At 47.8% G+C, this 55221-nt stretch carries 59 protein-coding genes, 1 pseudogene, 4 riboswitches and 1 other annotated feature (2 of these 65 only partly in view); of the genes and pseudogenes, 41 read left to right on the top strand and 19 right to left on the bottom strand.

Annotated elements, in window-relative coordinates:
• The 7 genes and pseudogenes from OVA33_RS18355 to OVA33_RS18325 form a co-directional block, all read left to right on the top strand.
• Positions 1 to 417: pseudogene (locus tag OVA33_RS18355) on the top strand (hypothetical protein); its annotated part reaches 51 nt to the left of the window's first position; the annotation flags it as partial.
• A gap of 12 nt (positions 418 to 429) precedes the next feature.
• The gene (locus OVA33_RS18350) at positions 430 to 801 is read left to right on the top strand and encodes an XkdW family protein (RefSeq protein WP_038457736.1); all 372 of its coding nucleotides are present in this window, start codon (positions 430 to 432) and stop codon (positions 799 to 801) included.
• A gap of 4 nt (positions 802 to 805) precedes the next feature.
• Positions 806 to 1003: an XkdX family protein gene (locus OVA33_RS18345; RefSeq protein ID WP_007610833.1), complete on the top strand. Its 198-nt coding sequence runs from the start codon at positions 806 to 808 to the stop codon at positions 1001 to 1003.
• 56 nt (positions 1004 to 1059) lie between these two features.
• Positions 1060 to 1821 (top strand): hypothetical protein, encoded by a 762-nt coding sequence (locus tag OVA33_RS18340; protein WP_063636818.1) that lies wholly within the window; start codon positions 1060 to 1062, stop codon positions 1819 to 1821.
• A 51-nt stretch (positions 1822 to 1872) separates the two neighbouring features.
• A complete protein-coding gene (locus OVA33_RS18335) occupies positions 1873 to 2136 on the top strand; it encodes a hemolysin XhlA family protein (RefSeq protein ID WP_021493821.1) in 264 nt (87 codons plus the stop codon).
• Between the two features lie 13 nt (positions 2137 to 2149).
• Positions 2150 to 2413 carry a phage holin gene (locus tag OVA33_RS18330; RefSeq protein ID WP_003154813.1) on the top strand — a complete coding sequence of 88 codons (264 nt, stop codon included), beginning with the start codon at positions 2150 to 2152 and terminating at the stop codon, positions 2411 to 2413.
• A 13-nt stretch (positions 2414 to 2426) separates the two neighbouring features.
• Complete coding sequence (locus tag OVA33_RS18325; protein WP_007407257.1) at positions 2427 to 3305, top strand: N-acetylmuramoyl-L-alanine amidase; 879 nt, start codon at positions 2427 to 2429, stop codon at positions 3303 to 3305.
• A 34-nt stretch (positions 3306 to 3339) separates the two neighbouring features.
• Here the strand turns inward: OVA33_RS18325 and OVA33_RS18320 are convergent, their stop codons facing one another.
• The 6 genes from OVA33_RS18320 to OVA33_RS18295 all read right to left on the bottom strand — a co-directional run bounded on the left by OVA33_RS18320 (position 3340) and on the right by OVA33_RS18295 (position 7814).
• Positions 3340 to 3465 (bottom strand): hypothetical protein, encoded by a 126-nt coding sequence (locus OVA33_RS18320; protein WP_003154809.1) that lies wholly within the window; start codon positions 3463 to 3465, stop codon positions 3340 to 3342.
• 96 nt (positions 3466 to 3561) lie between these two features.
• A complete protein-coding gene (locus tag OVA33_RS18315) occupies positions 3562 to 3732 on the bottom strand; it encodes a type II toxin-antitoxin system SpoIISB family antitoxin (protein ID WP_003154807.1) in 171 nt (56 codons plus the stop codon).
• Positions 3733 to 4479 carry a type II toxin-antitoxin system SpoIISA family toxin gene (locus OVA33_RS18310; protein ID WP_007407256.1) on the bottom strand — a complete coding sequence of 249 codons (747 nt, stop codon included), beginning with the start codon at positions 4477 to 4479 and terminating at the stop codon, positions 3733 to 3735.
• Positions 4480 to 4582: 103 nt separating this feature from the next.
• Positions 4583 to 5581 (bottom strand): inorganic phosphate transporter, encoded by a 999-nt coding sequence (locus OVA33_RS18305; RefSeq protein WP_017417610.1) that lies wholly within the window; start codon positions 5579 to 5581, stop codon positions 4583 to 4585.
• A 12-nt stretch (positions 5582 to 5593) separates the two neighbouring features.
• Positions 5594 to 6211 (bottom strand): DUF47 domain-containing protein, encoded by a 618-nt coding sequence (locus OVA33_RS18300; protein ID WP_003154804.1) that lies wholly within the window; start codon positions 6209 to 6211, stop codon positions 5594 to 5596.
• Positions 6212 to 6497: 286 nt separating this feature from the next.
• Positions 6498 to 7814: an APC family permease gene (locus OVA33_RS18295; protein ID WP_063636817.1), complete on the bottom strand. Its 1317-nt coding sequence runs from the start codon at positions 7812 to 7814 to the stop codon at positions 6498 to 6500.
• A 321-nt stretch (positions 7815 to 8135) separates the two neighbouring features.
• Between OVA33_RS18295 and OVA33_RS18290 the strand changes: the two genes are divergently transcribed.
• From OVA33_RS18290 to OVA33_RS18280, 3 genes are all read left to right on the top strand, one after another.
• Positions 8136 to 9086: a ring-cleaving dioxygenase gene (locus OVA33_RS18290; RefSeq protein WP_007610844.1), complete on the top strand. Its 951-nt coding sequence runs from the start codon at positions 8136 to 8138 to the stop codon at positions 9084 to 9086.
• 182 nt (positions 9087 to 9268) lie between these two features.
• Positions 9269 to 11446, top strand: coding sequence for an ArnT family glycosyltransferase (locus OVA33_RS18285; RefSeq protein ID WP_014417530.1), 2178 nt, complete (start codon positions 9269 to 9271; stop codon positions 11444 to 11446).
• Between the two features lie 11 nt (positions 11447 to 11457).
• Positions 11458 to 12429 (top strand): glycosyltransferase family 2 protein, encoded by a 972-nt coding sequence (locus tag OVA33_RS18280; RefSeq protein WP_025649641.1) that lies wholly within the window; start codon positions 11458 to 11460, stop codon positions 12427 to 12429.
• A 90-nt stretch (positions 12430 to 12519) separates the two neighbouring features.
• Here OVA33_RS18280 and OVA33_RS18275 read toward each other — a convergent pair whose 3' ends face one another.
• Both OVA33_RS18275 and htrA read right to left on the bottom strand, forming a co-directional pair.
• On the bottom strand, positions 12520 to 12696 hold the full coding sequence (locus tag OVA33_RS18275) for a hypothetical protein (RefSeq protein ID WP_014417532.1): 177 nt from the start codon (positions 12694 to 12696) through the stop codon (positions 12520 to 12522).
• 99 nt (positions 12697 to 12795) lie between these two features.
• Positions 12796 to 14145 carry a serine protease HtrA gene (gene htrA, locus OVA33_RS18270; protein WP_025649642.1) on the bottom strand — a complete coding sequence of 450 codons (1350 nt, stop codon included), beginning with the start codon at positions 14143 to 14145 and terminating at the stop codon, positions 12796 to 12798.
• Positions 14146 to 14433: 288 nt separating this feature from the next.
• On the opposite strand from htrA, the gene OVA33_RS18265 reads away from it, so the two are divergent.
• The 10 genes from OVA33_RS18265 to OVA33_RS18220 all read left to right on the top strand — a co-directional run bounded on the left by OVA33_RS18265 (position 14434) and on the right by OVA33_RS18220 (position 25515).
• Positions 14434 to 15993, top strand: coding sequence for an MFS transporter (locus tag OVA33_RS18265; protein WP_022553466.1), 1560 nt, complete (start codon positions 14434 to 14436; stop codon positions 15991 to 15993).
• Positions 15994 to 16148: 155 nt separating this feature from the next.
• Complete coding sequence (locus tag OVA33_RS18260; RefSeq protein ID WP_007407248.1) at positions 16149 to 16973, top strand: M55 family metallopeptidase; 825 nt, start codon at positions 16149 to 16151, stop codon at positions 16971 to 16973.
• Between the two features lie 14 nt (positions 16974 to 16987).
• Positions 16988 to 17914 (top strand): ABC transporter permease, encoded by a 927-nt coding sequence (locus OVA33_RS18255; protein WP_007610853.1) that lies wholly within the window; start codon positions 16988 to 16990, stop codon positions 17912 to 17914.
• A 5-nt stretch (positions 17915 to 17919) separates the two neighbouring features.
• A complete protein-coding gene (locus OVA33_RS18250) occupies positions 17920 to 18867 on the top strand; it encodes an ABC transporter permease (protein ID WP_017417615.1) in 948 nt (315 codons plus the stop codon).
• 5 nt (positions 18868 to 18872) lie between these two features.
• On the top strand, positions 18873 to 19901 hold the full coding sequence (locus OVA33_RS18245; protein ID WP_021493815.1) for an ABC transporter ATP-binding protein: 1029 nt from the start codon (positions 18873 to 18875) through the stop codon (positions 19899 to 19901).
• Positions 19898 to 21517 (top strand): peptide ABC transporter substrate-binding protein, encoded by a 1620-nt coding sequence (locus OVA33_RS18240; protein WP_022553464.1) that lies wholly within the window; start codon positions 19898 to 19900, stop codon positions 21515 to 21517. The genes OVA33_RS18245 and OVA33_RS18240 overlap by 4 nt, the downstream gene beginning before the upstream one ends.
• 87 nt (positions 21518 to 21604) lie before the next feature.
• On the top strand, positions 21605 to 22540 hold the full coding sequence (locus tag OVA33_RS18235; RefSeq protein ID WP_025649643.1) for a S66 peptidase family protein: 936 nt from the start codon (positions 21605 to 21607) through the stop codon (positions 22538 to 22540).
• Between the two features lie 6 nt (positions 22541 to 22546).
• Positions 22547 to 23644: a mandelate racemase/muconate lactonizing enzyme family protein gene (locus tag OVA33_RS18230; protein ID WP_128974062.1), complete on the top strand. Its 1098-nt coding sequence runs from the start codon at positions 22547 to 22549 to the stop codon at positions 23642 to 23644.
• Positions 23641 to 24540: a C40 family peptidase gene (locus tag OVA33_RS18225; protein ID WP_063636815.1), complete on the top strand. Its 900-nt coding sequence runs from the start codon at positions 23641 to 23643 to the stop codon at positions 24538 to 24540. The genes OVA33_RS18230 and OVA33_RS18225 overlap by 4 nt, the downstream gene beginning before the upstream one ends.
• Positions 24541 to 24543: 3 nt before the next feature.
• Positions 24544 to 25515 carry an ABC transporter ATP-binding protein gene (locus OVA33_RS18220; RefSeq protein WP_007610864.1) on the top strand — a complete coding sequence of 324 codons (972 nt, stop codon included), beginning with the start codon at positions 24544 to 24546 and terminating at the stop codon, positions 25513 to 25515.
• A 27-nt stretch (positions 25516 to 25542) separates the two neighbouring features.
• Here the strand turns inward: OVA33_RS18220 and OVA33_RS18215 are convergent, their stop codons facing one another.
• Both OVA33_RS18215 and OVA33_RS18210 read right to left on the bottom strand, forming a co-directional pair.
• Entirely contained in the window at positions 25543 to 26592 is a 1050-nt protein-coding gene (locus tag OVA33_RS18215) for a lactonase family protein (RefSeq protein WP_071181727.1), read from the bottom strand.
• A 70-nt stretch (positions 26593 to 26662) separates the two neighbouring features.
• On the bottom strand, positions 26663 to 27523 hold the full coding sequence (locus tag OVA33_RS18210) for a dimethylarginine dimethylaminohydrolase family protein (RefSeq protein WP_025649646.1): 861 nt from the start codon (positions 27521 to 27523) through the stop codon (positions 26663 to 26665).
• 189 nt (positions 27524 to 27712) lie between these two features.
• On the opposite strand from OVA33_RS18210, the gene OVA33_RS18205 reads away from it, so the two are divergent.
• From OVA33_RS18205 to OVA33_RS18170, 8 genes are all read left to right on the top strand, one after another.
• Positions 27713 to 28231, top strand: coding sequence for an acyl-CoA thioesterase (locus tag OVA33_RS18205; protein WP_021493808.1), 519 nt, complete (start codon positions 27713 to 27715; stop codon positions 28229 to 28231).
• Positions 28232 to 28330: 99 nt separating this feature from the next.
• A complete protein-coding gene (locus tag OVA33_RS18200) occupies positions 28331 to 28876 on the top strand; it encodes a GNAT family N-acetyltransferase (protein WP_017417624.1) in 546 nt (181 codons plus the stop codon).
• A gap of 12 nt (positions 28877 to 28888) precedes the next feature.
• Positions 28889 to 28997: riboswitch (guanidine-I (ykkC/yxkD leader) on the top strand.
• 66 nt (positions 28998 to 29063) lie between these two features.
• Positions 29064 to 29402 (top strand): DMT family transporter, encoded by a 339-nt coding sequence (locus OVA33_RS18195; RefSeq protein WP_007407236.1) that lies wholly within the window; start codon positions 29064 to 29066, stop codon positions 29400 to 29402.
• Positions 29402 to 29716 (top strand): DMT family transporter, encoded by a 315-nt coding sequence (locus OVA33_RS18190; RefSeq protein WP_007407235.1) that lies wholly within the window; start codon positions 29402 to 29404, stop codon positions 29714 to 29716. Before OVA33_RS18195 ends, OVA33_RS18190 begins: the two co-directional genes overlap by 1 nt.
• Before the next feature lie 74 nt (positions 29717 to 29790).
• Positions 29791 to 30693, top strand: a complete 903-nt coding sequence (gene purU / locus OVA33_RS18185) for a formyltetrahydrofolate deformylase (protein WP_025649648.1) — start codon at positions 29791 to 29793, stop codon at positions 30691 to 30693.
• Positions 30694 to 30779: 86 nt separating this feature from the next.
• Positions 30780 to 30993 (top strand) — a binding site (T-box leader).
• 69 nt (positions 30994 to 31062) lie between these two features.
• A complete protein-coding gene (proB, locus tag OVA33_RS18180; protein ID WP_128974199.1) occupies positions 31063 to 32175 on the top strand; it encodes a glutamate 5-kinase in 1113 nt (370 codons plus the stop codon).
• Positions 32172 to 33419: a glutamate-5-semialdehyde dehydrogenase gene (gene proA / locus OVA33_RS18175; protein WP_012117384.1), complete on the top strand. Its 1248-nt coding sequence runs from the start codon at positions 32172 to 32174 to the stop codon at positions 33417 to 33419. The genes proB and proA overlap by 4 nt, the downstream gene beginning before the upstream one ends.
• Positions 33420 to 33531: 112 nt before the next feature.
• Positions 33532 to 33957, top strand: coding sequence for an organic hydroperoxide resistance protein (locus OVA33_RS18170; protein ID WP_007610880.1), 426 nt, complete (start codon positions 33532 to 33534; stop codon positions 33955 to 33957).
• Positions 33958 to 33984: 27 nt separating this feature from the next.
• Here OVA33_RS18170 and OVA33_RS18165 read toward each other — a convergent pair whose 3' ends face one another.
• On the bottom strand, positions 33985 to 34494 hold the full coding sequence (locus OVA33_RS18165) for a MarR family winged helix-turn-helix transcriptional regulator (RefSeq protein ID WP_025649650.1): 510 nt from the start codon (positions 34492 to 34494) through the stop codon (positions 33985 to 33987).
• Between the two features lie 73 nt (positions 34495 to 34567).
• On the opposite strand from OVA33_RS18165, the gene OVA33_RS18160 reads away from it, so the two are divergent.
• The 4 genes from OVA33_RS18160 to OVA33_RS18145 all read left to right on the top strand — a co-directional run bounded on the left by OVA33_RS18160 (position 34568) and on the right by OVA33_RS18145 (position 37306).
• Positions 34568 to 34978, top strand: a complete 411-nt coding sequence (locus tag OVA33_RS18160; RefSeq protein ID WP_003154758.1) for an organic hydroperoxide resistance protein OhrB — start codon at positions 34568 to 34570, stop codon at positions 34976 to 34978.
• 140 nt (positions 34979 to 35118) lie between these two features.
• Positions 35119 to 35688, top strand: coding sequence for an alpha-helical endospore appendage domain-containing protein (locus tag OVA33_RS18155; RefSeq protein WP_014417549.1), 570 nt, complete (start codon positions 35119 to 35121; stop codon positions 35686 to 35688).
• Positions 35689 to 35709: 21 nt separating this feature from the next.
• Positions 35710 to 36174: a hypothetical protein gene (locus tag OVA33_RS18150; RefSeq protein WP_017417627.1), complete on the top strand. Its 465-nt coding sequence runs from the start codon at positions 35710 to 35712 to the stop codon at positions 36172 to 36174.
• Positions 36175 to 36178: 4 nt separating this feature from the next.
• Positions 36179 to 37306, top strand: a complete 1128-nt coding sequence (locus tag OVA33_RS18145; RefSeq protein WP_025649651.1) for a glycosyltransferase — start codon at positions 36179 to 36181, stop codon at positions 37304 to 37306.
• A gap of 21 nt (positions 37307 to 37327) precedes the next feature.
• Here the strand turns inward: OVA33_RS18145 and OVA33_RS18140 are convergent, their stop codons facing one another.
• Complete coding sequence (locus OVA33_RS18140; RefSeq protein WP_117363988.1) at positions 37328 to 39373, bottom strand: BclA C-terminal domain-containing protein; 2046 nt, start codon at positions 39371 to 39373, stop codon at positions 37328 to 37330.
• A 240-nt stretch (positions 39374 to 39613) separates the two neighbouring features.
• Positions 39614 to 40798: an MFS transporter gene (locus tag OVA33_RS18135; protein ID WP_014417553.1), complete on the bottom strand. Its 1185-nt coding sequence runs from the start codon at positions 40796 to 40798 to the stop codon at positions 39614 to 39616.
• A gap of 81 nt (positions 40799 to 40879) precedes the next feature.
• Here OVA33_RS18135 and yeiL point away from each other — a divergent pair, with 81 nt between their 5' ends.
• The gene (yeiL, locus tag OVA33_RS18130; RefSeq protein ID WP_063636598.1) at positions 40880 to 41551 is read left to right on the top strand and encodes a transcriptional regulator YeiL; all 672 of its coding nucleotides are present in this window, start codon (positions 40880 to 40882) and stop codon (positions 41549 to 41551) included.
• 48 nt (positions 41552 to 41599) lie between these two features.
• Here the strand turns inward: yeiL and metE are convergent, their stop codons facing one another.
• Both metE and OVA33_RS18120 read right to left on the bottom strand, forming a co-directional pair.
• Positions 41600 to 43888, bottom strand: coding sequence for a 5-methyltetrahydropteroyltriglutamate--homocysteine S-methyltransferase (metE, locus tag OVA33_RS18125; protein WP_017417632.1), 2289 nt, complete (start codon positions 43886 to 43888; stop codon positions 41600 to 41602).
• 83 nt (positions 43889 to 43971) lie between these two features.
• Positions 43972 to 44126, bottom strand: a riboswitch (SAM riboswitch).
• 139 nt (positions 44127 to 44265) lie between these two features.
• Positions 44266 to 45225 (bottom strand): S8 family peptidase, encoded by a 960-nt coding sequence (locus OVA33_RS18120; protein WP_014417556.1) that lies wholly within the window; start codon positions 45223 to 45225, stop codon positions 44266 to 44268.
• Positions 45226 to 45444: 219 nt separating this feature from the next.
• Between OVA33_RS18120 and OVA33_RS18115 the strand changes: the two genes are divergently transcribed.
• Complete coding sequence (locus tag OVA33_RS18115) at positions 45445 to 46278, top strand: STAS domain-containing protein (protein WP_017417633.1); 834 nt, start codon at positions 45445 to 45447, stop codon at positions 46276 to 46278.
• Positions 46279 to 46323: 45 nt separating this feature from the next.
• Here the strand turns inward: OVA33_RS18115 and OVA33_RS18110 are convergent, their stop codons facing one another.
• From OVA33_RS18110 to OVA33_RS18100, 3 genes are read right to left on the bottom strand one after another with little or no spacing between them, the layout of a single operon-like run.
• On the bottom strand, positions 46324 to 47085 hold the full coding sequence (locus tag OVA33_RS18110; RefSeq protein ID WP_053285014.1) for an energy-coupling factor transporter transmembrane component T family protein: 762 nt from the start codon (positions 47083 to 47085) through the stop codon (positions 46324 to 46326).
• Entirely contained in the window at positions 47060 to 48697 is a 1638-nt protein-coding gene (locus tag OVA33_RS18105) for an ABC transporter ATP-binding protein (protein ID WP_017417635.1), read from the bottom strand. The genes OVA33_RS18110 and OVA33_RS18105 overlap by 26 nt, the downstream gene beginning before the upstream one ends.
• Positions 48684 to 49283, bottom strand: a complete 600-nt coding sequence (locus OVA33_RS18100; protein WP_014417560.1) for an ECF transporter S component — start codon at positions 49281 to 49283, stop codon at positions 48684 to 48686. Before OVA33_RS18100 ends, OVA33_RS18105 begins: the two co-directional genes overlap by 14 nt.
• Before the next feature lie 179 nt (positions 49284 to 49462).
• Positions 49463 to 49576: riboswitch (TPP riboswitch) on the bottom strand.
• Between the two features lie 148 nt (positions 49577 to 49724).
• Here OVA33_RS18100 and OVA33_RS18095 point away from each other — a divergent pair.
• The 3 genes from OVA33_RS18095 (at position 49725) to mgtE (ending at position 53077) form a co-directional block, all read left to right on the top strand.
• Positions 49725 to 50987 carry a glycosyl hydrolase family 18 protein gene (locus OVA33_RS18095; RefSeq protein ID WP_128974063.1) on the top strand — a complete coding sequence of 421 codons (1263 nt, stop codon included), beginning with the start codon at positions 49725 to 49727 and terminating at the stop codon, positions 50985 to 50987.
• Positions 50988 to 51077: 90 nt separating this feature from the next.
• Positions 51078 to 51215 carry a transcriptional regulator SplA domain-containing protein gene (locus OVA33_RS18090; protein WP_003154740.1) on the top strand — a complete coding sequence of 46 codons (138 nt, stop codon included), beginning with the start codon at positions 51078 to 51080 and terminating at the stop codon, positions 51213 to 51215.
• A gap of 106 nt (positions 51216 to 51321) precedes the next feature.
• A riboswitch (M-box (ykoK) riboswitch) is annotated at positions 51322 to 51487 on the top strand.
• A 234-nt stretch (positions 51488 to 51721) separates the two neighbouring features.
• Positions 51722 to 53077 carry a magnesium transporter gene (gene mgtE, locus OVA33_RS18085; protein ID WP_012117400.1) on the top strand — a complete coding sequence of 452 codons (1356 nt, stop codon included), beginning with the start codon at positions 51722 to 51724 and terminating at the stop codon, positions 53075 to 53077.
• A 35-nt stretch (positions 53078 to 53112) separates the two neighbouring features.
• On the opposite strand, the gene OVA33_RS18080 is transcribed toward mgtE, so the two are convergent.
• Positions 53113 to 53445, bottom strand: coding sequence for a MerR family transcriptional regulator (locus OVA33_RS18080; RefSeq protein WP_014417562.1), 333 nt, complete (start codon positions 53443 to 53445; stop codon positions 53113 to 53115).
• A gap of 193 nt (positions 53446 to 53638) precedes the next feature.
• On the opposite strand from OVA33_RS18080, the gene OVA33_RS18075 reads away from it, so the two are divergent.
• The 4 genes from OVA33_RS18075 to OVA33_RS18060 form a co-directional block, all read left to right on the top strand.
• Complete coding sequence (locus OVA33_RS18075; protein ID WP_003154733.1) at positions 53639 to 53794, top strand: hypothetical protein; 156 nt, start codon at positions 53639 to 53641, stop codon at positions 53792 to 53794.
• 89 nt (positions 53795 to 53883) lie between these two features.
• Positions 53884 to 54066, top strand: a complete 183-nt coding sequence (locus OVA33_RS18070) for a Fur-regulated basic protein FbpA (RefSeq protein ID WP_015388327.1) — start codon at positions 53884 to 53886, stop codon at positions 54064 to 54066.
• A 142-nt stretch (positions 54067 to 54208) separates the two neighbouring features.
• Positions 54209 to 54673: a MarR family winged helix-turn-helix transcriptional regulator gene (locus OVA33_RS18065; protein WP_007610911.1), complete on the top strand. Its 465-nt coding sequence runs from the start codon at positions 54209 to 54211 to the stop codon at positions 54671 to 54673.
• Positions 54674 to 54851: 178 nt separating this feature from the next.
• Positions 54852 to 55221 carry the 5' portion of a YkoP family protein gene (locus OVA33_RS18060; RefSeq protein ID WP_007407215.1) on the top strand. 185 nt of this gene lie beyond the right edge of the window, so 370 of the gene's 555 nt are visible here — the first part of the coding sequence; the start codon lies at positions 54852 to 54854; its stop codon lies beyond the right edge, outside the window.

The raw sequence follows: 55221 nt of genomic DNA, 5'->3' as shown, positions 1-55221 counted from the left end.
GTCATTGCCATCGATTATAAAAATAATATGTTCACGAACTATTTGGATTTGAACTTGGGCTGGCAGGGCTGGCGTCGCCTCGTTACTGAACTTGATACTGAGAATGTACCTTGGATAAATGTTCCTTATAAAAATGGCGCTAAATCAGGAGACAGGCCGCTTCAATACCGCAAAGTGGGAAACACCCTTCACCTGAACGGACACGTTCTTACGGACAGAGAAGTGGTATTCGGGAGTGTGCCATCCTCTTGTGCGCCGGCCAAAGGCGTTGTAACGATGGTTGCAGCCAGCGGCACAACCGGTTACAGCAAGTTTATTATTTATTCTAATGGAGATATGAAGCTGACGGGAATTATGGCCAATATAGAAAATAACGTGAACGGCTATTATATTGACCTTGTTTTGGCACTCACGTAAAGGAGCGAGAATATGAAATTAATATTTCCGTATGACAATGACAACATTTATACAGGCACTCCGGTTGAGCTTTATCCGGATTCTGAGACAGGAGATTATTTGATGCCGGCTAACGCTGCGGACTTTCCGCCGGAAATAAACGGCGAAGGCATGTGGCGCCCATTTTTTGATGAAGAGAAACAAGAATGGGTGGAAACGGCTGACGAAGCATATAAAGACAGCTTAAAAAAAGATACGGCTCCCGATTCAAACCAGCTTGCAGGCCTCGGGGGACAGCTGGCGAATGAGAAATTGGCCAGAAAAGCAGCCGAACAAGCGCAGCAGTCACTCGGCAGGCAATTAGCGTCTTTAAAATTAGAATTATTAAACGTAAAAGGAGAATGAAAAAATGAAGAGACTTAACTTTTGGGTTTACGCTTTGTTTTATAAGTGGGCCTCAATAGAAATGGTAAAACAGGCTATGGGCTATGATGACTGCTCTGCCGAAGATCTGGCGGAAGGTGTGGCCGCGAAGTATATCACGCCTGAGGAATTTCAAGAAATAACGGGTGAAACATACGAAAACTATAAAAATGCTGTGTCATAAGCCGAACGGCTTTTTTTATTTGTCATTTTTAATAAATCAGAAAAGGAGGACGGCCGATGAAAAAGCATTCATTTGAATTTCCCGCCGATCAACTTGGCAGACCCGGCGCAGTAAAAGCTTATCGCGGTAACAAAAACGATTATGTCACACCGGTTGCTGATTTGTCCGGAATGACAGAGCTTCTTACCAATACGCCGCTAGAAGCGATTGAAGTATACAGCCAATTCGGACAAGACCGTTTAGGAGCCGTCTTAATAGACAGAGCACAGGGGTGGGCTTATTCGGACCGCAGCGCAACTCTTTTTATCGAAGAGAGCGAGGATAACAATTCGTGGACGGCTTCACATTCTGTCGCAGTCAAAGGCGGAGTGCTGACCGCTTCGGGGTGGGTCAGTCTGACAAAAAGATATTACCGGTTCCGTTTTGAAAATGGAAATCAAAAGCAGTCCGAATTTGTTTTATACCAATCTGTCGGTACGGGCGGTGATATGGCGTTTTCATATACAGACGTGATTTTTCATGAAAATGCAGCAGAGGCGGGCGAGGGAAGCATCTTCTCAGCGGGCGCTTGGAAAAAACTTCTCGTCGAAATCACCGGCACGGCTGAGTCGGGCCATGTCGCGTTTTGGGGGAGATCCATCTCGGGAAAAAATGTGCCGATCAGAGGAATCAGGTCTGAAGACGGAACATCAGCCGCCGGTACATCAGGCACAGACGAAGTGTGGTCATTTGATATTGCCGGCTTTAAGGAAATCGTCATGGAAATCAAAAGCATTTCCGGCGGGAGCCTTTCTGTCAAAGGCACGGCATTTTCGTAAGAATGAAACTTCCGAAGGGAGGTGAGAACAATGTAAGAGGGGGGAGCGGAAGTGCTTCTGGATGAACAAGCGGTGCAAAAAGAATTCGCAGGAATCAAAGGTGAACAAAAGGTGCTTGAACAGCGGGTGGCCGTATTAGAGCGGGTATCCGACCGGCACGATCAGCAAATCATGACGCTGAATGAAAAACTGAATAAAATTGACGAAAACACAACATGGATTAAGCGGACCATTACAGGAGCGATCGTGACAGCAATCTGCACGGGCGTCATTGGCGGAGCCATCGCCATCATGTACAATCTGCTGCAAAAGTAAGGGGGAAACCGATATGAAATTCGCGGACAAAGGCACGGTCGTCAGGACGGTGCTTCTTTTGCTTGCTTTATTGAATCAAACTTTGCTGATGTTCGGCAAATCGCCGCTGAATATTCAGGAGGACCAGGTCAGCCAGCTTGCAGATACGCTGTATGCCGCCGGGTCGGCCGTTTTTACAATCATAACGACTGCCGCCGCCTGGTTTAAAAACAATTACGTTACAGCAAAAGGGAAAAAACAGCAGGCTTTATTAAAAATAAACAATTTATCGAAATAGGAGAGATGAGAATATGGTAAAAATCACACAGGATTTTATCCCGGCAGGAAACAATAACCGCCCAGGCTATGCAATGACACCGATTTACATTACGGTGCACAATACAGCCAATACCGCAGTCGGAGCTAACGCCAAAAGTCACGCAAGCTATGTGAAAAATCCCGATACACCGACAAGCTGGCATTTCACAGTCGATGATACGGAAATTTATCAGCATCTTCCGCTGAACGAAAACGGCTGGCATGCCGGTGACGGAAACGGGGACGGCAACCGTAAATCCATCGGTATTGAAATTTGTGAAAACGCAGACGGCAACTTTTCACAGGCCGTGGCAAACGCCCAATGGCTCATCCGCACATTAATGACGTCGCACGGCATCCCGCTTGCGAATGTCGTTGCGCACAAGCATTGGTCAGGAAAGCTTTGTCCGAGAAGACTGTTGGATACATGGGATGAGTTTAAAGCGGGAATCGGTTCTGGGGAAAGACAGACGTATACCGTCCAAAAAGGAGATACGCTGTCAGCGATCGCGCGGAAATTCGGCGTCAGCGTGGCCGATCTGCAGAAATGGAATAACATCGCTGACCCGAACCTGATTAAAGTCGGACAAGTACTGATCGTCAGCCCGCCGGTTGAAGCACTGTATTCTCTTCCGGACGAGGTGATTCAGCTGACAGAGCCGTACACGTCCGGTGAAAAGGTATACCAGGTGCAAAACGCGCTCGCCGCGCTTTATTTCTATCCTGAAAAAGGAGCTGTCAATAACGGCATTGACGGTATCTACGGCCCGAAAACCGCAGATGCCGTGGCCCGCTTCCAATCTGTAAACGGACTGACGTCTGACGGCGTCTACGGTCCCGCTGTAAAAGCGAAAATTCTGATGCAGCTTTAACAAAAAAGGCTGAGTCCCGTTCACATTGCGGGATTCAGCCTTTTTTCTTTTTTAACCGGTTCAATAGCCCGAGATTCCTCGCCCGCATCCTCAGCGAATAAGCGGAAAGCCCGAAGCGTCCGTAATCCACAAACTTTACGCGCCTGACAATTTTCTTCACATCATCACCTGTCGCATCTCTTTGTTGGTTTTATTATATGAAAGATAAGGAAAAAAGGAATAAGGACAAGAGCCGTGTCTCCTGTCCTTAGTGTAATCAAGCTTTTTTTTGTTTATACTTGTCAATCAGCCGCTCGTTTTCTTTGAAAATTCTGGCGGTATGAGGGCTGACCTGGTAACTTGCGATACTTGTCATTGAACGTTTTTTAAACATTTTGAACGGTTTCGCTCTTTGTTCCGGCTGCCCGTTTTGAAATGCCTGCTCCATTTAACCGTCACCTTCCTCTTCTATTGGCAGCATTAAATCATAAATGCTCGTTAGCGATGTGAAAAGCAAATAATCGAATTCCGTCAACAGGTTTTCCGACGTGAGTTTGATCACGTAATGGCGGTTTTGGACTGTAAACGGAATAAGCACAAGCCTGCCTTTTTGATCATAGTAGACGTCTTTACGGTTAAGACGGGACTGAACGTCTGCCGCATCAGGCATATGCTCCGTCAAGCGGTCCTTATCCGATTGTGCGGAATAGTCGCACAAGGAAGCCGTGACATTCATTTTTTCGGCATAAGCGGCCAGCAGTCTGCTGATGCCTTCCGCATAAGCTTCTGTACTTCCATAATATACATGGATCGGTTCATTTTTCAACAGATATTGATAGGTTTTCAGTTTTTCAAGATAGGAGTGAAGCATTTCGTTATTTTCTTCTAAAATTTCCCGCGTATCCGTCTCTAATTCATTGCCGGCGAGCTTTTTGATATACGCGCTCAAAAAGATAAACGCATCAATAAGGGCAAAGCAGACGGCAACAATCAAATATTGTCTCCATGCGGCAAAGAGCGATTCGGGATCATATGTCCAATAGACCATGGAGCCCAGTACAAATAGTAAATACCACGTTTTACGGATGGCAAACATTTTTTCTTTTACCTTTGCCTCATACCGCCAGGATGCGTACACATATAAAATGAGTGCGGCCGCCATCGTCCACACCATAATCTGAAAAAACAAAAGCATGAGCATCCCTCACAATTTGAAAAATGGTCTGCTATGTTCATTCTATGTCATGACATCATTTTCCTGTCACAAAAAAACCGCTTCTGTAAAGAAGCGGATGTCATCAGAAAAACAGATCTAAGATGAAAAAGGCGATGGCGCCGAGTGTACCTGCAATCGGCAGGGTGACGACCCATGTAATGAGCATCCGTTTAGCCGTTCCCCAGTTTACGCCTTTTACGCGGTGGGAAGCGCCCACACCGAGAATGGAAGACGAAATGACGTGTGTCGTGCTGACAGGGAGATGAATAAACGTGGCCCCGAAAATAATGGCTGCGCCGGTTAAGTCGGCAGATACGCCGTTTACCGGACGGATTTTCATAATTTTCCCGCCGACGGTTTTAATGATTTTCCAGCCGCCGATGGATGTGCCGAGACCCATTGCCAGGGCACAAGAGAGCTGCACCCAAAAAGGAATGGCATCACTTTTATGTAAATTGGCAGTCATAAGCGCCATCGTAATGATACCCATCGCTTTTTGCGCGTCGTTCGTTCCGTGTGTATAGGACTGAATGGCAGCCGTCAAAATCTGCACTCTGCGGAAGCGTTTATTTGTTTTCGCCAGATTGCTGTCTTTAAAAATCAGCTTCACGATCGAATATACGATAAAGCCGAGAACAAAGGCGATGATCGGTGATAAAATAAGTGCTTCGATAATTTTAATGAACCCTTTATAATTAAGCGTCGCAAAACCTGACGCTGCAATGGCCGCTCCGGCGATCGCTCCGATAATCGCATGTGAAGAGCTGCTCGGAATGCCGAAATACCATGTGATCAAGTTCCAGGCGATTGCGGCGAGTAGAGCCGCCAGAATGACAACTGACCCGTTGTCTAATGTATAAGGATTCACAATGTCCTTTGTAATGGTTTTCGCCACACCGGTAAATGTCATCGCTCCGAGAAAGTTCATGATGGCGGCCATGACGATTGCGTGCCGCGGCTTCAGCGCTTTTGTCGAAACTGAGGTGGCGATTGCGTTTGCGGTATCGTGAAATCCGTTAATGAAGTCAAATACCAAAGCGCATATGACAATTAATATCGTTAAAAGTAATAGAGTATCCATTATAACCCCTCGTTACGCGTTTTTCATAATAATGGTTTCAAGGTTATTGGCAACGCTTTGGCAAGAGTCGGCAATTTCCTCAAGCGTTTCGTAAATCTCGCGGTACTGAATCACTTTAATCGGATCGGTTTCTGTGCCGAACAGATTTTTTAATGATTTACGGTGCAGGTTATCACAGCTGTGCTCGTATTCCTTAATTTTAATGGCGTGAGGGTGAATGTCCTTCAATCGGTTTTCTGCAAGCAGCTCAATCGTGATTAAAATTTCCTTCGCGCACTCTCTGATGTATCCGCTGAACTTATCGATATGCTCATCGGAAGAAGTGATCGAGAAAATCTCCATCATTGCTGAAAAATGTTCGATTCCGTCAAGCACGTCATCGAGGCTGTTTGTCAGCTCAAGGATGTCTTCACGTTCAATGGGAGTGATAAAAGCTTTGTTCAGCTCTTTAATCATGACATGAACATGATTATCTCCTTTTGTTTCAAACTCTTTTAACGTATCGGCAAATTCCTTTAAAGTCGTCTGGTTCGTCACTTTAAAGTTGACAAAGTATTCTGCGGTTTCGTCTATGTTTTTTGCGATTTCTGTTAAAAGGAGTGAGAACTTATCTTTTTTTCTTTTTATCATTAAAAACCCTCCATTGTTTGAATGAGACAATGCACACATCAAATTATTATATAGCCTTTTGTCGAAAAAAAACAGATAAAGTCGAAAAAAACGCCTCTTGATTTTTTCGTAAAAACGTGTCTCATCCTGTTTTTCTTATGTTACCCACTTCGCCAAAAAAACGTAACATACTTCGAATTCAGACATCTTGCTTAAAAAGTATAACAAAAGATGTGAATTTGCTGTCAACTTTTGCACGTGATTTTGCCAGAAAAAAAAACGGCTCCCGTAAAAGGAACCGTTTTTATCAGTTTTTTCTGCCGTTTTTCAGCCAAAAATAAAGCGGCAGCCCGGCGAGGCCGATCAAGAGGGACAGCGCGCAGCTCAGTGTATCTGTAATGATCGTGCTGATCAGCACAAACAGTGAACCCGCGATGGCCAAAACAGGAATGATCGGATACAAAGGCACGCTGTAGGCGCGCGGTTTTCCGCCGCTTTTTTTTCTGAGGATAAACACGGCGAAAAAGGCCATGACGTAAAAAATATAAATCATGAAAATAGAGATTTCAGACAGCTTATCGGGATTGCTGGCGATCATAAAAATAATGGCCAGCGCGATCTGAAATGACACGGCAATCCACGGGGTGCGGAACGTCGGATGAACCCGCGAAATCTGTCCGGCAAACGGCAGCTGTTTCCGTTCCGCCATCGCAAACGAGACACGCGGAAAAGCGAGAATCTTTCCGTTTAAACAGCCGAAGATGCTGACGATGATTCCGACGCTGATCAATTTTCCTCCGATGTCGCCAAACAGCATTCCGGCAGCGGTGCCGGTCGCATTTTCACCGAGTTTGACGATGTCGGTCGCAGGAAGAATGTGCAGCAGCGCAAAGTTAATGAAAAGATAAATGGCGGTGACGACCAGCAGTCCGCCCGTCATCGCTCTCGGGAGCAGCTTTTCCGGATTTTTCATCTCGCCGCCGAGTGCCGCAAGCAGAATCCAGCCGTCATAAGCAAACAAGGTGGCCAGTATGGCAGCGCCGAAATTCATGTCCGACATGCTGCTTGTAACGGCTGTGAAAATATGCTGATCGCCTTTCCAAAGGCCGAACACGATCATGCAGATAATCGGAATCAATTTGCCGACAGTCGTAATTCCCTGTACGATGCCGCCATATTTCGTTCCGATAATATTAATGATGCTTAAAAACAAAACGGCTGAAATCCCGATCAATTTAGACCAGCCGGAATCCCAGCTGAACAGATGGGCCATCAAGGAGCCGAAATACAAGCCGATTGCTCCGATAATGGCCGGGCCGTAAATGATAATTTGAACCCATCCGCACAAAAAGCCCCAAAATTCGCCGTACACTTCTTCGAGATATGTATAAAGTCCGCCCGTTTTCGGAATCTGAGTGCCGATTTCCGCAACGGTCAATCCGCCTGCAAGCGTCAAAATACCTCCTAACAGCCACGCGATAAGCGCGGTTTTCGCATCACCGGAGTAGGCAAGCACGGCGCCTGGTTTCATAAATACGCCGGAACCGATGATGGTGCCGATAACAAGTGAGAGGGCGATGGTAAGGCCGATCTCTTTTTTAAGTCCGTTCTCTTCAATCTGCATATCCTTTCCCTCCAGATGTAAAATCGTCATGATGAAAAAACTATTTTCCATATTGTAAACCCTAATTGCTGAAACACGAATAAAATAAATTTTCTGATTTTGTTGTTTTCCCTAAAAGATAAAGGTTTCTGCTTTTGAGAAGGAAAAAATACCGTTTTAAAAGCGAACATTAATGGTTTTTTTATATCAAAGGTTCGTTATTTAGGTAGCGGCAGTCTGCAGACCGTCTGTGAAGCAGATGGGTTGACTTTACGATCCGGATAACATAAATTGTATATATAAATATCTCGAAATCGAGATAATTGACTGGAGGATAACATAATGAAAGTTAATGGAATACACCATGTATCAGCATTGACGGCTGATGCGCAGAAAAATTTAGATTTTTATCGAAATATCCTGGGACTGAAGCTTGTGAAAAAATCCGTAAACCAAGATGAACCGACGATGTATCATTTGTTTTACGGTGATGAAACAGCCAATCCGGGATCTGAATTGACGTTTTTCGAGATTCCGCGGATTGCGCCGTTTCATGCGGGAACAAACAGTATTTCTTCAATCGGGCTGCGTGTCCCGGATGCACAAGCGCTCCAATATTGGAAAAAACGATTTGAAGAGCATCAGGTCTCTCACAGTGAGATCGTGAAAATAGCGGGCAGGGACACACTCGCTTTTCAGGATCATGAAGGACAGCGGCTTGTGCTGACAGCTGACGAAAAAGGAAAAGACATCGGTGAAGCGGTGAAGCAAAGCGGCATACCGGAAGAATATTCTTTCCGCGGTCTTGGTCCCGTTGAATTGACCGTCCCGTATGCAGAACCGACGCTGCGTGTGTTAACCGATGTGCTGGGCTTCACTGAAATCGGGAAAGAAACGCATGAAGACCGGGGCACGGTTACGGTGCTCGAATCCGGAAACGGAGGCGCGCGTACAGAAGTCCATCTCATTGAAAGAAACGATCTTCCGCGCGAGCGTCCTGGAAAAGGCAGCGTGCACCATGTGGCCTTCCGCGTCCAGAATGAAGAGGAGCTTGCTTTATGGCACCGCATCATTACGAAAGAAGGTTTCAGCAACTCAGGCATTGTAGAGCGTTATTATTTCAAAGCGCTGTACTTCCGGGAGCCGAACGGAATTCTGTTTGAATTGTCAACGGACGGTCCGGGATTTATGGTTGATGAAAAACCTGAAGAGCTAGGCAAAACGGTTGCGCTCCCGCCTTATCTCGAACACCGCCGTTCTGAAATAGAAGCACGGCTGAAACCGATTCAGTAAATCAGAAATCATGACAGATGCCTCCCGGCTTGACGGGGGCATCTTTTTTTGCTTTTTTACCCGTTTTGTCATTCTTTTTACCTATTTGTAAACGGCAAAATAATTGTCTTTGTTTATTAATAAATTTTTCACATTTGGTTGTTACACTTGTTCAAAGTTAAACAAAAGGAGTGAAAACACAGGTGAAAATGAAAAAACGCGAGATAGACGCAGTCTTAATTCTCATTTTACTCGCTTCCGCATTCTTGAATATGTACAACATCTGGAATGACGATACGGTGAATCCTTATTACACCGCAGCGGTAACGAGTATGCTTCAAAGCTTTCATAATTTCTTTTACGCTTCATTTGACGCAGCCGGGTTTATCACGGTAGATAAACCGCCTGTTACATACCAGATTCAAACGATCAGCGCGCTGATATTCGGTATGCACGGGTGGAGCGTCATCCTGCCTCAGGCATTGGCGGGTGTAGGTTCAGTTCTATTCATGTACTTATTAATAAAGCCGACGTTCGGAAAAACGGCGGCGCGCATCGCCTCATTTGTCATGGCGTGTACACCGATCGCAGTAGCGGTCGCGCGGACGAACAATGTCGATGCTTTACTGGTCTTTTTCCTCTTGTTCGCCACATGGCTTCTCTTTAAAGCGATCAGAAAAGGCAGACTGATCTGGCTTTTGGCGGCATTTTTTGTCGTCGGAGCAGGCTTTAACACAAAAATGCTTCAGGCTTATATGATTTTGCCGGCCTTCTTGCTGTTCTATATGATTGCGGCAAACACCACGATTAAGAAAAAAATCATTTCATTGGTAAGCGCGTTAGCCGTTTTAGCAGCCGTTTCATTGTCATGGCCGCTCATTGTTGACAATATTCCTGCCAGCAAAAGGCCATATGTCGGAAGCAGCCAGACAAACTCCGTATTGGAATTGGCCTTCGGATATAACGGGATTCAGCGGCTGACAGGGCAAAGTTCCGGCGGCGGCCAGGGCGGGCCGGACGGAAACGCATCGAAAGAGATGTCTTCTTCCGGCGGTTCTTCACAAATGCAAAAACCGCCTGGCCAGTCTTCAAGCAGCAGTTCAGCAAGCGGAGACAAATCACAAAACGGCAGTATGACGGCACCTCCATCTAACGGGAAAATGCCAAGCGGCGGCGAAATGCCAAGCGGCGGTCAAGGAGGCCCTCCAAGCGGCGGAGATGGCGGCGGAGGCGGTCCCGGCGGCGGAGGAAAAAGCGGTACAGGCACCGGCTCGAAAATGCAATCAGGTTCAGGAATGTTCGGTACGGGAACCCCTGGTCCGCTGCGCCTTTTCCAAACGGAATTATCTGATCAGATCAGCTGGCTCCTGCCGTTTGCGATTTTTGGAATGGCCGGTTTATTGATCGCCGGGGCGAGAGAAAGAAGACGATTATCAGCAGAACAGAAGGAAACGATCTTTTGGGCAGCGTGGCTTGTGCCGATTGCCGGATTCTTCAGTGTCGCAGAATTTTTCCACCATTATTATCTCATTATGCTGGCGCCTCCGATCGCGGCACTTGTCGGTGCGGGATGGGTCGCCCTCGTTCATCTGTACCGCAAGCAGGCGGGATGGAAAACTTGGCTATTGCCGGCCGCTATTCTTGTGACAACCGGATTTGAGCTGTTTATCCTCAGAAACTACAATGATCAAATCGGCGCAGGCTGGAGCATCGGAGTAGGCGTTATCGGCGCAGTGGCTGCCATCGCTCTGTTCGTATTCAAACAGCGCCAAAAACCGCTCAGTTACTATGTTTCACTTGCAGCCCTTCTCGTCTTGATGGTCATGCCGATTTATTGGGCGAGCACACCGCTTCTGTACGGAGGCAACAGCTCATTGCCTGAAACAGGCCCTCAGCTCGCTTCAACAAGCGGAAAAGGCATGGGAATGGATAACGCATCTGTCAATACAAAACTGATCAACTATTTAGAGAAACACAACGCCGGAGCGGACTATCTATTTGCAACAACCGATTCCAACACTGCGGCGCCTTACATTATTAAAACGAAAAAAGCGGTCATGGCGATCGGCGGATACAGCGGGTCTGACCCGGCCATTACGCTGGCCCAATTTAAAAAGCTCGTAAAAGAAGGGAAAGTAAAATACTTCTTAGCATCCGGAATGGGCAAAGGCGGAAATAACGATATTGTGCAGTGGGTTGAGAAAAACGGAAAGAAAGTATCTTCAGATAAATGGCAATCAAACACAGATCAGAAAACGAAAAATAGTGATGCAGCTGATAAAAAAAGCAGCAAGGCCTCAGGTAAAAACAGCCGAATGAGCGGCGGGCCGGGCGGAATGAATCAATCAGCTTCACTATACGAACTTCAATCTGATGAATAGGAGGAAAAAACATGAGCAGACATATTCAATATTCAATAGTCGTCCCGGTTTATAACGAGGAACTCGTCATTCAGACAACCTATCAGCGTCTGAAAGAAGTGATGGATCAAACAAAAGAGCATTATGAATTGATCTTTGTCAATGATGGAAGCAAAGACCGCAGTATTGAGATTTTAAGAGAGCAAAGTCTGATTGATCCGAGAGTGAAAATTATTGATTTTTCCAGAAACTTCGGACATCAGATCGCGATCACAGCGGGTATGGATTATGCAGAGGGGAATGCAATCGTCGTCATTGACGCCGATTTGCAGGACCCTCCTGAATTAATCCTTGATATGATTGAGCAGTGGAAAGAAGGCTACGATGTGGTGTACGCCGTCAGAACGAAACGAAAGGGAGAAACCTTTTTCAAGAAACAGACGGCCTCTATGTTTTACCGGCTGCTGCGGAACGTGACTGATATTGATATTCCGCTCGACACCGGAGATTTCCGCCTGCTGGACAGAAAAGTCTGTGATGAGATGAAAAAATTAAAAGAAAAAAATCCTTTTGTCAGAGGGCTCGTCAGCTGGGTTGGCTTTAAGCAGACTGCTGTAGAATATGAACGAGATGAGCGGCTTGCGGGGGAAACGAAATACCCGCTTAAAAAAATGCTGAAGCTTTCCATGGACGGGATCACAACGTTCTCTCATAAACCGCTCAAGGCGGCAAGTTATGCGGGAATGATCATGTCCGGAGCGGGTTTTCTCTATATGTTTATCGTTTTATACATGAAGCTGTTTACGAACAGCACCATTACGGGCTGGTCCTCTCTGATTGTGATACAGCTGTTATTCAGCGGCATCGTTCTATTAATGCTCGGAATGATCGGCGAATATATCGGAAGGATTTATGACGAAGCAAAAGACCGTCCGCTCTATATCGTGCAAAAAGCGTACGGCATTAAAAACGAAAAGATTTATCGGGACCAGCACATGTCTTAACCGAAACACCCTGTCCGGCCAGCGGGCAGGGTGTTTTTATATCAGAAATAAAAGCCGCGGGATGACAGAATGTCCCGCGGCTTTTTTTATTCATCTGCGACCGGTCTGCGTGTGCAGAGAGCGCATGATCAGTCCGGTTCCCGAAAGGTTCAGTAAAATGCTTGCACCAAGCGTCATTCCCCAAGCAGCGTTTTGCTGAGGAAGCTGAATGCTCAGCTGCAGCAAGATCAGACCGGTAACGACCAGCAAAAGTCCGGTTTGTTTCATGTGTGTGTATCCTCCTTTGTACACTAAGTCATACGGCTGATCCAGGCCTAAAGTTTCATCCGTATATAAAAAATCCAAGGCGGCTGCCTTGGATTTTTGTTAAGAAGATGTTTCTTCTTTTTGAGTCAGTTTCATTTTTTTCGTCATTTCCTTGCCGTTTCTGATAATCTTCACGTCAACGGTGCTGCCGACTTTCGTATTCTTGTAGAGAATATTGCGAAGTTCGCTGCCCGTGTCGGTTTCTTTCCCTTTTAAGCTGATAATGATGTCTTCTGCTTTTAATCCGGCTTTGGCTGCAGGTGAGCCCTGCGCCACTTCGCGAATATAAACGCCTTTATTCAGCTGTTTGCCGAAAAGCCCGAGTGTGCCTTCCTGATAGTTTTGCGGCACTTGTTCCAAGTCGATCATGCTCACGCCGATATAAGGGCGCTCCACTTGTCCTTTCGTGAGAAGCTCTTCGGCGATCGGTTTTACATCGTTGCTCGGGATAGCAAAGCCGATGCCTTCTACATCACTTTCGCTGATTTTCATGCTGTTGATGCCGATGATTTTGCCGTCTGTATTCAAGAGCGGTCCGCCGCTGTTTCCGGGATTGATGGCGGCATCGGTTTGGATGACGTTGATGCTTGACTCACCGGCTGACGTAGAGATCGAGACGGTTCTGTTTAAGCCGCTCACGATGCCCTGTGTGACGGTGCGGGAAAGGTCTTTTCCGAGCGGATCACCGATGGCGATGACGGATTCACCCGTTCTGAGAGCGGATGAGCTGCCGAAGCTTGCCGTTTTTGTCACGTGTTTATCACTGATTTCTAAAACGGCCAAGTCTGTCAGAGAGTCGCTGCCGACGAGTTTAGCTGTTACATCGGTGCCGTCATATAATGACACTTTAAGGGAAGAGGCGCCTTCGACCACGTGGTTATTCGTAATGATATACGCTTTGCCGTTTGCTTTCTTAAAAATAACGCCTGAACCCGATCCCGTTTCCGCATCTTCACCCGATGAATTTGAGTTTGAATCTGAGCTTGATCCGAATCCGAATAAATCGGAACTGCTTTGCTGCTTCTGCAGATTGGTGATTCCGACGATCGCCGGTGAAATGTCTTCCACCATATTCGAAATGCTGCTTGAATTTGCCGATGAGCTGTTTGCCGATTTGCTGCTGCCGGAATCAGAAGATGTCTGCTTGGCGGTTACCGATGACGTTTCCTGAGCGGGAGCCGTATTGGAAGTATCTTGAGTCTGATGGTCTCCAAGCGGCGTAAATGTATAGATGCCGAGGGCGAGCCCTCCGCCGATCACTCCGCCGAGAAGCGGTCTGAACCAGCCGAAGCTTCGTTTTTTCTTGTCCTCGTCCGACGCGGAATATCCGGCCGGCTGCGGGTTTTCTTTTACTAAAAGGACTTCCTGTTCTTTTTGGTCTGTCCGATTTTCATCACGATAGTTATCCATCATGTTCACTCCGTTTCTCTATTTTCATCATAGCATGATTTGCCTATTATTACTGACTCCATCTTAAACAAAAAGTGTGGGATAATAATGAAAAGATTGTGGGAAATTGTGAAAAAGGCGTAATCGGACGGAGGCGCTTTATATTGACAATTTCCATCGGATTTGAAATAATAAATGAGATATTATGTTCAATCCTTCACATGAAAAGATATGAAAAATTCTGTCAAGCTAATGGGGGAAATCTGTTAGCTTTTTCACTTTGTTAAATAGTCAGAAAGGAGTTGTCAAATGAAAGAAAAACATCATTGGATTATTTCTCTGCTCGCTGTATTGGCGGTCGGGCCGGGGCTGATGTCGAATACCGCACTTTCGGCTGTCCAAAGCCTTGTCCGGCAGACGGTCGGCGGGGAAAACTTTGACTCTTTTCATCCGATTATTATCGGTAATATGGCATTTGCCTTATTCGTGCCGGCGGGGCCGTATTTAAGAAAAAGATTCGGCTCCCGGCCTGTCTATATGATTTCGATGGCCGCGGGTGTCATCGGAGCGCTCCTTGCTGCTGTGACAAATGATATTTATCCGCTCGCCGCGGGCCGTTTTTTACAGGGAGCTGCGGCGGGCACTATGCTGATGATTATGATCCCGATGCTGGTGCTTTCGTTTCCGATTGAGCGCCGGAATTACGCATTATTTGTGTTAATCGGCGGATTTTACGGGTCCGTCATTATGGGGACCGTTTTAGGCACGGCGGCGGCAAGCGCCGGCCATTGGCATTGGCTGTTCGGCATTTTTGGCCTGCTGTCTTTTTTCGGCCTCATTTTCAGTTATATGTGGCTGCGGGATGACGCTCATAAAAATGCTGAAAAATCTCCATTTGACGGCATCGGTTTTCTGTTAGCGGGTGTATCAGCCGTGCTGACCGCCTATACATTTATTCATCTGCCGAAATGGGGCTTTTCATCATGGCAGACATTGGCGGGATTTGGAGGAAGCATCGTCATTCTTCTGATCTTGCTGATCATGCAGTACAGAAACGAACATGCGCTGATTTCGATTAAACTTATGCTGATTCCAAAGCCGATTCTGGGTGTTTTCATGATCGCTGCGGGCAGTATTTCCATAGCGGTCAGTCTTTCTGCATTTCACGGGGAGCTTCAGACCGCATATCATATGTCACAAACTCAACTGATATTCCTATATGCGAGCCTTTTGGGAGGCGTGGCCATCGCCGCTGTCATCAGTGCATTAGCATATGATAAAGTCGGTCCGGGCATGCTCGGCATAACAGGCTCTGTTATACTGGTGTTCGTGAATTTCCAATGGATAACGACAGATCATCATATACCGCTTATTCTATTTGCGGGGCTTTTCGTGATGCTGGCGGCCGGGACAGGGCTTATTGTGGCAGCCGGACTGATGGGAGCCGCGTTAGGCGGACCGCTTCCGGAACTGGTGAAACGCATGACGGCAGTTCAGTTTTTAAGGCTGTTCATTTATATGGGCGCACCTGTTTTAATAGGGTATTTTACGAAAAGAGATGTTTCCGGCATGCTTCGGGGCGCGCGCGGCACACAATCGCCGCATGACCTGCTGATGGGAACATACAGCGATTTGTTTCTTATTGCTTTCATCTTAAGCTTGCTTTTAGTGTGTTTATCATTTGTCATGAATGCGACCGGCATGGGACATAAGCTGGCGCATAAACCGCATGCCGTCCGTAAGCAGGCGGCTGAAGAGCCTTCGCCGCAGGCTCCTGAACCGATCAGGCATCAGGTCATTCCCGATCGTGAATACAGAAGTGCGGTCAGACAGTTTCAGCGTCATCATATAAGCAAAAACGGTATGTAACTTTTTCTATCAGCAAACCCTTTTCCCGGTGAAAAGGGTTTGTTTTTTCCCATAATAGCAGAATGGTATATTGCATGTTTCATCCTTTTTTAATATAATTTGTTAGAATATTCATAATTTAATATCGAAATTTTAAGTAAAAAAGGAGGCATTACATGAAACTGTATCTATCTGTGGATATGGAAGGGATTTCCGGACTGCCTGATGAAACATTTGTCAATTCCCGCATGCACAATTATGAGCGCGGCAGAGTTCTGATGACCGAAGAAGCAAACTGGTGCATCGCAGAAGCGTTTAATAACGGATGCACGGAAGTGACCGTGAATGACAGCCACTCAAAGATGAATAATCTGCTCGCGGAAAAACTTCACCCTGAGGCAGAGCTGATTACGGGGGATGTCAAGCCGTTTTCCATGATGCAGGGGCTTGATGAATCGTATTCAGGTGTGATGTTTATCGGCTATCATGCGAGAGCGTCGATGCCGGGCGTCATGTCGCACAGCATGATATTCGGCGTCCGCCACTTTTACATAAATGATAAGCCGGTCGGTGAACTGGGGTTAAATGCCTATCTCGCCGGATTTTACGATGTCCCGGTCATCATGGCTGCCGGAGATGATTGCGCCGCAAAAGAAGCGGAGGAGCTGATCCCGAATGTGACGACTGCCGCCGTCAAACAAACCATTTCAAGAACCGCGGTCAAATGCCTGTCCCCTCAAAAAGCCGGACGGCTCCTGACGGAAAAAACAGCCTATGCGCTCAAAAATAAAGATAAGGTCAAACCGCTGACTCCGCCTGAAAGACCTGTATTAGGCATTGAATTTGCCAACTACGGACAGGCTGAATGGGCCCATTTAATGCCGGGCACAGAAATCATCCCGGGAACGACAATCGTTCAATTTCAGGCAAAAGACATGCCGGAAGCCTATCAGGCCATGCTCGTCATGACAGAACTCGCCATGAGAACAACATTCTGTTAAAGGGGTGAACGGCATTGCTGCGGTATTTTATCAAACGTTTTATCGCCATGATTATGACCGTCCTCGTCATCACCACTCTGACATTTGTCATGATGAAAGTGATACCCGGCTCGCCTTTTAACGAAGAGCGGGGCACAAACGAAGCGGTCCAGCGAAATCTCGAATCCTACTACCATCTGAACGAACCTCTTATCACTCAATACGCCATCTATCTAAAATCCATTCTTACCTTTGATTTCGGTCCTTCAATTAAAAAACCGTCAGACAGTGTAAACGCCATGCTTGAACGCGGGTTTCCGGTCTCATTTGAGCTTGGGATAACGGCGATCATCATCGCTGTTATTTCCGGGCTCGCGCTCGGCATAATGGCCGCTCTCAGGCGCGGCGGCTTTCTCGATTATGCGGCCATGAGCCTTGCGGTGCTCGGGATTTCTATTCCGAATTTTATTATGGCTACGCTGCTGATTCAGCAATTTGCGGTTCATCTGAAATGGTTTCCGGCAGCTACCTGGACGAGTCCCGTTCACATGGTCCTGCCGACTGTTGCGCTTGCCGTCGGTCCCATGGCCATTATCGCGAGGCTGACAAGATCAAGCATGGCCGAAGTGCTGACTCAGGATTACATCCGCACGGCAAAAGCAAAGGGGCTTTCTCCCGTCAAAATTGTGATCAAACACGCATTAAAAAACGCTCTTATGCCTGTTGTGACAGTACTCGGGACGCTTGCCGCAAGTATTTTAACGGGCAGTTTCGTCATCGAGAAAATTTTTGCCATACCGGGAATGGGCAAATATTTCGTAGAAAGCATCAATCAGCGTGATTACCCGGTCATCATGGGAACGACCGTATTTTACAGTGTGATTCTGATCGTCCTGCTGTTTCTGGTTGATTTGGCATACGGCCTGTTAGACCCGCGCATAAAACTTCATAAGAAAGGGTGATCCTGATGAATCTCCCGCAAGAAACGGTAAAACACACAGAAGTGCCTGATGACTGGTTTCAGCCGGGCGCGGAAAGAAAGGGTGAAACCGAGTCGGTCAAGCGTCCGAGCCTGTCTTACACTCAGGATGCGTGGCGGCGGCTTAAAAAGAACAAATTGGCGATGGCCGGGCTTGTGATTTTATGCTGCCTGTTTCTATCGGCTGTGTTCGGTCCGCTGATATCACCGCACAGCGTGACAAGGCAGACGCTCGCCGAGCAGAATCTTCCGCCTTCTTTTTCACACTGGTTCGGAACCGATGAACTTGGCCGGGACGTGTTTACAAGAACGTGGTACGGAGCGAGGATCTCTTTATTTGTCGGTGTGATGGCGGCGCTGATCGACTTTTTGATCGGCGTTATCTACGGAGGGGTCGCCGGATACAAAGGGGGCCGGACAGACAGCGCCATGATGAGAATCATCGAGGTTCTCTACGGATTGCCGTATCTGCTCGTTGTCATTTTGTTAATGGTGCTGATGGGGCCGGGGCTCAGTTCCATTATCGTCGCTCTGACCGTGACGGGATGGGTCGGCATGGCGCGGATTGTCAGAGGGCAGGTGCTGAGGATGAAGCATGATGAACACGTATTGGCTTCGAAAACGTTTGGAGCGAAAACATTTCGGATCATTAAGAAAAATCTGCTGCCGAATACGATGGGAGCCATTATTGTCCAAATGACGCTTACAGTGCCGGCGGCGATTTTTGCGGAATCATTTTTAAGTTTTCTCGGACTCGGCATTCAGGCGCCGTTTGCAAGCTGGGGCGTCATGGCAAACGACGGGCTGCCGGCGATTTTATCAGGCCATTGGTGGCGGCTGTTTTTTCCCGCTTTTTTCATTTCCTTAACGATGTACGCGTTTAACGTACTTGGAGACGGCTTGCAGGACGCGTTAGACCCGAAACTGAGGAGGTAGGAAAAATGGCGCAGCAAGTTCTTTCCGTTCAAAATCTGCATGTTACTTTTTCAACATACGGAGGCACTGTAAAAGCCGTAAGAGGCGTCAGCTTCGATTTATATAAAGGTGAAACGTTTGCGATCGTCGGTGAATCGGGCTGCGGAAAAAGCGTGACGTCACAAGCCGTGATGGGTCTTCTTCCGAAACATTCGGCAAAGATTGAATCCGGAAGCATACAATTTAAACAGAAAGACCTTTGCCAAATGTCGGATCGGGAAATGCGGGGAATCCGGGGGCGCGATATTTCTATGATCTTTCAGGACCCGATGACGGCTCTCAATCCGACTTTGACCATAGGGGATCAGCTCTCAGAAGCGCTGTTGGAACACCGCGCCATGACAAGAAAACAAGCTGAATCCGAAGTTCTCGCCATGCTGGATCTGGTCGGTATCCCGGACTCGAAATCCCGCCTGAAGCAGTACCCCCACCAATTAAGCGGGGGCATGCGGCAGCGGATCGTGATCGCGATGGCTCTGATCTGCGAGCCGGAAATTATGATCGCCGATGAACCGACAACGGCTCTTGATGTGACGATTCAAGCACAAATCCTTGAATTATTTAAGAAGATTCAAAGAAAAACAGGCGTGTCTATTATTCTGATCACACACGATCTCGGCGTCGTCGCTCAGACCGCCGACAGAGTCGCCGTCATGTATGCGGGGAAAATCGCCGAAATCGGCACGAGGCATGATATTTTTTACCGTCCGGCTCATCCATACACAAAGGGGCTGCTTCGTTCAGTGCCGCGGCTGGATATGGAGGATAGTGAGCTGTCGCCGATTGACGGGACGCCGCCTGATTTATTCGATCCGCCGCCGGGCTGCCCGTTTGCCGCCCGCTGCCCGGACAGGATGATCGTCTGTGAAAAGGTATACCCGGCAACAACCGTGAAATCCAAAAGCCATATCGTTAATTGCTGGCTTCAGGATCACCGTGCAGAGCGGCTGAAGCAGCAGCTGACGGCAGCAGAGGAAAAAGGGGGATTGAAATGAAAAAGAGATGGGCGATCGGTGTGATTGCTGTTGTTTCGTTTGCTCTGATGGGCTGTACAGCCAATGAACAGGCGGGGACAGAACCCGGCAAAGCAAAAGAACAGGGGGGTGAAACGGTGCTGCGGCTCAATAACGAAAATGAGCCGACCTCACTTGATCCGCCGATCGGATTTAATAATGTTTCCTGGCAGCCGCTGAATAACATCATGGAAGGATTGACGAGGCTCGGAAAAGATAATAAACCCGAACCGGCCATGGCGGAAAGCTGGAAGGTGTCCGCTGATAAGCTGACATATACCTTCAATATCCGTGATAACGCCGAATGGACAAATGGCGATCCCGTTACGGCGGAAGACTTCGTGTACGCCTGGAAACGGATGCTCGATCCGAAAACGGGCGCATCTTCCGCATTTCTCGGCTATATGATCAAAGGCGGGGAAGAATTTAACAGCGGAAAAGGCAAAAAAGAAGACGTGAAAATCACGGCAAAAGATAAAAAAACGCTTGTCGTCACATTGGCGGCACCGCAGGATTATTTTCTGAGCGTCGTGTCCAATCCGGCGTATTTCCCGATTAATGAGAAGGTCGCCAAGGCTGATCCGAAATGGTTCACTGAAGCAAAAACCTTTGTCGGCAACGGGCCGTTCAAACTGACGGAATGGAAGCATGACGACAGCATGACGATGGTCAAAAACGAGACGTATTGGGATAAAAAGACGGTGAAACTGGATAAAGTCACCTGGGCGATGGTCAGTGACCGGAATACCGACTATCAGATGTTCCAGTCGGGGGATTTGGATACCGCCTTTGTGCCGGCAGAGCTGAGCGAGCAGCTGATGGGAGGAAAAAATGTCCGCACGTGGGATCAGGCCGGACTCTATTTCTATCGTTTTAACGTAAAAATGGAGCCGTTTCAAAATGAGAAGATCAGAAAAGCGTTCGCCGCAGCGATTGATCAGAAAGAAATCACGGATTATGTGACCAAAAACAGTGAAAAGCCGGCACATGCCTTTGTATCCCCGGGATTTACTCAGCCTGACGGGAAAGATTTCCGCGAAGCGGGCGGCAGTTTATTAAATCCGGATGAATCAGAAGCCAAAAAACTGCTGGAAAAAGGCATGGCGGAAGAGCATTATGACAAGCTGCCCGCCGTTACATTGACATACAGCACAAAACCGGAGCATAAGAAAATAGCGGAAGCGGTTCAGCAGAAGCTCAAAAGTGTGCTCGGTATAGACGTTAAGCTCGCCAATATGGAATGGAACGTCTTTTTAGAAGAGCAGAAAGGACTGAAGTTCCAGTTCTCTCAAAGCTCATTTTTACCGGATTACGCAGATCCGATCAGTTTTCTTGAGGCTTTCCAAACGGATAATTCCATGAACCGCACCGGCTGGGGCAGCGCGGCATACGACGGCTGCATCAAGCAGGCAAAACAGGAGGCCGATGCCAAAAAACGTTTTGCGCTCATGCATAAAGCGGAAAAGCTGCTCATGAATGAGGCTCCGATCATTCCGATTTACTTTTACAATCAGGTGCATCTGCAGAACAGCGGCGTGAAGGGCATTGTCCGGCACCCCGTCGGTTACATTGATCTGAAATGGGCGGAAAAGTCCTGATCTTACAGCGGAAACATATGCCGCTCTTTATCCATTAAAGGAGCGGCGTGTTTCACTTTTCAATCCGGAAAGGAGATTGAAAAAGTCATGAACCATAAACCGAAAGCACTGCAAAAAGGCGACACGGTCGGTGTGATTGCGCCCGCAAGCCCGCCTGAGAGCGGGACGCTGCAAACCGCGCTGCGTTTTTTAGAGAATGAGCTTGGCCTTCAAGTGAAACTCGGCCGGGCGCTGAAGACCCGTCACGGCTATTTGGCGGGAGAGGACCGGGCGCGTCTCGATGATCTCCATGACATGTTTAGTGATCAGAATGTCAAAGCGGTGATATGCGCGTGCGGAGGATTCGGCACGGGCCGCATTGCCGCCGACATCGATTTCGGCTTAATCCGCCGCAATCCGAAAATTTTCTGGGGATACAGTGATATTACGTTTTTACATACCGCCATTCATCAAAATACGGGGCTCGTCACATTTCACGGCCCGATGCTGAGCACGGATGTCGGGCTTGAAGACGCTGATCCCCTGACAAAAGCGTCGTATCATCAGCTTTTTACAGAAACGGAATTCACCTATACGGAGGACATTTCTCCCTTAGAGGTGCTGACAGGCGGAAGGGCCGAGGGAGAGCTTGCGGGCGGCAATCTGTCGCTCATTACGTCCACGCTCGGCACGCCGTTTGAAATCGATACGAAAGACAAATTGCTGTTTATCGAGGATATTGATGAGGAGCCGTATCAAATCGACAAAATGCTGAATCAATTAAAGATGGCAGGAAAACTGTCAGATGCAGCCGGAATCCTGGTCTGTGACTTTCACCAATGCGAACCGAAAAACAAAGAAAAGTCCCTTACCTTAGAGCAAGTGCTGAATGATTACATTGTCAAATCAGGGAAGCCCGCGCTTAAAGGCTTTAAAATCGGCCATTGTTCACCGAGCTTCGCCGTTCCGATCGGAGCCCGCGCGGTTATGGATACGGCGGCCAAAGCGGTAACGATTGAATCGGGGGTTTCCGGAAGGGAGTGATCAGGCGTGAAGATTACAGATATTCAAACGGGACGGATGTCCGTGCCGCTGAAAAAGCCGTTTAAGACCGCTTTGCGCACGGTTTACAATGCTGAATCGGTCATTGTGAAGCTCACTTTTGACAACGGTCTGACCGGCTGGGGGGAGGCGCCGCCGACGGTTGTCATTACAGGCGACAGCACGGCCGGTATTGAAAGCGCCGTCCACGATGTGCTGAAGCCCGTTCTCTCGGGGCGGAGCCTTTTCGGCACGGAAGCTGTTCTGTATGATATCAGCCGGCTGTTGGAAAGAAACCAAAGCGCAAAAGCCGCGGTGGATATGGCTGTATATGACGGATGGGCGCAGATGCACGGACAGCCGCTTTACCGGCTTCTCGGCGGCTATCGGAATACACTGGAAACAGATTTTACCGTCAGCGTCAATTCTCCTGAGGAGATGGCGGGGGATGCAGACCGTTATATGAACAAAGGATTTCATATTTTAAAAATAAAAGTCGGCATAGGTGACATATCGGACGATATTGCCCGGATTCAGGCGATCAGATCACGTGTCGGCGGAAACGTCAAACTGAGATTGGACGCCAACCAAGGCTGGACGCCGAAAGAAGCCGTGACTGCGATCCGAAAGATGGAAGACGCCGGCCTGGGCATTGAGCTGGTCGAGCAGCCTGTTCATAAAGACGATATCGCCGGGCTGAAGCAGGTCACAGATGCCGTAGACACGCCGATTATGGCGGATGAGAGCGTCTTTACCCCCCGTCAGGCCTTTCACGTGCTGCAGACGAGAAGCGCCGATTTAATCAATATTAAGCTGATGAAAGCGGGCGGCATAAAGCAGGCGGAAACAATCAATGCGATGGCCGAAACGTGCGGCGTGGAATGCATGGTCGGCAGCATGATTGAGACCAAGCTCGGCATCACCGCCGCGGCTCATTTTGCCGCGGGCAAACGGAATGTGACAAGGTTTGATTTTGATGCGCCGCTTATGCTGAAAGATGATTTGATTCAAGGCGGCATCACATACAGCGGCAGTCAGATTACGATTCCCGATGAACCGGGTCTCGGCATTACCGGTGTGTCGATACAAGAGGAGGCGAAAAGATGAGAGCAGCCGTTACAGCGGCGGCAGCCAACGTATGGACGCTGCCGTCATCTCCCCGTTCGGATGATGCGCCGATGCTTGAAAACCCGCCGCAGATCAGAAAATGGTTAGTGTCTATGGGATATAAAGAGCGGCTGCAATTATGCACAGACAACCTTGTCCAAACGCAAGCGCTTTTCGGAGAAGAAGTGATCATTCTCAAAGAGGAAGGGGAATGGGCTTTTGTCGCCGTTCCCGGCCAGCCTTCAAACAAGGACGCGCGCGGATATCCGGGCTGGATGAAAAAAAACCAGCTTTCAAAAGACGGCTTTCATACATCTTCCCCCGCCGTATGGATTACCAAACCGACAGCTATTTTATATCACACAAACGGCGAACCGGACTTGGAAGTAAGTTTCTTAACGCGTCTTCCGGCATCAGGACGTGAGAAAGGCTTTTTCCGGGTGGTGACGCCCCTCGGAGAAAGGTTCGTAAATGAAGCTGACGCAGACGAGTGCCGGCATACGGAAGGACGGGCGGCCGATGTCATCGAAACGGGCATGATGTTTCTCGGGCTTCCGTATTTATGGGGAGGACTGAGCGGTTTCGGGTTTGACTGTTCCGGGTTTATGTATTCGATATTTAAAGCAAACGGCTATACCCTTCCCCGTGATGCAAAGGACCAAGCAAAAGCCGGGTGCGGCGCGGCGGTAAACGATATCCGGCCGGCCGACCTTTTGTTTTTCGCCTATGAAGAAGGAAAAGGCGCGATCCACCATGTCGGTTTGGCGCTGGGAGACGGCCGGATGATGCACTCCCCGAAAACGGGAAAAACAATCGAAGTGCTGTCTTTGGAAGGAACCGTCTATCAAAAAGAATTATGCACCGTACGCCGCTGTATAAGCGAAAAGGGGGAATAGAAAATGACGGCATCTCCGCTCCTTGAAGTCAGCGGGCTGAAAATGCATTTTGACGCAGGAAGAAAGAAAGCCGTAAAAGCAGTCGACGGTGTCAGCTTTCACATTAAAAGAGGGGAAACATTCGGACTTGTCGGAGAATCGGGATGCGGTAAATCGACGCTCGGAAGGGTTATTCTCCGTCTGTATGACCCGACGGCCGGTTCGGTATCATATGAAGGGACGGATATACACCGTGCCGCGGCAGAACAGCGGTCGGTCTTCTTCCGCAAGCTGCAGATGATTTTCCAAGACCCTTACGCCTCGTTAAATCCGCGCCTGACCGTAAGGGAAATTATTATGGAGCCGATGGAAATCCACAATCTTTACAATACAAGAAAAGCCCGTCTGATGATGGCGGATGAACTGCTTGAAGCTGTCGGACTCCATCCGGATTTCGGCAGCCGGTATCCCCACGAATTCAGCGGCGGACAGAGGCAGAGAATCGGGATTGCCAGAGCGCTCTCTCTGCATCCCGAATTTATCGTGGCGGATGAGCCGATTTCCGCGCTGGATGTGTCGGTACAGGCTCAGGTCGTCAACCTTTTAAAAAGGCTTCAGAAAGAGAAAGGACTGACATTTTTATTTATCGCCCACGATTTATCAATGGTCAAGCATATCAGCGACCGGATCGGCGTGATGTATTTGGGCCGCATGATGGAAATTACAGAAAGCGCTGCGCTTTACCGGGAACCGCTTCACCCTTATACGAAGGCGCTTTTATCCTCAATCCCGATTCCTGATCCGCTTCTTGAGGACAAGCGTGAACGGATTATTCTGAAAGGGGAGCTGCCGAGCCCCCTTAACCCGCCGAGCGGCTGTGTATTCAGGACGCGGTGTCCTGAAGCGATGGAGCTCTGCGGTAAGATAACGCCTGAGCTTGAAGAAGTGAAGGCGGGGCGTTTTGTCGCCTGCCATTTATACAAAAAAGAAAGCTGACAATATAAAGTCAGCTTTCTTTTTTGATTAAACCTGATGCAGAAATGACACGCAGACCGGATACGGAACCGGAATGTCAGATTGGAGCAGAGTCAGTCTGCCCGTTTCGGAGTCGCGTTCAAACAAAACCAGATTTCCCGTTTCTTCGTTTGACGCGACAAGGAATGTCTCGGAAGGGTCAAACGCGAAATCACGCGGCCAGTTTCCTTCTGTCGGCACCCATTCAATCAGAGACAATTCACCGGAATATTGGTTGATCTTATAGATGGCGATGCTGTCATGTCCGCGGTTGGCGGCATAAAGAAATCTGCCGTCTTTAGATATGCGGATCGCGCTGCCTTGCGATTTGTCCGTAAAGCCTTCAGGCAAAGCGGAAATGACCTGCAGCTCTCTGAATTCACCTAAGGTCGGGTTGTATTCAAGCGCGATGACTTCATTACTGATTTCCGTCATGACATAGGCGTATTTTTCCGCCGGATGGAAAACGATGTGGCGCGGCCCTGAACCCGGTGTGAAAGAGTGAGTTTTCACCTCTGTGAGCGAACCGTTTTTCATTTGGTAAGTATAAAGCGTATCCGTCCCTAAATCGACGGCTGCAATGTAGTTATGCTCAGGTGTATAGCCTGCGAAATGGGTATGCGGTTTCTCTTGTCTTTCATGAGGACCTGTTCCCGTATGAGCGGCTTCGGCAGCCGGCTCCCGCAGACTTCCGTCCTTATTGACGGGAAAGGCGTGCACTTTTCCGCTGTGGTAATTAGCGGTTAACACATATTCATGTTTATTATCAATGCTGACGTGGCATGGAGACGGGCCTTCAATCAGCTGGTGGTTCACAAAAGTTAATTCCCCGCTGTTCTGATGAATCTGATAGGCTGCGACACCGCCTTTTCCGTCTGCCTTTTCAATGGAATACAGCATGCTGTTATCAGAATTCGGAGTGACGTATGTCGGGTTGCCGAGCTTTGCTGCCAGCTTCGGACGGCTGAGCCGTTTCGCTTCTGTATCAAGTTCAAAACAATAAATGCCTTCGCTTCCGCCTTTTGTATATGTTCCCGCGTATCCTATGTACTTAGCCATTCGGTTTCCCCCTTTAGAGTCTTGTCTTCTCTATATTAACGTATCTTGAAGGAAACTGCCTTGTAAATGTTTAAGATGTTCTGACAAGCGGCAAGGTACAGCAGCGGAAGGAACCGCCTGATTTAATAATTTCGGAAAACTCGGTTTCAATGACCGTATAACCTCTTTTTCTGAGCTCGCGGTTCGTATGACGGTGCTGCGGCAGGCTGATAATTGTCTGATTGCCGATTGACAGGATATTCGGGCCGAGCGTGAATTGCTCTTCTTCAGGCACTTCTATCATCTCAAAACGTTCGGCGAGAAGATCAATTTCTTTCTGCCGCAAGCCATTTTTGCAGTATAGCGCTTCCGTTTCCGAGATCATATTAAATACACAGTCCAAATGTAAGAAATCCTCCTTGAGAGGGATCGGCACAACCGTCATCTCCGGCAGCGCCTCCTGCAGCTCCCGGACAGCCGCTTTATCCGTGCGCTTGCTCAGCCCGGCGTAAACGGTGCCGTCTGCGATCAAGATGTCGCCGCCTTCAATGTTCGCTTTTTTCAGTCGCGTATAAGGGATTTTCTTATTGTCAAGCAGGTCTTGAAACACTTTTTCTTCTCCCTGCCGGACTGAAGCCGCCATGTTTGAAATAAACGCCGTCTCGCCTAATACAAATCCGATATCCCGGGTGAATACCTGCTCAGGCAATGCGGAATCGGCAGGCAGCAGGACGACTTCAATCTGATGAGATCTTAAAATGTCAATAAACTCACTATGCTGTTTGAGGGCAACGGGTATGTTAATATTTTCTTGTTTGAAATGTTTCTGCGTTCCGTTAATAATATCCTTGATGGCCATGTGTTCCGGCCGGCATAAGATGACTGTCTGCAAAGCATCAAATTCACTGCGGCAAGCCGGTTTCCGCGTGGATTTGGGAATAGATACGTCCATGTGATATCCTCCTATCGGTATTCAATGTGCGTTTATTATTCCCGGATGTGGTGAATAATGAAACATTTCTGAGAGAATATCTAACCAACTTAATATTTAAAATTTTAGACAAAACGGTCAAAGTATTGTTTAATAGGGTACAGATGAATGAGTCAAAACGACCAGACACCAAAGGGGAGTTTAAATAATATGAAGTTGCCAGAATCAAGATTTTGCAAAGAAACAAGGGTTGTTAAAACAAGCAGGGTTTTTCCGCTTGATACGAATAATCACAATACGCTGTTTGGCGGAAAGCTGATGAGCTACATTGATGATATCGCTTCAATTTCCGCGGCCCGCCACTGCCGGTGTGAAACAGTCACGGCTTCAATGGATTCTGTAGATTTTTTGCGCCCCATCGGCCAACAGGATTCCGTATGCCTTGAATCTTACGTCACATGGGTCGGCACATCGTCTATGGAGGTGTTTGTCAAAGTCATTAAAGAACATCTGATGACGGGCGAACGCGAGCTTGCGGCAACGTCGTTTCTGACCTTTGTCGCGCTTGATTCAAACGGGAAATCGGTACCCGTTCCGCGAATCGTGCCGGAAACCGAGGAAGAAGTCATGCTTCACAATACGGCCGTTCAGCGCGCCGGAGAACGAAAAAACCGCTTAAAACACAGCAAGGCCCTGGCCGAGGCGCTCGGAACAGATAAACCTTGGTAATCGTCAAACCGCTTTTTTAAAAAGCGGTTTTTTTATGCTGAGAAAGGACTTTTCCTGCTGGATCCATAATCTATTACAGGGAAAGGAGACGTGGCGTGCATGATGGAACATAAGTCTTCCGGCACCATCCTGACAACCGGGCGTATCCGTCTGCGGACTATGCGGGATGACGATGAAGAAAATTTGTACGGGCTGTTTACCGACAGAGAGGTCATGAAATATTATCCTTCTCTTAAAAGCAGACGGGAAACGAAGGAATGGATTGCCTGGAACAAACGATTGGCCGCAGGATACGGCGTCAGTCTTTGGATCGCAGAGGATAAAGAGACGGGCGCATTTCTCGGTCAATGCGGAATCGTTCCGCAGACGGTAAACGGAAACACTTTGATGGAAATCGGCTATATGTTTGCCCGCCGCCACTGGGGCTGCGGCTATGCGACAGAGGCGGCGAACGCCTGTCTGGACTACGGTTTTCATACGCAGCAATACGGACGCATAGCGGCGCTGATTGATCCGGAAAACGCTGCCTCCGTCCGTGTCGCGGAAAAAATCGGTATGGTGCCCGGTGAGACCGTTACCAAATGGGAGAGGCAGCTGACGGTTTTTGACATCACATCTGACGTTGAACGTTTCGGCGAAATGTAGTATGATACGAACAGACATGTTTTCTAGGGTTCCGCATGTTCATACATGGCCTGGTCCGAGAGAAAACACATATGCGGACATATCCCGCATATGCACACGGAGGGAAAAAAGCCCGGGAGAGTCAATCTCATGTGAGACGACTATCCGGGCTTTTTTGTATTGTCCGGATACAGAAAGGGTGAAGAACATGAAATGGGGTTTAGTGGTCATAGCGGCCGTATTTGAAGTGGTGTGGGTCACCGGCCTGAAACATGCTGATTCTGCACTGGCGTGGAGCGGCACGATTACGGGAATCATCATCAGTTTTTATCTATTAATCAAGGCGACAGACAGCCTGCCCGTAGGAACGGTATATGCGGTCTTTACCGGACTCGGGACAGCGGGCACGGTGCTCAGTGAAATCCTGCTTTTCAAAGAACAGGCCGATCCGGTGAAAATCGTGCTGATCGGCGTTTTGCTGATCGGTGTCATCGGATTAAAGCTGGTCACACAGGATAAGCCTGAGACGAAGGAGGAGAAGGCGTAATGCATTGGATCAGCCTGATAGCCGCGGGTCTTTGTGAAATGCTCGGGGTCATTTTAATGAATCAATTTCAAAAAGAAAAGAAAGTCAAGTGGATTCTTTTCATTATCGCCGGATTTGCGGCTTCTTTTTCCCTGCTTTCTTATGCGATGGAGACGATCGCGATGGGCACGGCCTATGCGATCTGGACCGGTATCGGCACAGCGGGCGGAGCATTAGCCGGCATTCTTTTCTACGGCGAGCAGAAGGATGCGAAGCGCATCTTTTTCATTGCGCTTATTTTATGCGCTGCCGTAGGGCTGAAAATTCTTTCGTAAATTGATTTTTATCAAATCTTCAGTATAATCTATTAGTAAGTTACGAATTATGAAGATACGAGGGATTAAAACAGATGAATTCATATATGACACAGCGGCTGAAAGAATACCGCCGCGGGAATGAGGAAAAAGGGCGCCTGCTTGTCAGCTGCCCCGACCAGCCGGGAATTGTATCGGCCGTGTCGGCGTTTTTGTTTGAACATGGCGCAAACATTATTGAATCAAATCAATACACGACTGACCCTGAAGGCGGACGGTTTTTTCTTAGGATCGAATTCGACTGCAAGGGCATTCGTGAGAAAAAAGAGGACTTACAGCAGGCGTTCGCCTCAATCGCCCAGACATTCGGCATGACATGGAGCCTGTCTCTGGCAAGTGAGCTGAAGCGAGTGGCGATCTTTGTATCGAAGGAGCTGCACTGCCTTCATGAACTGATTTGGGAGTGGCAAAGCGGCAATATGATGGCCGAAATTGCGGTCGTCATCAGCAACCACGAAGAGGCCAAAGAAGTGGTCGAACCGCTGAATATTCCGTTCCATTACATGAAAGCTAACAAAGACATCCGCGCCGAAGTGGAGCGGCGCCAGCTTGAGCTGCTGGAGCAGTATAAGATTGATGTGATCGTTCTTGCCCGCTACATGCAGATTTTGACGTCTGATTTTGTATCTGCCCATCCGAATCGGATTATTAACATCCACCATTCATTTCTGCCGGCCTTTATCGGCGCTAATCCGTATAAACGGGCTTATGAGCGCGGAGTGAAATTAATCGGCGCGACTTCTCACTATGTGACGGACGATCTTGACGAAGGGCCGATTGTTGAACAGGATATTGAACGCGTCGATCACAGAGATCACGCAGAGGATCTGAAGAATATCGGCAGAACGATTGAGCGGAGCGTGTTGGCAAGAGCCGTAAAATGGCATCTGGAAGACCGCGTCATCGTTCACGGAAACAAAACGATCGTATTTAATTAATGACGGTCCGCCGGGGAGGCGGACTGTTTTTTATGGACGAAAATGTCTTGACAAGAACCTGTTTTCTTTGCATAATATAAAAAAATCATTGAGCGTTGAAGAGGATCAGTACGCAGAACTTTCTGTGACAGAGAGCAAAATGGCCCGCTGAAACATTTTGCCGCATGAAACCTGCCGAACCTGCCTTGGAGTCCTGAGGGGAAAACTCAGGCGCGATAACCTGGCGTTACAGGAAAGCGGGACGCGTGAAAAACGCGTTCAAACAAGGTGGTACCACGGAAAGCCCATTTCGTCCTTATTTTTCAGGACGGAATGGGCTTTTTTTATTGACGAGAGCCGGTTTGGATTGATTGCCACGGAGGAGAAATGATGAAAAAACAAAGAATTGTTGTGAAAATCGGGAGCAGCTCGCTCACCAACAGTAATGGAAGTATTGATGAAGCAAAAATCAAGGAACATACGGAAGCCATTTCTTTATTAAAAGAAAACGGGCATGAAGTGATCCTCATTACCTCAGGCGCGGTGGCAGCGGGTTTTTCCGCTCTCGGCTATCCGTCGCGACCCGTTACGATAAAAGGAAAGCAGGCAGCTGCCGCAGTCGGCCAGACGCTTTTAATGCAGCAATATATGGACCATTTAAAAAGATACGGTCTGACGCCGGCACAAATTTTATTAACAAGAAATGATTTCTCAAAAAGAGAGCGGTACAGAAATGCCTATGCCACTGTAATGGAACTGTTGGAGCGGGGCGTCGTGCCGATTATTAATGAGAATGATTCCACATCAGTCGAAGAGCTGACGTTCGGTGATAACGACATGCTGTCGGCGCTTGTAAGCGGGTTGATTCATGCAGACCAATTAATGATTCTCACAGACATTAACGGGCTGTACGATGCCAATCCGAATGAAAACCCGGACGCAAAGCGGTTCGACTATCTGAATGACATCACACCAGAATTGCTCGGGTATGCCGGATCAGCAGGCTCAAAGGTCGGCACCGGAGGCATGAAGTCAAAACTTCTCGCCGCCCAGACCGCTTTGTCGCTCGGGGTGAAGGTGTTTATCGGAACCGGCTCCGGACGGGAAAAACTGATGGGAATTTTAGACGGAAAAGGCGACGGCACTTATATCGGCGATAAAGACCTGTCCTCAGTGAATAATACACGGCAATGGATCATGTTTCATTCTTCGATATCAGGGGAAATCATCATTGATGGGGGAGCGGAGCAGGCGATGATCCATAACGGGTCAAGTCTCCTCCCGGCCGGTGTCGCCGGTGTCTGCGGCAGTTTTCCGAAAGGGGCCGTAGTGGAAGTCAGAGGGCCCGGCGGCATTATCGGCAAAGGGCAGACGCAGTACTCATCCGATGAAATTTTAGAAGCCAAAGGGAAGCGGAGCGACCAGCTTTCAGGAACGAAGCAGGTGGAAGTGATTCACAGAGATGATTGGGTGAATTTAATTGACGAGGGGGAACACAAATGAGTGAAGTATTGCAAAAAGCAGCCTTGGCAAAAGAAGCGGCTGCCGAAATGGTCATGAAAACGACGGCTGAAAAAAACGAAGCGCTCCAATGTATTGCAGACGGACTCAGAAATGAACGCCGGCTGATTTTAACAGAGAATCAGAAAGATATTGAAGCGGGACGGAACAGAGGACTGACACCTGACATTATTGACAGGCTGACTCTTGATGAAAAACGCCTGCTCGATATCGCGGACGCCGTGGAACTATTAATCGGTCTTGAAGATCCCGTCGGTGAATCGCTGGAGACCATTCAAAAAGAAAATGGATTATCCATTGAAAAAATCCGCGTGCCCCTTGGAGTAGTGGGCATGATCTATGAGGCCAGACCGAACGTTACCGTAGACGCGGCGACACTCTGCCTGAAAACCGGAAACGCGGTTGTGCTCAGAGGAAGTTCTTCCGCCATCCACAGCAACATAGCGCTTGTCAGTGTGATGAAACGCGCACTGGGGCTGTCAAAGCTTCCGATTGATGCTGTTCAGCTCATAGAAGATACAAGCAAAGAAACCGCCAAACAGCTCTTTACATTAAATGACGGGCTGGATGTATTGATCCCGCGCGGCGGTAAAAATTTAATTGATCTTGTGGTCAGGGAATCAACCGTACCCGTTTTAGAAACCGGAGCGGGCAATTGCCACGTGTACATAGATGAGTCAGCAGATCCTCAAATGGCAAGCGAGGTCGTCATCAATGCCAAAACACAGCGTCCTTCGGTCTGCAACGCGATTGAATCTCTTTTGATTCATGAAAAATGGGCCGAAGAACACGGACGAAAGCTGCTGAATCAGCTGACAGAAAAAGGGGTGGAGCTCCGGGGAGACCAGGTGATTTGCAGACTGGAGCCTCAAGCGAAACAAGCAGAAGAAGCCGATTGGGGAGCGGAGTACCTGGCGCCGATTCTCAGTGTGAAAACGGTGCAGGACGTACAGGAGGCGGTCCGCCACATTCAGCAGTACGGCACAAACCATTCAGAAGCCATTCTGACGGAGAACGCCGAGCATGCGGCTTACTTCCAGACCGCCGTTGACGCCGCCGCCGTGTATCATAATGCTTCAACCCGGTTTACGGACGGTTTTGAATTCGGATACGGAGCCGAAATCGGCATCAGCACGCAAAAGCTTCACGCGAGAGGGCCAATGGGGCTTCCGGCGTTAACATCTACAAAAATCATCATCAAAGGAAACGGACAAATCCGCGTATAATCTTTTAAGCTTATCCTTCAAAAAGGGTAGGCTTTTTTATGCGGAAAGATTGACGGTTTCTATTATATTGTGTAATATTAAATTGTGCACAATATAATAGAGGTGAATTCACATGACAAAACCATTATTTACTGCAACCGTATCAGCCGCCGGCGGACGTGAAGGGAAAGTCACGTCTTCTGACGGAGTGCTGAATCTTGATGTTGCCATGCCGGGAACGCCAAGAGCAAAAAAGCTCGAACATGCCACAAACCCTGAGCAGCTGTTTGCCGCAGGATATTCAGCCTGCTTTGACAGCGCTCTTCAGCTCGTAGCAAGAAAAGAGCGTCTGAGTATTGAAACAGAGGTCACTGCGCATGTCAGTCTGCTGAAAGATGAAGCAGACCAAGGATATAAACTAGGCGTTACGCTTGAGGTCAAAGCATCCGGCATTGATAAACAGGAGCTTGAAGCCCTTATTCAAAAAGCGCACGGTGTCTGCCCGTATTCAAAAGCGACAGCGGGAAATATTGAAGTGAAGCTTCTGGCAGCAGAATAAAAATAAGGATGCCCATTTGGGGCATCCTTATTTTTTGCCGTGCAGCGTATTCAAAACCTCATAAAGCGACTGCTTTAACTGCTTTAATTCCTCTTTTGACCGTCCCGTCTGTTCCAGCATGGCAATGGGGATATCCGCCGCTGTTTTCTGCAAGGCCCGTCCTTCATCTGTGAGCCTGATCGTCACGGATCGCTCGTCTTCAGCCGACCGCTTTCTTATGATGATTCCGTGCTGCTCCATCCGTTTCAGCATCGGTGTCAGCGTTCCGGAATCCAGGTACAAAAGCTCACCCATCCGTTTCACATTCAGTTCTTCGTGCTCCCATAATAAAAGCAGCGCCAAATACTGGGGATAAGTTACGTTGAGCTTATCAAGCAGCGGTTTGTACCGTTTCGTCATTTCCCTTGAGCTTGCGTACAGCAAAAAACAAAGCTGATTCTCCAGTTTCATATGTTCAAAATCTTTTTCTGCCATTACTTCTTTCACCAACTCTTTGTTTGTTAACGTTACCCCTATTGTAGCCGAAAAACGGTCCATTTCCTATTCCTCATGTTTAAAAATATGAGCAGGGGCAATATATACAGTAAGTACAATGAGGAGGCTGATAATAATGGCATTATTTACTTCAAAAGCGACCGCAGTCGGCGGACGAGCAGGACATATTAAATCCGAAGACGGGGTGCTGGATTTTGACATCATCATGCCGAATGCAAAAAAAGACGGAGAAACCGGCACAAACCCTGAACAGCTCTTTGCGGCAGGGTATGCTGCCTGCTTCGGGGGAGCGCTTGAGCTCGCCGCCCAAAAACAAAAAATCGACATGACCTCTGAAATTGAAGGACAGGTCAGCCTTTTAAAAGATGAGAGTGACGGAGGTTACAAAATCGGCGTAACGCTCGTCATTGATACAAAAGATCTTGATAAAGAAACGGCGGAGAAGCTGGTGCACGCCGCTCACGAGTTCTGTCCGTATTCAAAAGCAACAAGAGGAAATGTAGACGTCAAACTTGAATTAAAATAAATCAACGAACGAATATCCCGGATTTTATATCCGGGATATTTTATTAACGAAAACATCAGTAATGATCTCTTCTCTCCCGGAATAAGAATACGATATAGCACTTTTGCATAATGACACCAAGAGAAAAGAGGGAGAAATCGATGTCTCTTCCAAACATACCGAACATCACCCCCGACATTACACTCTCCAGATGTGAGACCCTGAACCTCCTTCTTTCATCCGTGGCTATGGAAGAAATCGGACTATCCCATATTCTGCAGGCGGAAGCGGAAAGGATTCAAATGTTTCTCGGCGCTTCCGGCGATCCCTCCTTGGAGGAATTGTCATCAATCAATAGAAGCACTGAACGGCTCCTGCGCACCGTCATGAAATCACAACTCCTTTTGCAGACGAAGCTTGAGGACATTATCTTCTTACAGGATTCTGAAGCCTGTATGGACCCGGACGATCCAAGCAATCCGAGTAATCCGGGCGATCCTGATGACCCGTGGAATCCGGACGACCCAAGTAATCCGAGTGATCCGGGCGATCCTGATGACCCGTGGAATCCGGACGATCCCAGTGATCCGGAAGATCCATGCGACCCGTGCTTTCCGAATCCGCATCCTGAAGATCCGTGTGACGGCCTGTTTTACGGCCGCATTGGCTGCTGTGAGTGCGGGGATTGTGAGGACTGCGGTTGGAAGAAAAAAGGCGGGGAGCGTTCATAAAAAAAGAGACGGGTGAAGCATATGCCGTATCCAAGCATCTCAAAAGCGAAACAGACATCTTTTGAAGCCATGCATTGCCTCACGATTGCGCTGTTAAATATATTATCTGTGACCGTGGATAAAAGAAGGGATTCAGATTACAAAGAAGAAATCAGGCTGTTCTCCGCATTGTGCCGCTGGCAGATGGAAACTGGCGGCCGTCTGTTTTTAATGGTCAGCCTGGAAGAAGAGCAGAAGCAGATGTATGAGCGGCACTTTCATGAAATGAAGACAGTGACGGAACGAACGAAAAAATTCATTTTTGAAAGCCCGCGCGAATTCCGGGCGCATCCCATTACGAAGCGGGCTGTCAGGCAGCTTCAGGAATGGGATGCAGAATCAACTGCCGAACCTGCCGTCAGATGGGTGCGGCCTGTCATCATAACGATGAACGGCACTCCTGAACGGCCTTGGTTCAATCAACAACTCCAAAATCGGGAAAGGTGAGAAAATGAGCGGAAATGCTGAATGTAAACTGACTCTTTGCATGATTGTGAAAAACGAGGAGAGATACATCTCCCGTTGTTTATCAAGTGTACAAGACATCGTTGATGAGATCGTCATCGCAGACACCGGATCACAAGATAATACAAAAGATATCTGCAAAAGCTTTCAGGCAAGAGTGTTTGATTTCGAATGGGAGAATGATTTCGCAAAGGCCAGAAATTACGCCCTGCAGCATGCCGAAGGAGATTGGATTTTAATGCTTGACGCGGATGAAGAGCTCGATCAGGAGACGGGCCGTTTTTTAACTTCGCTGCTTCATGATGGATTACCGAGCCGGGGCCTTTTGAAAATCATCAATTATACGGGGAAGCAGCTCGATGAAAACGAAGCGTTTGAAAGCATGCAGCCGAGACTGTTCCGCAATCATAAAGGCCTTCTGTATCAAGGCAGAATTCACGAGAATATCTCGGCTTCCAATGAGGAAGAAAACAATGCTTTTTTCACGCTCCCATGTGTGATTCATCACTACGGCTACTTGGAGCAGGAAGAAAAGATCAAGCAAAAACATAAACGGAATATCAGCATTTTAAATGAAGAGCTTTCAGAGGAAAATCCTGATCCGTGGCTTGTCTATCATTTGGCAAGTGAATGCTACAGAATAAAAGACTATGAAAAAGCATTACATCTTGTCAACGGCTCAATTTTTCAATTTTTAAGCGAAAAACGAATGCCTCCGTCTCTCCTGTATTATTTGAAATATACAATATTGCTTGAGCTCAAACGGTATGAAGAAGCCGAACAAGGGATTGAAAAAGTGCTCAAGCTATATCCTGATTACAGCAATCTTCATTATTATAAAGGCCTTGTATTATATCATTTGGAAAAGTACAGAGCGGCAATCAAAGCATTTGAAAACGGAACGCAGGTTGAAGGAGAAAACGCTGATCACTTAATTTTAAAAGGTGCCGCCGATTTCAGAGCTTTTTATTATATGGCAAAATGCCATGCTGAATTAAACCATGATATGACGGCCATCGCTTACGCCAAAAAATCCGTGAAGTTCAATCCTCAATTTAAACCCGCGCAAGAGCTTCTGTCTCAATTAAAAAAGGATCAGCGGACAAACGCCTGATCCTTTTTTTTGCATGTTTCATTAAGATAATCGAATAATGTTTAAAGCTGCACCGACGCTTCCTCCAAGCAATGTGGCCGCACCCAATAATCCGAACAGCTGAAGCTGGATGGTGCTGCCTGCTGGCAAAGTCACAATAAAGGAGTTATTAAAGTTTGCCAAAGACGCGACCGGGGCGATAATCGAACTTGCAGGAGGAGTGCCGTTGATTAAAATACGCGAACTTACAAGCAAGCCGGCCGTTAAATTAATATGGTAGGAGATATAGTAACGTCCCGCCGGAGCAACGGTGAATACGGTATTTGCGGCATTAACCGTTATATCCGCAGAAAGGTTTTGTTCATTCGGTAAAGAAATGGTCGTGCCGCCGACAATAACTGCGACAACACCGCCGCCCGTATTGCTTGCATAGCCGGAAGTTGCTGTCAGACTTGTTCCGGTGATTCCGGTCGGTCCGGTGCCGCCAGTAGCGCCGGTGCTTCCAGTCGGTCCGGTAACGCCAGTAGCGCCGGTGATTCCGGTCGGTCCGGTGCCGCCAGTAGCGCCGGTGATTCCGGTCGGTCCGGTAACGCCAGTAGCGCCGGTGATTCCGGTCGGTCCGGTGCCGCCAGTAGCGCCGGTGATTCCGGTCGGTCCGGTGCCGCCAGTAGCGCCGGTGATTCCGGTCGGTCCGGTGTCGCCAGTAGCGCCGGTGATTCCGGTCGGTCCGGTGTCGCCAGTAGCGCCGGTAATTCCAGTCGGTCCGGTGCCGCCAGTAGCGCCGGTAATTCCAGTCGGTCCGGTGCCGCCAGTAGCGCCGGTGATTCCGGTCGGTCCGGTGCCGCCAGTAGCGCCGGTGCTTCCAGTCGGTCCGGTGCCGCCAGTAGCGCCGGTAATTCCAGTCGGTCCGGTTTCGCCAATAGCGCCGGTGATTCCGGTCGGTCCAGTAACGCCAGTAGCGCCGGTGATTCCGGTCGGTCCGGTAACGCCAGTAGCGCCGGTGATTCCGGTCGGTCCGGTGCCGCCAGTAGCGCCGGTGATTCCGGTCGGTCCGGTGCCGCCAGTAGCGCCGGTAAATCCGGTCGGTCCGGTGCCGCCAGTAGCGCCGGTGATTCCCGCCGCAGCTAAAAGTGTATAGTCAGCTGAGGCTCCAGGGGTTCCCGCCGGGCTGTTTACGTTTGCGACGTAAGAGCTGCCGTTGAAAGTAACTGGCTGTCCGGCGGTATAGGCAGCGGCGGCGAGGGGATCAAACGGTACGATGCCTTGCAGTCCGGCGCCCGTGACCCCTGTCGGCCCGGTCGGCCCCGCGGCGGCAAGCAGTGTATAATCCGGCGATGTCCCGGGAATGCCTGAAGGGTTATTGATATTTACGACATAAGAAGCACCCTCATACAATACAACCTGCCCCGCTGTATAAAAAGGCGCAGCAGCGGGATCAAAAGCTGTCAATCCTGTCAATCCGGCTCCTGTAGCGCCTGTTGGTCCGATCGGCCCGGTTGATCCTGCGGCAGCTAAAAGCGTATAATCGGCAGACGTATCCGGAATCCCTGCCGGCGAAGGTGTGTTCACGACATAGGAGCTTCCGTTATACAATACAACCTGTCCGGGTGTATAAGTGGGAGCAATCAGCGGATTAAAAGCAACAATCCCTTGAAGACCCGCACCGGTGACCCCCGTCGGCCCGGTCGGTCCGGTTGGCCCTGTCGCTCCGGCCGGGCCGATTGCTCCCGTAGGTCCTGCGGGCCCTCCGGCTGGTCCCGTCGGCCCCGTAGCACCAGTCGGTCCCGCCAGTGTAGGGATATTTGAGATACTGTCCAATTTTGAACCGAGAAGAAGCTCCTGTTTCATTAAGCTGTCAAGCGTATCCCGGACGCTCTCATTCAGGTTCAGAATATCCGCAAGACTTGACGGGGGCCCTGTTAATCCGGGAATCGTTCCGAGCGCGTATTGGATTTTTTCCCCTTCCGCATTCAGAATATGTGCCATTCCCAGCTCTTCCATAGCAATTGACGAAAGAAGAAGGTTAATGGTATCGTCTCTGGAAAGTGTAACGACAGGGGTGATATTAGGCAAATTAGGCTGTGACACAATGTCCCTCCTTATGAGTTGGCTGAAAATCATTTTATTACGAACAAAGTTCCCCGAAATAAGCGTAAGCAGTACTGTATCAGTATATTCACTGACTCTGTCCAAGTTTCTGAACGAATTCCCTTCATTAAATTCATCATATATGAAGGAAATACTTTAAATATAGAGAAAATACATCGCACAGCATTCGCAAATCGGTCAAAATGACAGCGGGACATGTGATCGTCTATAAAGCGATGGCTACATATCTTGAGCGTTTCCTGCAAAAACTCTCTTTTTCATTTCAAGTTTTCTGTATAAAAGGGCGAGAAGCATGGATGGTATCGTACAAACAATCATTCCGATAAAGGCATACCGGGGTTCAATTTCATATAAAAAACCTCCGAAAATAGTAAATACCGCAGTGCTCCAGCTGAGAGCAAGCGCTGAATATATGCCTTGGGCTTTCGGGATTTGCGCCGGTGAAATATTCTTAATTAAGTATTTCATAAATGCATAGTGTCCCATCGCGAATGAACAGGCATGCAGCGTCTGCGCAATACAGAAAATGATGACATGCGGAAAGGCAAATACGAGTATCCAGCGTACGGTAGCACCAAGCGCCGCCAGGGCGAGCAAAGAGCCTGCCGTAAATTGATGAAAGTATCGGTCAGCGATTGCAAAGAAGATAATCTCCGCGATAACGGCGATGTTGATGATGATTCCGATGGCATATGCGGGCGCATCGATTTCCTGCAAAAAGAGATAACCGTAATTGTAGTAAGATGCATGTGCCGCCTGCAGTAAGATAACGATTGCGAGCACCAGACCGAAATATTTGATGCGGAATAAGGCAAACATACCCTCTTTTCTTGCGCGGTCTGTTTCCGGCCGTTTTGAAAGAACAGCTGGCGCATGCATAAAGCTGAGACATGCGAATATCAGGGTGCCTAAAAGCAGTGCCCATAAAATCGCTTGATCTCCGAATATACCTGTAAAGACGGACAGGATGACGCCGGCTGAAACAAAACCCGCGGACCCCCACTGGCGGCTTGTCCCATAAGCCTTTAATTCGTTATGCTGTACAAGGACGCCGCAAGCGCTGTCTAAAGCAGGCATTAAAGCAGGGTAGAACACATGCAGCACTAATGTGACAAGAAGCAGGCTTTGAAAAGAATCAGCGGGAATATAACATAAAAGTGCGAGAAGCGTCCCGATTCTGGCGCCGTTTAATAAGGCTTTGCTGCTGAATTTTCCTGATAAATAAGGGAAGAAAAATAATGTGGAAATCCCTCTTGCCGCCAAGCCCAGGCTCATAATGAAACTGGCTTCGGATACGGAAACCCCTTTTATATGCACCATCCATCCCGTCCAATAGGGCAGAAAAACACCCCATGTCATAAAAAAACTAAAAAAATGCAGACTCATCCAGCGATATGCTTTCATTCCCGTTCCTCCTTTAATTGGCATGTTATCATGTAAAGACATAAAGACAATATGAGATATCTCATATTTTTGGGGTGGACGATGGAATTTTATAAAGGCGAGAAAAAGCGGCATCAGTTAGAAAAACACTCAATCGCGCATTTATTCTCTTTCCCCGCTGAAAAGTTTATGGAAGTGCACGAATATGAGCGGGACGAATGGATGATTCAAGAGGGCAGGAGGCCTGACTTCCTGTTTTACGTGATTGAAGGAAAAGCGAAAATATATGTAACCCATCAAAACGGGAAAGTTTCTTTAATTAATTTTATCAACAAAAATGATTACATCGGAGAGATGGAACTATTACATGAAGTGTATTACACAAAAGGAATTCAAGCCTCAGCGAAGACTGTTTGTTTTGCTCTGCCTATTTACCGCTGCCGCGCGCAATTGCTGCAGGATGCGAAATTCCTGCGTGAGTTGGCTAAGTTTTTAAGTGCTAAGGCAACGCTTATGGCTTCGAAATATTCACAAAGTCTGGCGTTCCCGCTTGAAAACCGGCTTGCTGATTTTATTTTGCAGACGGCTTATGAAGGGGTTTATAAAGAGAAGCACGTAACGGTCTGTGATTATTTGGGTGTATCTTACCGTCATCTCTTGCATGTGCTGACGCAATTCTGCCAAAAAGGGTATTTGCAAAAAGAAGGGCGGGGCTATCAAATGAAGCAGCATGATTCATTATATGAACTTGCAGAAGCGCTGAAGAATAAGTAGCACGCCCAGAAAAAACAGCCACCCGCGATTTGCGGATGGCTGTTTTCATTATACAAGCTGAGCTTGTTTTTTTCGTGCCTGTTTCGCGGCGTCGACCATATTTTTTAATGCCGCAACGGTTTCTTCCTGCTGTCTTGTTTTCAGTCCGCAGTCCGGGTTTACCCAGAAGCGGTCAGTCGGACACACTTCAAGTGCGTCATCAATAATTTGATAGATTTCTTCAGTTGCCGGCACACGCGGGCTGTGAATGTCGTATACACCGAGTCCGAGGCCTTTCACGTAAGGATGTTCTTTCAGGTACTCTAAAAATCCTCCGTGGCTTCTGCTGTGTTCGATTGTAATGACATCCGCGTCAAGATCATTGATCGTATCTACGATATCTTCAAAGTTGCTGTAACACATATGCGTATGAATCTGTGTCTCGTTTCGCACAGAAGATGTCGTTAACCGGAATGCTTCTGCGGCCCAAGTTAAATATTCATCCCAATCCTGCGTTTTTAACGGCAGTCCTTCGCGGAGCGCGGGTTCATCCACTTGGATAATCTGAATACCGGCATCTTCAAGCGCTTTTACTTCTTTTCTGAGGGCAAGCCCGATCTGGAAGGCGATTTCTTTTCTTGAAATATCCACACGCGGGAATGACCAGTTTAAGATGGTGACAGGTCCCGTCAGCATGCCTTTCATGTGTTTTTCAGTCAGCGATTGGGCGTAGACAGTATCTTTTACCGTCATCGGTTCGATAAATTCGACATCTCCGAAAATGACAGGCGGACGTACGCAGCGTGAACCGTAAGACTGCACCCATGCATATTTCGTAAAGGCGAATCCGGCCAGTTTTTCACCGAAGTATTCGACCATATCCGTCCGCTCAAATTCTCCGTGAACGAGCACGTCTAAGCCGATTTCTTCCTGAATGTCAACCCAGCGCTTCGTTTCCGCATTAATAAAGGCTTGGTACTGTTCATCCGTCCAATCTTTTTTCCGCCATTTTTGCCGTGCGCTCCGCACCTCGGCAGATTGAGGGAAGCTTCCGATTGTCGTCGTCGGCAGAAGGGGAAGACCGAGTGATTCATTCTGCAGCGCCAATCGTTCTTCAAAGCTTGCCGGACGGGAGAAGTCTTTTTCCGTCAGCTGATTCAGCTCTTCTTTTTGAGCTGAGTTCGCTCCTGTTGCGAATGCTTTTAAAGCCTTAAGTGCCGCTTTTGATTCTTCGATCTGCTCACTGACGGCCGCTTTGCCGGACAGAAGCCCTTCTTTTAAGACGCCGAGTTCCGCCAGTTTTTCTTTAGCATATGACAGGCCGTTCAGCAAATCCTTTTCAAGATGCTCGTCAGGGTGTTTCGCCACCGGCACGTGCAGAAGGCTGCTTGAAGGCTGAATCCATAACTCCTCAACATCAGCGTGGCTGAGGATATCCAAAGCCGCATCAAGGCGTTCTTCAACATCAATTTTCCAAATGTTCCGGCCGTCGACCACACCGGCTGCCAGCACTTTATCTTTCGGGAAGCCGTGCTTTTTCAATTGCTCAAGGTTTCTGCCTTTATCATGCACGAAATCAAGTCCAATTCCCTGTACAGGATAAGAAACGAGTTCTTCATATGCATCAACCGAATCGAAGTATGTCTGCAGGAGGACATTCAGTCCTGAAAGCTCTTTTGTGATCGCTTCATAGAGGTCTTTGGCGGCGCGGACGTCTTCAGAAGAAGCTGTCACAAGGGCCGGCTCATCAATCTGAACCCATTTGACGCCTTCTGCTTCAAGTTCTTTCAGCAGCTGCACATAAAGAGGAACAAGGCGTTTTTGAATCGCTTTCGCTTCTGATTCTTCGTATCCTTTCGCAAGCGTGACGAATGTATACGGACCGACGATGACAGGTTTCGTTTCCGCTCCGAATTCTTCTTTGATCCGGCGGTAGTCGTCAAGCTGTTTGTTTCTCGTCAGACGGAATTCAATGCTTTCGTCATATTCAGGAACGATGTAATGGTAGTTGGTATTGAACCATTTCGTCATTTCACTGGAAACGGCGTCTTTTACACCGCGGGCAATCGCAAAGTATGTATCAACGGGATCCGTGATGCTGCGGAATCTTTCCGGAATCCAGTTAAAGCTGACGGCGGTATCAAGCACATGGTCATAATGAGTGAAATCAGAGACCGGCACGATATCGATATGTTGGTCAAGCTGGGTTTTGACAGCTGATAAGAATAAGCCGTCAAGCTCTTTAAGAAACGTTTCTTTATCAGTGTTTCCTTTCCAATAAGCCTCAAGCGCTTTTTTCCATTCTCTGTTCAAGCCGATTCTCGGAAAACCGAGGTTCGAAGTTTTGATTGTTGTCATTAAGTCTCCTCCTTTAAGTGAGATGTAACAAAAAAGCCCCTTTCTCATGAGAGAAAGAGGCTTTAACTTCAAAATGTAAGCCTCTCTCATCTCTCAGATCACGTCTGATGGAATTAGCACCGTGCCTTATGAGACAGTCGTCTCGGCGCAAAAATCACGCGCCCCATTTCACAATGGAATTACGGTCGGTTGCTGTTGGGGTCAAAAGGCCAATCCCTCGCCCAACTCTCGATAAGAGAAAGTATTTCAATTTTTTTGAAAAGTTACATCATTTGTTGGTTATCTTATCAGCTTATTCAGATCACTGTCAATAGAAAATCTCACATTTTAAAAATTGGTGATGTGACAAGCTGACCATTCATTATATGAGAAAAATATCAGAAAGACAGCAGCTGTGCCTGTTCGGCTCTTTCCATCAGCACTTCAGGCGCGTCTAAATACAGAAACCCGTTCCCGGCCAATGTTTTGGCGATGTCCAAAGGAAGGGTCCGCCGCACGAGCTGGGCGTAGACTTCAGCCTCAGAAAGCGTCCGCTGAAACGCGTCCTGTTCAAGCCCTTTTATTAAGGCAAGCGCTCCGCTCACATGCGGGGCGGCCATTGAAGTGCCCGTCAGCTTCCCGTATTTATGGTTGGGAAGGGTGGAGAGAATATTTTCTCCCGGAGCCACCAGGTCAATCTCTTTATTGGCGTTTGAAAATTCAGACGATTTACGGGCGATTGAGACTGATCCGACTGCGATCACTTCGTTGTAAGCGGCCGGATACGACAGTTCCTCTGTACGCTCGTCTCCGTCGCCTTCGTTTCCTGCCGCGCAAACGACCAGAACACCGCTTTTTACCGCATTTGCGACGGCTTCTTTCAATTCAGGCACATCGCTTGGCCCGCCGAGTGACATGGAAATGATATCGGCCTTTTGTTCAACGGCGTAGTTGATGCCGTTAATGATCCATTCGTATTTGCCGCTGCCGTTTTGACCGCCGAGAACTTTAACAATTAAGAGGCTTGCTTCCGGCGCGACACCCGAAATTCCGCCGTTTGAATCATTGGCGGCAATCGTTCCGGAAACGTGTGTCCCGTGTCCGTTATAATCGGAAATCGCGTCTTCTTTGCCTCCGTCATCATCGGTGAAGTTTTTCCCGCCGACAATCCGATCTTTCAAATCAGGATGATTGATGTCGCAGCCTGTGTCAAGCACCGCGATTTTAATATCCTTGCCTTTAAACCCTTTTGCCCACAACTCTGGCGCCTTAATCACTTTAATACCCTCTGGAAGCTCGTTCACATCCATGATCTGTTCATCCGTGACATAAGGAATCAAATGCATTTCACCATTCATAAAAAAGCCCTCCTTTTTTATGCTTGCGAGTGGATACAAGGGTGTTGCTACTATTTTATGGCAGAGCATGCCGGCCGGAAAGAGTCATTTGAAGCATTTTCATAAAAAAGGCGTAATCTATTGCACTAAAAAATTTCAAATAAATGGATAGTTTAACAGCTTTTATTTTCATTCATGACCCGCTGACGCTATAATTGGAAATGGGAAAGGAGAAGAGATATGAAGATAAATGAAGCATTATACGACTATTTTACAGAACAAGCGGATCAAATTGCGAAAGAGTGGATCGAAACGATGGAAGATTCGGACCCGAATTCGATTTATTCTTTGACAAACCCCGTCATCACAGAAGAACTGACGGAGCAGGATAAAGAATTTTACCGGCATATTAATAAAATGTATATCATGCCGGAAAAAGAATTTTTAGAAGAGTTCGAGCGGTGGGTGATTGAGCTTGCGAAAGACCAGAAGCATCTGGATACTCCCGTCCAGTATGTGGTCCGTGAATTCATGAGAAACCGGAGATTATACATCACTTATTATGATGCGTTTGCCGATAAACATGAATCTTCGTTTGCACAGGGAGAAAGGAAGAAATGGGAGAATTTAATTGTACGAGTATTTGATTTTACGATTTACACGTTTGTCGATCATGCCGAGCATAACTCGAAAATGCAGCTGAACGCGCAAAGAGAAATGATTTTGGAGTTAAGCTCGCCGGTTATCACGCTGAGCAAACGGACGGCGCTGCTGCCGCTTGTCGGCGATATTGACACGGAGCGCGCCAAATTCATTCTTGAAAATACGCTGAGCACATGTGCCAAACGGCTGATTGAACATCTGTTTATTGACCTGTCGGGTGTAGTGGTTGTCGATACGATGGTGGCGCATCAGATTTTTAAATTAATTGAGGCGCTGAAATTGATCGGCGTCACGTCCACTTTATCCGGAATCAGGCCGGAAATCGCTCAAACCGCCGTACAGCTCGGCATTAATTTCTCAGATATTACGATCAAGTCCAATCTCGCTCAGGCTCTCAATTATCACCAATAACATACATAACAAAACAGGCTGCCGAATCACTCCGGCGGCCTGTTTTTATACAAACAACAATGAAATGAGCCAGCTTGCGCCGAATAACAGAAGCACGAGCAGGAAAAAGCACCAGTCGGCGCGGCGCACGGTAACAGTTCTGTAAAACGTGCGGTTTCGGCTCCCCGTAAAGCCTTTAGATTCCATCGCGATCGCCGTGCGTTCCGCCTTTCTGATTGCGCCTGCCAATAGCGGAATGGTGAAGCGCCTGACGGCGGAGAGCTTTCCTTTCAGCCCGGAATCAGACGCCGCGCCCCTGATTCTGTGCGCCTGCCGGATGATCAGGATTTCATCTTTCAGAAGAGGGAGAAACCGGAACCCCGCGATAACGCCGTATGCAAGCTTGGGCGGCAGCTTACACTGCTGAATCAGACTGAGCATGAACAGAATCGGATCGGTTGTGAAAAGAAACATCATCGACAAAGCGGAAAAACATAAAATACGAAACGCGATAGAAATCCCGAGCGCCGCGTTATCACTGTTGACGGCAATCGGCCCGAGCTTAAACAGCAGGTTGCTTCCGGTTGTCGGGACGTTTCCGAATACGGCGGCTGTCCATAAAGAACCGAAGGCCAGAATGACAAACGGAATCGTGAACAGCAGCCATTTTTTCAGCGGCACACGCCCCGCCGAGAGGACGCCTCCCGCAATGATGATATAAAACAAAGCAGGGGTGTACGGATTATAAATAAACGACAGCATAATGACGCATAACAATACAGCCGCCGCCTTTATTGACGGGTTAACAGCCTCCAGCCGCAAGTTCATTTCTCCGCCTCCTGTCGTGTTTCATCCATTCATACCGCAGCGGCAAAGCCAAATGCGCCTGCTCGGCGATCCCGGTGTTATCAGAAAATAAAGCGTCGGGAGTTCCCCGGAATACCAGTTTCGTGCCGCAGAGCACAAGGATCGTGTCGGCATAATCTGAGACGAGTTCCATATCGTGTGTCACCATCAAAACAGCCGTTCCTTCCTTTTGAATCTCACGGAGCATTTGCATACACTCCCGCGCCGTTTTGGCATCCTGTCCGAAAGTCGGTTCATCAAGCATCAAAACGTTCACATTGTGCATAAGCATTGTCGCGACACTGAGCCGGCGTTTTTGTCCTTGGCTTAAAGAAAACGGATGCTGTGAGGCATGGCGTCTCAGGCCGAATCGGGTTAACAGCTGAAGAGCTTTCTCCTTTGCGGGTCTGCTGCTTTCAAAACCGAACATCAGCTCTTGAATGACAGAATCTGTGACAAATTGGTGTTCAGGATTTTGGAAAACATATCCGGTCAGCCGCCGCAGCTCTTTTTCAGAATAGGAATCAATCGGTCTGCCGTCTATTTTGATGTCTCCGCCCAGCGGACGGATGAGCTTGGCCGCGGCAGAAAGGAGCGTGGATTTTCCTGTTCCGTTAGGGCCGGCAATCGCGGTGATTGAACCTTTTTTTACGGAAAAGCTCACATCCTGAAAAATGACGTCTGCTCCTCTTGAGAATGACAGCTCGTGAACGCTCAGCGCGTCTTCTGCCGAAAGCGCGGCGGGCCGGGGTTCGGGCAGAGATGGTATAGGTTCGTGAAACAGATTTTCTTTACACAATGTAAAAGGAATGCTGACGTGCTCCTGCAATGAGATCACACGCGGAATCGGAATGCCGAGCTGCATCAGCTCTTCAATCTTTGTTTCAAAGATAACGTCCGTCTCTCCGTCCATCACCTTCTGACCCGTTTCGTCAAGGACAATCGTCCTGTCCATCCACGGCGCCCAATGATCAAGCTGATGTTCGATAACGAGAAGGCCGAAGCCTTTTTTTGCTTGTAGATCTTTGATCAGCCGCACTAATTCACGTGCGGAATATGGATCAAGCTGTGCCGTCGGTTCGTCCAAAATAATGAGTTCCGGTTCCATCGCAATGATACAGGCAAGCGCCACTTTTTGTTTTGAACCGCCTGACAGCGAAGCGATCGTTCGCGTTTTCAGATGAGTGATCTCTAATTTTTCTAAAACGTCATCGATGATTGCGTCCATATCTTCTTTTGTATATTGCAAATTTTCCAAGCCGAAGGCGATTTCATCTTCAACCGTCAGCATGCAAAACTGCTGGTCCGGATCTTGAAACACGACGCCGATGGACCTGGCGGCGGGTTCTGTCAGATGTGAAAGAGGTGTTCCGTATAAAGAAACGGTTCCCGATTGAACCCCATCACATGCTTCCGGGTACAGACCGTTTAAACAGAGAGCGAGCGAGCTTTTGCCGCATCCGCTCGGCCCGAGCAATAAAGCCCGCTCTCCTTTGCGGAGCTGAAAGGACACGTTTTGAAGAATCGGCTTTTCATCCTGATCATAAGAAAAGGTAAGACAGCCGGCCGATAGAAGGGGCTCAGATGCCTGCATCTTGGTTCACCTGTTTCTTTTTCTTCTTGAATTGTTTTCCGAGCGCCATGCCGTTCAGCACCCCTGTGTAAGCCAGCGCATCACTGATTGCTTTGCCGAGAAGGCCGGCAAGAAGCGCACCTGAGATCAGACGGACAAGAAGCATGACGGCTAATAAACCCGGATTCAAAACAGAGTATCCGGAAACGAACAAGTCATAAATGAAGCTCGTCACAGAAGACCCCATACCGGATAAAAGAAGCACGGGCAGGGTATAAATCCGCCAGCGTGTCGCAAAAAAGACCGCTTCCGCACCGATTCCCTGTGCGATCCCGATCAGAATCACCATCGGTCCTGACGGATTTCCGAGTAAGCACTCCACAAACGCGGCGATGATTTCAGAAACAAGAGCCGCTCCCGGTTTTTGAATAATGTACGCGGCAATTACCGAGACGATAAACCAGATACCGTAAATCGGTTCGTAGCTCATCCGGCCGAAAAACCCTGCCGCTATATTGCTTGCATGAGTTGATACTAAATAAATGACAGCAAATACAACACTGATGACGGACATGACGACAATTTCTCTCATTTTCCAATTTTTCATTGTGATCTCCTGCTTTCTTATCGGATAGTCGTATGTATGAAAGAGATGATTTTACAGGCGGTTTATATTCAGTTTCATATTGCGGTGTCCTCCCCCGTTTTTTAATGAAAAATAAAAAACTGCATATCCGAGGGAATATGCAGCAGCAGAACGAAAACGCATGGGGAAAAACCCTGCGCTCCGGTCAATCTGCACTTCCCCACGCTGGTATTATCCAGATCGGGTTATAAGGGATCAAAACACGCCTGCCGCATGTTTTATCTCAGCCGATAACAGCACCCCTAGTGCGTTTCCTATACAGTTTTTTATGATGATATCATCATAGTTGATCATGTCTGATTTGTAAACAGCCTTTCTCCAAACAGAGTTTGGAATCGGACCGGATGATCATTCATAAAGATAAGAAGAGCCCTTTTGATCAAAAGGAAACGGAGGACATCTATGTTTGTTCATACAGTGCAGTCTGGCGACTCGTTATTTTCCATCAGCAGAAAGTACGGATACCCTGTTGACAGCATCAGAAGCGTCAACGGGCTTGAGGAAACGAATATCGTTCCGGGGCAGGCGCTTTTAATCCCTCTTAATGAATATACGGTTCAGCCGAATGATACGTATGCCGTTATCGCAGGTAAGGCTTATGTGCCGCAGATGCAGCTGATGCAGGCAAACCCGGATATTCCGCCGAACCGGCTGCGGGCGGGTATGAAAGTGAAGATCCCTGATATCTCTAACTATCTTGCGGGAACCCTGCAATTTTATGTCATTCGGACGCCTGAAGCGGATAGAGAGTTAATTAATGATTTTGCGCCGTATTCTTCGGCGATTTCTTTGTTTGAATATCATTTTGGACCGAACGGAGATATCATGAACGATTTAAACGACAGAACCGCAATAGAAACCACATGGCAGAACAGAGTGCGCCCGCTTGCCGTCATTACGAATCTGACAGAAGGGGGATTCAGTCCGGAATTAGCCCATCAAGTGCTGCAAAATCCGACGGCACGAACGAATCTCGTCAACAATATCGTCTCCTTAACCGTAAGAAGGGGATACGGCGGTGTAAATATCGATTTTGAACGGGTCAGAGAAGCTGACAGGGACCTCTTCACAGGATTTCTCCGGCAGTTAAAAACCCGGCTTTCAGAGCATCAGCTCGCGTTAACGATATCGGTTCCGGCAAAAACAAGTGATGCAGTGCCGTGGCTGAGGGGATATGATTACGGCGGAATCGGAGCCGTCGTCGATTATATGTTCATTATGGCGTACGACTGGCACCACGCCGGCAGTGAGCCGGGACCCGTGGCGCCTTTGACAGAGGTCAGGCAAACGATCAATTTTGCCATCAGCAGGGTGCCGAGAAGAAAAGTGATTCTCGGTGTTCCGCTGTACGGGTATGATTGGGTGATTCCGTCCCGTCCCGGAACGATCGGATCCGCCATCTCCAATCAGCGCGCCATGGAAACGGCCATGAAGCATCAATCAGTGATCCGTTATTCCCGGCAGGAGCGTTCCCCTTACTTCCGGTATACTGATGAAAATGGAAGAACGCATGAAGTGTGGTTTGAGGATGTGCGGAGCATGAGTGAAAAAATGGTTCTCGTTCGGGAGTTCGGACTGCAGGCGATCGGCGCGTGGCAATTAACGCTCGGTTTCAAACCGGGCCCGTGGCTGCTTAGGAACTTTTTCACGATCCGAAAAATATAGCTGCATGTCCCGCTCCGCAAGTGATTTTTTCTTTCCTATGATAACGGGTCTTCTTTTGGACAATCTAAAATTGAACAGGAGGTCTGCCATATGAAGAAAAGGGAAGAGCAGTATATCAACGAGGCTGAGTATGTACCGCATCCTACAAAAGAAGGGGAGTACGCGCTCATGCTGCATGAATCCTATCATTTCCTTTCAGAAGAGGATGAAAGCGATTTGCCGGAATAAGGGCTTTATGCCTTTATTCCGTTTATTTTATAGGCAAGTGCTGAAATCACAAATTTAAGGTTGACACATTCCTTTTTTTTCTGTAATCTCAGTGTGTCAATTCAAATAAGAACTTCGTTAGGTGAGGCTCCTGTATGGAGATACGCTGCTGCCCAAAAATGTCCAAAGACGCCAATGGGTCAACAGGAATCATCGACATAAGGTGATTCTTAACGCAGCTGGATGGCTGTCCTATGCCATACAGTGCTAAAGCTCTACGATTGGAGGCCCCGCACGTTTATTTGCCGTGCTTGTTTTCGCCTTCATATCGGAAGGTTTTTTTTATGCCTCAAAACGTACACGACTGAGCATGATAAGGAGGTGCGGAGTATGGATTCTCCCCATTCGAGTATGTCAGAAGAAGTACCCATATACAGCCAGATAACCAGTGACGACATGATGAGGAGACAGACCGCCGCACTTCCCTTGACGGACGGCGCGTCTCCGTAAAGGAGGTACGAGTCCCGATGGTCCAAAACATGACCTATGACGAACTCATATTACGCATTATCATTTTATTGCGGGACGGAAAAATAAAAGAATTCCGAAACATGATAGATGAGCTTCAGCCCTATGACATGGCATTTTTGTTTAAAGAAATGCCGGAAAAGCACCGGGCCCGCTATCTGTCATATATGACGGTTGATGACATCACCGACATGATCGGAGAGCTGGAGCGGGAATTTCAGCTTGCCGTTTTGCATAAAGTCGGTAAAACGAAAGCCACTCTCGCAATGAATAAAATGGATAACGACGATCTCGCCGCATTGCTGGAAGAGATGGATGAAGAACTGAAAGAACAGCTTTTATCCAGCATGGAGGCTGAGGAATCAAAGGCCGTACAGCTTTTGATGAACTATCCGCAAGAATCGGCGGGCCGGATGATGACGAACCGCTTCGTCTGGATTCCGCAGCATTATACAGTAAAAGATGCGGTCGTGAAGCTGAAAAGCTTTGCAGAAATCGCAGAATCAATAAATTATTTGTACGTGATTAATGACAGCAAGCAGCTTGTCGGAGTGCTCTCTTACAGAGATTTAATTCTCGGCGAGCCTGAGGATAAAGTGCAGGATCTCATGTTTACGCGTGTCATCTCGGCCGGGGTGCTCCAAGACCAGGAAGAAGTCGCCCGGCTGATCCAGCGGTATGACTTTTTAGCCATTCCGATCGTGGAAGAAAATCATGTGCTTGTCGGTATTGTCACAGTCGATGATATTATTGACGTCGTGATTAAAGAAGCCGATGAAGATTACGAAAAATTCGCAGCCTCCGGTAAGGCGATTACATTTGATACGAAAGCGTACGTTGCAGCGTACCGCCGTTTGCCGTGGCTCATTCTGCTTTTGTTTATCGGATTGATTTCCGGAAGCATTCTGAATTATTTTGAAGATACATTGCAAAAAGTAGTCGCCCTCGCATTTTTCATGCCGATGATTGCGGGAACGACGGGTAATACAGGCACACAGTCACTCGCCGTCGTCATCAGAGGACTGGCTAAAGAAGAAATGAATAAAAAAACCATCTTTAAACTGATTTTCCGTGAATTAAGAACCGGAATCTATATCGGCATCGTCTGTGCGATCGCGATTACGATTGTCGCAACCGTCTGGCAGAAAGACTTAACGCTCGGTTTTGTCGTCGGTTCATCGCTGCTTGCAACGTTGATTATCGGTACGATGGCCGGAACGATCGTCCCTATTATTCTTCATAAACTGAACATTGACCCGGCGATTGCATCAGGACCGCTGATTACGACGCTGAACGATATTTTGTCCTTATTAATTTATTTCGGCATTGCAACTGCATTTCTTCATGCTTTATAAAAAAAGTCCGTCTCACAGGAGGCGGACTTTTTTTATCAGCGGTTTTTATACTTAAAATGAGCATTAAGCTGTCCTTCCAGCATTTTTTTGCGGAGCTGCGGGTCGTTTTTGAGAGCCTGTTCTTTTTTTCGCATGTCTTTTAAAATCTCAGCCGTCTGCACGCCGTCTTCCCGCTTGTTGGCAATATCCATCAGCCGCTCAACGTCCGCGAAGGAATACTTTCTCGTTCCCCGTGATGATCGCTGCGGGTAGATTAATTTCCGTTCTTCATAGTATCTGATCTGTCTGACTGACAATCCGGTTAATTCGCTTACAATGCCGATCGAGATTACTTTTTTATCTTTGTAAGATTGTTCGTCTGCCGTCATTTTTCCACCCCTGGATGTCTTTTACTCATATTATATAAGAAAAAAAGAGAAAAAACCTGACGCTTGTCAGGTTTTCTGACGCGGAATAGAAAATTTTAGAAAAAAAGCGGCAGAAAAATTGACAAGGTTAATGCATGGTCCTTTGCCCCGTTTTATGCTTACTGTACAGACACAATGAGGAGGAAGGATAGGAATGGAGAAAGAAAAAGCGGTTTCGCTGGCAAAAGAAATCATTGAATTAGATATGAAACGCGATGAAATGCTGGAGGCGTTCATGCAGCTTGCCGGGGAACATGCTTTTCCGCTGCTCAGAGCCGTCCAGAACGGACTTTACCGAAAAACATCATAATCCTACAGAAGTTTTACAATGGCTTTATACGTCTTTGATATAAAAGCGTTATTCTGATCATAGAATAACGGAAAACAAAGGAGGCCGCCATGAGTCATTTGCTTCAAAATGCATTGGACAAAGAGAGAAACCATTATTCCAAAAAGCTTCTTCAGATCGGAGTCTATACGAAAGAAATACTCAATTCCATGACAATTACGGAGCTGAGAAAGGAATACGCGTATTTTTTTCGGAACATTCCCTATAAAGAACGGAACCCTTATACAAATTAAATGATGTATAAGGGTATTTTTTTATATAAAAAAGAAGGAATTCTGAAAAACGGCACGAATAGAATATAAAACAAAGAACGACTCTTATGAATTGTAAGGGTTTACATTATTTTTTTATAAAAATCTTAAATACGGGGTAGATATGATGAGATTATCATTTAACGAAGAAGAAGTGATGCGTTCGATGAATTTGTACAAAGTTTTTGCAAGGGCTTTCAAGAGTGTGTCTGAACACAGCATCCGCGACAGTAAAGAACACGGTTTTAATCCGACTGAATTTGCCGTTTTGGAGCTGCTCTATACGAGAGGACCGCAAAAGCTTCAGCAAATCGGGTCGCGTCTTTTGCTTGTCAGCGGGAATGTCACCTATGTCATCGACAAGCTTGAAAGAAACGGGTTTTTGGTCAGAGAACAAGACCCGAAGGACAAACGGTCTGTTTACGCCCATTTAACTGATAAAGGAAACGAGTATTTGGATAAAATTTATCCGATTCATTCATTGAGAATTGCGAGAGCGTTTTCAGGACTTATGCCTGAGGAACAGGAACAGCTGATAGCCTTACTGAAAAAAGCGGGAATTCACAGCCAGCATTTGCTTTTCCGTTAAAAGAAAGCGGATACAAACACTCTTCTTCAGGAAGAGTGTTTTTTTCTGTTCCGGACAGTAGAGCCTGAAGCGGTTTTTGCATAAGCTGATACAGGTCGGCATCATTATTTACCAATCATAATGTGACATGCCCCATGCCAAAATATGAGGGTGCTTTGAATATAAAGAAGGTGAACATGTGAGAAGCTGTCTGCTGTCTATATGGTACTTACTTGATCCGCTTTATTTCTTCTTTACCCGGCTGACGCTGATTGATAAACGGCAATCGAATGTATTCCGCGTCCGTTTGACAAGATATAAAGGAAAAGAAGTCATCCTGAGCGACGGAACCAGAATTAAAAAAAACGACGTGTTAGTTAAGATTCATCTTCATAATGTCAAACTCCTGAAAGAGCTGCAGCCTATTGAAAGCGCGGTCAGAAGGGGGATTATGCTATATCAGAAGGTATATCAATCCATGCCTCATTTAGCGGATTATATTAACCAGCATAAACGGAAAGACGAGATTAAGGGAGTCGTCGGCATTACAATGCTTCATAAAGGAGCGG

The sequence above is a fragment of the Bacillus sp. KICET-1 genome, assembly GCF_027721405.1.
GTDB classification, from domain to species: Bacteria; Bacillota; Bacilli; order Bacillales; family Bacillaceae; genus Bacillus; species Bacillus velezensis.
Note: the sequence above shows the minus strand (reverse complement) of the source record. Positions and strands in the feature narration are given on the sequence as shown.

What these genes read in the sequence shown, in the direction of transcription:
- OVA33_RS18350 (WP_038457736.1), top strand. Translation starts at nt 430, where the DNA reads ATGAAATTAATATTTCCGTATGACAATGACAACATTTATACAGGCACT.
- OVA33_RS18345 (WP_007610833.1), top strand. Translation starts at nt 806, where the DNA reads ATGAAGAGACTTAACTTTTGGGTTTACGCTTTGTTTTATAAGTGGGCC.
- OVA33_RS18340 (WP_063636818.1), top strand. Translation starts at nt 1,060, where the DNA reads ATGAAAAAGCATTCATTTGAATTTCCCGCCGATCAACTTGGCAGACCC.
- OVA33_RS18330 (WP_003154813.1), top strand. Translation starts at nt 2,150, where the DNA reads ATGAAATTCGCGGACAAAGGCACGGTCGTCAGGACGGTGCTTCTTTTG.
- OVA33_RS18325 (WP_007407257.1), top strand. Translation starts at nt 2,427, where the DNA reads ATGGTAAAAATCACACAGGATTTTATCCCGGCAGGAAACAATAACCGC.
- OVA33_RS18315 (WP_003154807.1), bottom strand. Translation starts at nt 3,732, where the DNA reads ATGGAGCAGGCATTTCAAAACGGGCAGCCGGAACAAAGAGCGAAACCG.
- OVA33_RS18310 (WP_007407256.1), bottom strand. Translation starts at nt 4,479, where the DNA reads ATGCTTTTGTTTTTTCAGATTATGGTGTGGACGATGGCGGCCGCACTC.
- OVA33_RS18305 (WP_017417610.1), bottom strand. Translation starts at nt 5,581, where the DNA reads ATGGATACTCTATTACTTTTAACGATATTAATTGTCATATGCGCTTTG.
- OVA33_RS18300 (WP_003154804.1), bottom strand. Translation starts at nt 6,211, where the DNA reads ATGATAAAAAGAAAAAAAGATAAGTTCTCACTCCTTTTAACAGAAATC.
- OVA33_RS18295 (WP_063636817.1), bottom strand. Translation starts at nt 7,814, where the DNA reads ATGCAGATTGAAGAGAACGGACTTAAAAAAGAGATCGGCCTTACCATC.
- OVA33_RS18290 (WP_007610844.1), top strand. Translation starts at nt 8,136, where the DNA reads ATGAAAGTTAATGGAATACACCATGTATCAGCATTGACGGCTGATGCG.
- OVA33_RS18280 (WP_025649641.1), top strand. Translation starts at nt 11,458, where the DNA reads ATGAGCAGACATATTCAATATTCAATAGTCGTCCCGGTTTATAACGAG.
- OVA33_RS18275 (WP_014417532.1), bottom strand. Translation starts at nt 12,696, where the DNA reads ATGAAACAAACCGGACTTTTGCTGGTCGTTACCGGTCTGATCTTGCTG.
- htrA (WP_025649642.1), bottom strand. Translation starts at nt 14,145, where the DNA reads ATGGATAACTATCGTGATGAAAATCGGACAGACCAAAAAGAACAGGAA.
- OVA33_RS18265 (WP_022553466.1), top strand. Translation starts at nt 14,434, where the DNA reads ATGAAAGAAAAACATCATTGGATTATTTCTCTGCTCGCTGTATTGGCG.
- OVA33_RS18260 (WP_007407248.1), top strand. Translation starts at nt 16,149, where the DNA reads ATGAAACTGTATCTATCTGTGGATATGGAAGGGATTTCCGGACTGCCT.
- OVA33_RS18250 (WP_017417615.1), top strand. Translation starts at nt 17,920, where the DNA reads ATGAATCTCCCGCAAGAAACGGTAAAACACACAGAAGTGCCTGATGAC.
- OVA33_RS18245 (WP_021493815.1), top strand. Translation starts at nt 18,873, where the DNA reads ATGGCGCAGCAAGTTCTTTCCGTTCAAAATCTGCATGTTACTTTTTCA.
- OVA33_RS18240 (WP_022553464.1), top strand. Translation starts at nt 19,898, where the DNA reads ATGAAAAAGAGATGGGCGATCGGTGTGATTGCTGTTGTTTCGTTTGCT.
- OVA33_RS18235 (WP_025649643.1), top strand. Translation starts at nt 21,605, where the DNA reads ATGAACCATAAACCGAAAGCACTGCAAAAAGGCGACACGGTCGGTGTG.
- OVA33_RS18225 (WP_063636815.1), top strand. Translation starts at nt 23,641, where the DNA reads ATGAGAGCAGCCGTTACAGCGGCGGCAGCCAACGTATGGACGCTGCCG.
- OVA33_RS18220 (WP_007610864.1), top strand. Translation starts at nt 24,544, where the DNA reads ATGACGGCATCTCCGCTCCTTGAAGTCAGCGGGCTGAAAATGCATTTT.
- OVA33_RS18215 (WP_071181727.1), bottom strand. Translation starts at nt 26,592, where the DNA reads ATGGCTAAGTACATAGGATACGCGGGAACATATACAAAAGGCGGAAGC.
- OVA33_RS18210 (WP_025649646.1), bottom strand. Translation starts at nt 27,523, where the DNA reads ATGGACGTATCTATTCCCAAATCCACGCGGAAACCGGCTTGCCGCAGT.
- OVA33_RS18205 (WP_021493808.1), top strand. Translation starts at nt 27,713, where the DNA reads ATGAAGTTGCCAGAATCAAGATTTTGCAAAGAAACAAGGGTTGTTAAA.
- OVA33_RS18200 (WP_017417624.1), top strand. Translation starts at nt 28,331, where the DNA reads ATGATGGAACATAAGTCTTCCGGCACCATCCTGACAACCGGGCGTATC.
- OVA33_RS18195 (WP_007407236.1), top strand. Translation starts at nt 29,064, where the DNA reads ATGAAATGGGGTTTAGTGGTCATAGCGGCCGTATTTGAAGTGGTGTGG.
- OVA33_RS18190 (WP_007407235.1), top strand. Translation starts at nt 29,402, where the DNA reads ATGCATTGGATCAGCCTGATAGCCGCGGGTCTTTGTGAAATGCTCGGG.
- purU (WP_025649648.1), top strand. Translation starts at nt 29,791, where the DNA reads ATGAATTCATATATGACACAGCGGCTGAAAGAATACCGCCGCGGGAAT.
- proB (WP_128974199.1), top strand. Translation starts at nt 31,063, where the DNA reads ATGAAAAAACAAAGAATTGTTGTGAAAATCGGGAGCAGCTCGCTCACC.
- proA (WP_012117384.1), top strand. Translation starts at nt 32,172, where the DNA reads ATGAGTGAAGTATTGCAAAAAGCAGCCTTGGCAAAAGAAGCGGCTGCC.
- OVA33_RS18170 (WP_007610880.1), top strand. Translation starts at nt 33,532, where the DNA reads ATGACAAAACCATTATTTACTGCAACCGTATCAGCCGCCGGCGGACGT.
- OVA33_RS18165 (WP_025649650.1), bottom strand. Translation starts at nt 34,494, where the DNA reads ATGGACCGTTTTTCGGCTACAATAGGGGTAACGTTAACAAACAAAGAG.
- OVA33_RS18160 (WP_003154758.1), top strand. Translation starts at nt 34,568, where the DNA reads ATGGCATTATTTACTTCAAAAGCGACCGCAGTCGGCGGACGAGCAGGA.
- OVA33_RS18155 (WP_014417549.1), top strand. Translation starts at nt 35,119, where the DNA reads ATGTCTCTTCCAAACATACCGAACATCACCCCCGACATTACACTCTCC.
- OVA33_RS18150 (WP_017417627.1), top strand. Translation starts at nt 35,710, where the DNA reads ATGCCGTATCCAAGCATCTCAAAAGCGAAACAGACATCTTTTGAAGCC.
- OVA33_RS18145 (WP_025649651.1), top strand. Translation starts at nt 36,179, where the DNA reads ATGAGCGGAAATGCTGAATGTAAACTGACTCTTTGCATGATTGTGAAA.
- OVA33_RS18135 (WP_014417553.1), bottom strand. Translation starts at nt 40,798, where the DNA reads ATGAAAGCATATCGCTGGATGAGTCTGCATTTTTTTAGTTTTTTTATG.
- yeiL (WP_063636598.1), top strand. Translation starts at nt 40,880, where the DNA reads ATGGAATTTTATAAAGGCGAGAAAAAGCGGCATCAGTTAGAAAAACAC.
- metE (WP_017417632.1), bottom strand. Translation starts at nt 43,888, where the DNA reads ATGACAACAATCAAAACTTCGAACCTCGGTTTTCCGAGAATCGGCTTG.
- OVA33_RS18120 (WP_014417556.1), bottom strand. Translation starts at nt 45,225, where the DNA reads ATGAATGGTGAAATGCATTTGATTCCTTATGTCACGGATGAACAGATC.
- OVA33_RS18115 (WP_017417633.1), top strand. Translation starts at nt 45,445, where the DNA reads ATGAAGATAAATGAAGCATTATACGACTATTTTACAGAACAAGCGGAT.
- OVA33_RS18110 (WP_053285014.1), bottom strand. Translation starts at nt 47,085, where the DNA reads ATGAACTTGCGGCTGGAGGCTGTTAACCCGTCAATAAAGGCGGCGGCT.
- OVA33_RS18105 (WP_017417635.1), bottom strand. Translation starts at nt 48,697, where the DNA reads ATGCAGGCATCTGAGCCCCTTCTATCGGCCGGCTGTCTTACCTTTTCT.
- OVA33_RS18100 (WP_014417560.1), bottom strand. Translation starts at nt 49,283, where the DNA reads ATGAAAAATTGGAAAATGAGAGAAATTGTCGTCATGTCCGTCATCAGT.
- OVA33_RS18095 (WP_128974063.1), top strand. Translation starts at nt 49,725, where the DNA reads ATGTTTGTTCATACAGTGCAGTCTGGCGACTCGTTATTTTCCATCAGC.
- OVA33_RS18090 (WP_003154740.1), top strand. Translation starts at nt 51,078, where the DNA reads ATGAAGAAAAGGGAAGAGCAGTATATCAACGAGGCTGAGTATGTACCG.
- mgtE (WP_012117400.1), top strand. Translation starts at nt 51,722, where the DNA reads ATGGTCCAAAACATGACCTATGACGAACTCATATTACGCATTATCATT.
- OVA33_RS18080 (WP_014417562.1), bottom strand. Translation starts at nt 53,445, where the DNA reads ATGACGGCAGACGAACAATCTTACAAAGATAAAAAAGTAATCTCGATC.
- OVA33_RS18075 (WP_003154733.1), top strand. Translation starts at nt 53,639, where the DNA reads ATGGAGAAAGAAAAAGCGGTTTCGCTGGCAAAAGAAATCATTGAATTA.
- OVA33_RS18070 (WP_015388327.1), top strand. Translation starts at nt 53,884, where the DNA reads ATGAGTCATTTGCTTCAAAATGCATTGGACAAAGAGAGAAACCATTAT.
- OVA33_RS18065 (WP_007610911.1), top strand. Translation starts at nt 54,209, where the DNA reads ATGATGAGATTATCATTTAACGAAGAAGAAGTGATGCGTTCGATGAAT.